Below are 57,671 nucleotides of genomic sequence, written 5' to 3' on the forward strand. Positions count from 1 at the left end.
GCCGACGCGACCTACTCGACGGCCGGGGACCATGCGGCGTCGTCCCGGACCTCCGCGACGTCCCCGTCCTCCCCGACGTCCCCGTCCTCGGGGGCCGAGGAGCACGCGGACCTGACCCCGGAGCCGGTGGGACCCGCCGTGCCTCCGGCCCCTCGCGAACTCGAGACCGATGCTCTCGTGCGCGATCTCGCCGATCGCCTGTGGCGGCTCGGACTGCTCGTCGAGAGCGATTTCGGGCCGACCTCCGACCGCATCGAACTGGCGCTCGGACACCCGGACATGCCCGGGCGTCTGCTGTTGGCCGTCGACACCGACGGCGCCCGCTACGTCGGCACGTCCAGCCAGCGCGAGCGCGACCGGCTGCGGGCCGAACGGCTCGAAGCGGCCGGCTGGGCCACCGAGCGGGTGTGGTCATGGGCTCTGTTCATTGACCCCGACGGCGAGGCGGAGCGGATCCGTCGCGCCGTGGACCGGGCCCTGCGCCTGGTCCAGGCCGAGGAGCGCTCCGAGTCGCCGACCGGGGTGGGCACCGTCCGCCACCGGCTGCCGCGCCCCCAGGTCCCTGCCGGGCACCAGCTGTCGTTCTACTCCAGCGAGGACTTCGACGCGGTGGTGGAGTACATCTGCTCCGACGGCCGCGCCCGTCTCGAGGAGCACCTGGCCACCGAGGTGCGCAGCTTCCTCGGCTTCGAGCAGCGCTCGGTGCTGCTGGACGTGTCCGTCTCCAGCGCGATCCGTCGCTACCAGGAACGACAGTGACCGAGAAGGGTCCCGACCCCGCTGCGGACGGGGGAACGGTGCGCCGTGGAGTCCCCCCTCGCCGTGTGGTCATCTCCTCGGTGACCGGCAAGCCGATCCCGTGGGAGGACCAGCAGGAGACAGAGCGCGAGACGTTCCCGCGGGAACGTCGGCCCGTCCTCCCGAACCGCGTCGCCGAGGACGCCCCGGAGCCCGGGACCGACGAGACCAACGATTCGCGCATCGCCGGGGACGTTCCGCCCCACTGGGGACGCGGCCGCTGACCCACCGCACAGCCCGTGACCACGGCCACTACGGGGCACGACACCCGCGGGTGTCCGGGCGGCTGACCCTAGGCTGAGTCCATGACGGATGCTTCCTCCACCGCCGGGCCGCCGAGCGCCGCCGTCGCTCCCGAGCCGGCCGTGCCGTCTCATCGCAATGCCCTGGGCAATCTGCTCCGCGGCGCGCTCATCGGGCTCGTCGAGACCATCCCCGGCGTCAGCGGCGGCACCGTCGCCCTGGTCACCGGGATCTACGACGAGCTGATCGAGTCCGGCCACCACGTCACCGCCGCCGCGCGACGCCTGATCACCGGACCGGACCGCAACCAGGGCATGCGCGAGGAGCTCCGCGCCGTCTCCTGGGTCCTGGTGGTTCCCGTGGTGCTCGGGATGGCCACCGCCGTGCTCACCGTCGCGGGCCCCGTCTCGCGACTGGTCGAGACGCACCCGGAGACGATGCGCGCCCTGTTCCTCGGGCTGGTGGCGGGGTCGGTCCTGGTTCCCGTGCGCCTGTCGGGAGGGGCGTGGAGAGGGCCGGAGCTCGTCCGCTTCGTCCTCGGCGGCCTCGCCGGGGTGCTGTTGACCTCCCTGCCCGCCGCGGCGCTCGAGCCGAGCCCGTGGATCATCGCACCGGCCGCGGCGATCGCCGTCTGCGCCCTCGTGCTCCCCGGTCTGTCGGGATCGTTCATCCTGCTCAGTCTCGGGCTCTACCAGCCGACCCTGCAGGCCGTCGACGAACGGGACCTCGGCTTCATCGCCTGGTTCGGCCTGTGGGCCTGCGTGGGGCTGGTCGTCATCGTCAAACTCATGCGTCACCTGCTGACCCGGTACCACCGCGGCACCATGGTGGTCCTCGCCGGGGTGATGATCGGGGCCCTGCGCAGCCTGTGGCCCTGGCAGGACCAGAGCGGAGCGGCGACGGCGCCGGGGGCGGACTGGCCTGTCCTGCTCGCGGTCGCAGTGCTCGGCGTGATCGTGGTGCAGCTGCTGGTCCTCGTCGAATCGCGCAAGGTCGCCCGCGCAGCAGGCGGTGCCCCCTCGGCGCCCGTGCGGAGCACTACGCTGAGGCCATGACCGAGAGCGCCGCTACCCCTCAGACCACGCCCGCCGACGCGCAGGGCCCGGACCTCTCCGGGGTGCGCATCGCACTGATCGGTGCCGGGAACATGGGTGGGCCTGTTGCCCGCACCTTTCTGAGCGCGGGTGTGCGGGCGGAGAACCTGCAGGTCGTGAACTCGTCGGCCGCCAGCAGCGAGCGCGCCGCCGCAGAGCTCGGGGCCACCGCCGCCGGCTCGCGCGGGGATGCGCTCGAGGGGGCCGACGTAGTCGTCCTCGGCGTGAAGCCCTATCAGATTCTCGACCTGGCCTCCGAGGTCCGCGAGCAGCTGCCCGCGGGTGCCGTGGTGATCTCCCTGGCCGCCGGTGTGACGCTCGCGGCGATCGAGCAGGCGCTCGCGGACGGCCAGAGCGTCGTGCGGGCGATGCCGAACACCCCGATCTCCGTGGGGGAGGGAGCCGTCGGCCTGATGCGCGGCAGCGTCGTCACCGACGAGCAGCACGAGCTCGTGCACGCCCTGTTCGCCGGCGCCGGCGTCGCGGTGGATATCACCGAGGAGCAGGTGCACGCCTTCATCGGCGCGGCCGGCTCCCTCTCGGCCTTCGCCTTCGTGATCATCGAGGCGATGACCGACGAGGCGGTGCGCCTGGGCCTCAAGCGCGACCTGGCCGCCAGCCTCGTGCAGCAGACGATGCGCGGTGCCGCCACGATGCTCACGGAGAGCGGCACGCATCCCGCCGTCGCGAAGAACGGGGTCTCCAGCCCCGGTGGCACCACCGTGCAGGGCCTGGCCGCGCTCGAGCGCGAGGGAGTTCGCTCCGGTGTCGCGGCGGCGATGGCCGCGGCCGCGCAGAAGTCCCGGGAGATGACGGGCGAGTGACCCACGGTCGCTGACTGGCGTCATAGCATGCGCTCTGGCATATATGGCACGTCACATGCTGGAGCGCCAGTACCTGACCATGCCCAGGGGGTTCAGGGCCGGTTCGAGAACTTCTCGATCAGGTGGGTGTGGCCGGAGACGATCACCAGGTCGTGCGCGGCGACCATGGTCTCGGGCACCGCATAGGTGAAGTCCTTGCCGGGCGACTTCACGCCCACCACCGTCACCCCGAACTTGGCGCGGATGTCGGACTCCGCGAGCGTCATGCCCTGCACCTCGCGCGGGGGCCGCATCTTGACGATCGCGAAGCCGTCGTCGAACTCGATGAAGTCCATCAGCTTGCCGCCCACCAGGTGCGCGACCCGCTTGCCCGCGTCGGCCTCGGGATAGACGACGTGGTGGGTGCCGATGCGCTGCAGGATCCGCCCGTGCGCGGCGGAGATCGCCTTCGCCCAGATCACCGGCTTGCCGAAGTCCACCAGGTTCGCGGCGATCAGCACGCTGGACTCGATCGAGGTGCCCACCCCCACCACGGCGAGGGAGAAGTCCCCGGCACCGACCTGATCGAGCACCTCGGGCTGGGTGGCGTCAGCCCGCACCACATGGGTGAGCTGGCCGGAGTACTTCTGGACCAGCTCCTCGTGCGCGTCGATCGCCAGCACCTGGGTACCGAGCTTCTCGAGCGTCAGGGCGATCGAGGCGCCGAAGCGGCCCAGACCGATCACCAGCACACCGTCATCGCGCGCGCCGCGTGCCATGTCTCCTCCTCCTCGCCCGGCCCTCCCCCGGGGATCCGTGGGTCGGGCGGGCACAGTCTACGGTCGGGTCCTCACGGGTCGACCGTCGGGCCGTTCACCCGACGATCGGTCGCTCGTACGGGAACTGGATCATCCGGGTGCGGTGGCGCAGGGCGAGGGCGGCGCCGAGCGTCATCGGACCCAGCCGGCCGATGTACATGCAGGCGATGATCACCCATTTCGCCTCCGTGGGCAGCTGTGAGGTGATGCCGGTGGACAGCCCCACCGTGCCGAAGGCCGAGAGCACCTCGAACATCGACTGATCCAGCGAGAAGCTCGTCATCCGCAGCAGCAGGAAGACCGCCAGGAACACCACGGTCGCGCTCATGACCAGCACACCGATGGCCTGTCGGATCGTCTCGTGGGGGATGCGACGGCCGAACACCTCGACATCGGGATTGCCGCGGATCTCCGCCCAGATCGAGAGCATGAGCAGTGCGAAGGTGGTGACGCGGATGCCGCCGCTGGTCGAGCCCGAGCCGCCGCCGACGAACATCAGCAGATCCGTCAGCAGGCGCGACTCCGCCGTCAGCGATGCCACGTCGATCGTCGCGAAGCCGCCCGAGCGCGGCATCACCGAGGCGAACCCCGAGGCCAGGATCTTGGTGTGGAGCGGCTCCTCGCCGAGGGTCGCGGGGTTCGACCACTCCAGCAGCAGGTAGCCCAGCCAGGCGATGCCCACCAGCAGCGCGGTCGTGGTGAGGGTGAGCTTGGCGTGCAGGCTCCAGCGGCGCGGCGTCCGCAGCTTCTTGACGATCACCAGGATCACCGGGAAGCCGAGGGAGCCGGCGAACACCGCCAGCGCGACCGGGATGGAGAAGAACGGATCCCCGAGATACTGCGCGACGCCCTGCGCCTCGGGGACGAAGCCGGCGTTGTTGAACGCGCTGACGGCGTAGAACAGCCCCAGGAACAGCGACTCGCCGATGCCGTGCTCGGTGACGAACATGTACGGGGTCAGGGCCACGAAGGTCGCCACCTCGAAGGCGGTCGAGGTGATCAGGATGATCCGCAGCACCCCGCCCACCTCGGCCAGCCGCTCGGCCCGCGTCTCGTTCGCGGTCATCACCCGCTGCGCGAGCCCGAGACGGTGCATGACCGACAGACTCAGCAGGGACGCCAGCGTCATCAGCCCCAGGCCGCCCATCTTCATCGCGATCATGATCACGGTGAGACCGAACGTGGACCAGTGGGTGCCGGTCTCCACCGTGACCAGCCCGGTCACGCAGATGGCGGAGACCGCCGTGAACAGCGCGTCGACGAACTCGGTGCGCTCCCCGCCGGCTGTCGCCGCCGGCAGCGAGAGCAGCCCGGTGAACAGCGCGATCATCGCGGTGAACACCGCGAGGGTGAAACGGGCGGGGGTGACCTTCGTGAACGAGCCCAGGGCCGCGCGCCGGCGGGAGACGGCCGGGCGGCCGTGGCCGGGTGCGACGCGTCGCACGTCGGCCCGGGCCTCGCGTTCGCTCATCTCTCGTCCCACCTCGACTCCGGGCGACCGGCGGTCGCGTCCGCGGAAGTCTACGACTGCGCGCCCCGCCCGGGGAGGCGGCACGCAACCGGCGGCGTGCTGGGTACGCTCACACCATGCCCGATGCTGCGCCCACCCACGAGACCGCCCCTCCGATCGACGAGAACGCTGCGGGCGGCTGCGGGATCGTCTGGTCCGAGGAGCTGTGCGAGTACGACTTCGGGCCGTATCACCCGATGTCCCCGGTCCGACTCACCCTCACTCGCGAGCTCGCGCGCTCCGCCGGGGTGCTCGACCGCCCGGGGGTGCGGACCATCGCCCCCCGCGTCGCCACCGACGAGCAGCTCGGCACAGTCCACGACGCCGACTACATCGCCGCGGTCCGCCGCGCCTCCGGGCCCCGCGACGAGGACGACGTCGAGGACCTGATCCGCTACGGCATCGGTGGGGACGACGTACCCGCCTTCGACGGCATGCACACCGCCTCGGCACGCATCGCCGGCGGCTCCATCGCGGCGGTCGACGCGATCGGATCGGGACGGGTGCGCCGTGCGGTCAACGTCGCCGGCGGCCTGCATCACGCCCGCCCCGCGAGCGCCTCGGGATTCTGCGTGTACAACGACCCCGCCATCGCGATCCGTCATGCCCTCGCCCAGGGGGAGGAGCGCGTCATGTACGTCGATGTCGACGTGCACCACGGCGACGGGGTGGAGCTGGCGCTGTGGGACGAGCCGCGGGCGGTGACGCTGTCGGTCCACGAGACCGGCGAGAGGCTGTTCCCCGGCACCGGGTTCGTGCAGGACGTCGGCGGATCGGGCGCCCAGGGATCGGTCATCAACGTGCCGCTGCCGCCGCGCACCACCGCCGACGGGTGGGTGCGCGCGATCCGCGCCACCGTGCCCGCGCTGATCCGCGCCGTGAAGCCGACGCTGCTGGTCACCCAGCACGGGGCCGACACCCACCGGGTGGACCCCCTGGCCGACTTCTCCGTCACCCTCGAGGCGCACCGCGAGGTGATGATGCTGCTGCGGGAGCTGGCCGACGAGGTGTGCGACGGACGCTGGCTGGCGCTCGGCGGCGGTGGGTACGCCGTCATCGACGTGGTCCCGCGCTCCTGGGCCCAGCTGCTCGCGGTCGCCACCGGCGAGGCGATCGACCCCGACACCCCGCTGCCGCTGTCCTATCTCGAGTCGGAGGCTCGAGCGCGCGGGGAACACGGACTCTCCGCGGAACCCGCGATCCGCACCTTCGGCGACGGCCGGGCGCTCGCGGTGCGCGACTGGGAAGGCGGTTTCGACCCCGAGGACGCCCTGGACCGCGCCATCCAGGCCGCACGGCGGGGCGCCTTCCCCACCTGGGGCCTGGACCCGTTCCTGGACTGAGCGGCGACGAGATAGGTTCCCGTCAGGGAACGTCCCACGACCTCCCGGGAGGATGCATGACGACTCAGCCGACCGCGGTGCTCGACACCTTCGCCGAGCACCTGCGCGCCCTGGACCTCCCCCTGCCCCTCGAAGGCGCCGATCGAGCCCGTGCCGACGTCTCGGCGGCCCTCTCCCAGCTCGGCGACCACGTCATCCCCCGCCTGGAGTCCCTGGACGCCCCGCTGCTGGCAGTGATCGGCGGCTCGACCGGCGCCGGGAAGTCGACCCTGGTCAACGCCTTGGTCGGCGAGGTCGTCAGCCGCTCCGGCGCGATCCGCCCCACCACCCGTCGGCCCGTGCTGCTGCACCACCCCGCCGACGAGCCCTGGTTCACCGGCACCCGGATCCTGCCCGACCTCGCCCGGGTCCAGATGGTCGGGGAGAGCGGGGATCGTGACCCCGAGGCGCCCGGCGCCGGCGACACCACCGGGGACGTCGATCCCGCCACCAGCCTCGCGCTGCACGCCGAGAGCCGCATCCCGCAGGGCCTGGCCCTGCTGGACGCCCCGGACATCGACTCGGTGGCCGCCGGCAACCGCGAGCTGGCCCGGCAGCTGCTGCGCGCCGCGGACCTGTGGCTCTTCGTCACCACCGCGAACCGCTACGCCGACGCCGTGCCCTGGGAGGTGCTGCGCACCGCGGCCGAGCGCGATGTCACCGTCGACGTGGTCATGAATCGCATCCCGGAGGGCACCGGTGTCTCCGAGGAGCTCTCGCAGGACCTGCGCGACATGCTCGAGCAGAGCGGCATCGAGGTCACCCGGCTGTTCCTGGTCCCCGAGACCGAGCTCGACGAGCAGGAGATGCTGCCCCCGGCCGTCGTCACCGAGCTCCAGCGGCACGTCTCCCGCCTCGCCGCCGACGCCGAGGGACGCGGCCGCATCGCCCGCCGCACCCTCGCCGGCGCCGTGACCGCCCTGGCCTCCTCGACCCGGCAGATCGCCGAGCACGCAGGCGCCCAGGAGGCCGAGCGCCAGAGGCTGCGCCAGGAGGCGACCGACGCCTTCGCCGGGTCCCGCGAGCGCATCGACGAGGCCCTCGGCGACGGCTCCCTGCTGCGCGGAGAGGTGCTCGCCCGCTGGCAGGACGTCGTCGGCACGGGAGAGCTGTTCCGCGGTCTGGAGAGCCTCGTCTCCCGGATTCGTGACCGCGTGGGGCTCGCGATCTCGGGCCGGCCCGCCCCCTCGGTCGCCGCCGAACAGGCGCTGGGCACCGGCCTCGTGCACGTCGTGATCGACGAGACCGCGCGGGGCGCGGAGCGGGCCGACGCCGCCTGGCGCGCGACCGCCTCCGGCCGGTTCCTCGCCAAAGGGCAGGATCTCTCCCGGGTCCCCGAGAGCTTCCGCGAGGAGGTCGCGGCCGGGATCCGGGCCTGGCAGGGCGATGTGCTCGAGCTGGTGCGGCAGGAGGGGTCCGACCGCCGCACCAAGGCGCGGGTGCTCTCCCTCGGGGTCAACGCCGTCGGCGTGGCGCTGATGGTCGTCGTCTTCGCCTCGACCGCCTTCATCCCCACCGGACTCGAGGTGGGGGCGGGCGCCGCCACCGCCGTCGTCGGCCAGAAGCTCCTGGAGACCGTGTTCGGCGACGAGGCCGTGCGGCGCATGGCCCGGGTGGCCCGCGAGCGTCTCACCGCACGGCTCGATGCCCTGGTCGCCGAGCGCTCAGCCGCTTTCCTCGAGCGTCTCGACGCTCTCGGTGAGGCCGGCTCCGACGAGCAGCTGGAGGCCGACGCCGACGCCCTCGAGCAGCTCGCCCACGAGATCCGGGAGACCGCATGAGCCCCCTGCTGTCCCGCTCCGCGCCGAAGCAGACGCCCCTCGCCGAGCGCCTCGACGCCCTGGGCCGGGCGGCCGACGTGCTCGACGGCGTCGCGGCGGGCGGCGAGGTGGAGGCGGTGCGGGAGATGCTCTCGCGCGTGGACCGCCGCCGGGCACTCTCGGCCGAGCACACCGTGATCGGTCTGTTCGGTGCCACCGGCTCCGGCAAGTCCTCCCTCGTCAACGCCCTGGTGGGCACCGACATCTCCCGCGCCGCGGTGCGCCGGCCCACCACCTCCGTGCCGGTCGCGGCGGTGCTCGGCGCGGCCGACAGCGATGCGCTGCTGGACTGGCTCGAGGTGGAGGATCGCCACCACCTCGACGGCACCGGCATCGCGCTCGAGACCGCGGCGCTCCCGGGGCAGCGGGGCCGGCGCGCCCGACGTCAGGAACCCGACACCGCCCCCGGCATCGTGCTGCTGGACCTGCCCGACCTCGACTCGGTGGAGGCCGGCAACCGGGCCATCGCCGAGCGGATGACCGGACTGGTCGACGTCCTGGTGTGGGTGACGGATCCGCAGAAGTACGCCGACGCCGTCCTGCACCAGGAGTTCGTGCGCCGGTTCGCCGGCCACGACGCCGTCACCGTGCTGGTCCTCAACCAGCTCGATCGGCTGCGCGCCGCGGAGCGCGAGGACGTGGTGGACTCGCTCACGCGGATCGCGCACGCCGACGGTCTCGAGGAGGCCCGCGTGTTCGCGACCTCGGCGAGCACGGGGGAGGGGGTCGAGGACCTGCGCGAGCACCTCGTCGGCCTCGCCCGCAGTCGCGAGGCCGCCGCGGCCCGCCAGCGCGCCGACGTCCGCGAGGGCGCCGACCGGCTGCGGGAGGCGGCAGACCCGGAGGGGCTTCCGCCCGAGGCGCCGGAGACAGAGATCGAGGTGCTCGTCGAGGATCTGGCCACGGCCGCCCGCATCGACCCGGTCGCCCGGGCGGTCGGCGCCTCCTACCGGTTCCGGGCCTCCGGGCGCGTCGGCTGGCCGGCGCTGCGCTGGGCGCGGAAGATGCGCCCGGACCCCCTGCGGCGCCTGGGCATCGGCACAGAGCGAGACGGCGAGGGGCTGGAGCGCACCTCGCTGCCCGAGGCCGACGCCGCCACGCGGGCCCGCGCCTCGGGCGGGGTGCGACGATTCGCCGACGCCGCCTCCCTGGGGGGCAGCGATCCCTGGCGGGCCGCGGTCCGTGGGGCGGCCCGCGCCCGGGAGGACGAGCTGCCCGACGCCCTCGACCAGGCGGTGGCCGGCGCGGATCTGCGGGCGCGCCGCAGCTCGTGGTGGTGGCCCGTGCTCGATGTGCTGCAGTGGCTGGCGATGCTCACCTGGGTGGTGGGCCTCGCCTGGCTGACCCTCAACGTCCTCCTGGCCTTCCTCCAGGTCCCCGCGCCGCCGATGCCGATGATCGAGGAGCTGTGGATCCCGATCCCGCTGCCCACGGCGCTGCTGGTGCTGGGCGTCGCCGCCGGCATCCTGATCGGCCTGGCGGGCGGCGGCCTCGCGGCGGTGACGGCGATCGGGCATCGTCGTCGGGCTCGCCGGGTGCTGCGGTCCCGGGTCCAGGAGGTCACCCACGAGCACGTCGTCGAGGAAGTGGACGCGGAGCTCGCCCGGGCCGCTGCGGCTGCGAGGGATCTCGCACTCGCGCACGGGGAGATGCCCACCTCGCCCGTGTAGGATGACTGGTCGACCGTGGCGTCGGACCCGCGCAGTACCTCTGCAGTCCTCTGTGCAGTCTCCGCGGGCCGCGCATCCTGATCCACCGCATCATCCCCGCAGGCGCTGGCCTGCAGAACTGAGGCTTCCTATGGGTTCTGTCGTCAAGAAGCGACGCAAGCGCATGTCCAAGAAGAAGCACCGCAAGCTGCTTCGTCGCACGCGCCACCAGCGCCGCAACAAGAAGTGAGCGCTGCCTGACGCGCAACGGCCCCCGCCGATGGCGGGGGCCGTTGCTGTCACGGACCCGGGTGTCGTCGCAGGTCCCGACGCTGTGGTGAGAGCGCCCGCAGTCGCCGGCTCTCAGGCGCGACCGGTGAGGCGGCGCCACCACGGACGCTTCCGGAGCGCACCGCGCAGCTGATCGCCGTCGACGCGGTACCGGGCGTGGACCGCACCGTCGACGATGATCACCGGGACGTCGTGGTCCCAGTCGGCACGCAGCGTCTCGTCGGTGTCGATGTCGCGCACCTCGACGGTGGTGCCCGCCCGATCCGCCTCGGCCCGGACCACGGGCAGCGCCTCCTCGCACAGGTGGCAGCCCTCGCGGGTCAGGTACAGGACCCGGGCGTCCGGATCGGCGGGGGAGGGGATGCGAGCAGCGGTCATGGCAGGCACCCTATCGAGAGCACGGCGGTATCTGAACGGGACCGGACCGGGAAGCACCAGGACGTGCTGACAGGACGAAGCGGAAGGGGTGTCGTGCAGACAGCGCGCGTGCGTCGACGACGACGGGCCGCCAGCGGTGAGCGGACGGCCCGTCGAGGTCCCGCGGCGGGGAGCACGTGCCCGCGGGGGAGGTGGAGGAGATCAGGCGGCGGTCGGAGCCGTGAACTCGGCCTCGATCGAGATCTTGACCTCGTCGGAGATCAGCACGCCACCGGCCTCGAGAGCGGCGTTCCAGGTCAGGCCGAACTCCTTGCGGGAGATCGTGGTCTCGCCGGTGAAGCCGGCGCGGTAGGTGCCGAAGGGGTCGGTCGCAGCGCCCTCGTAGGAGAAGTCCAGCGTGACCGGCTTGGTGGTGTCGCGGATCGTCAGGTCGCCGACGAGGGTGTCGCCCTTGACCTCGGTGGAGGAGAAGGTGATCTCCGGGAAGGCCTCGGCGTCGAAGAAGTCTCCGCTGCGCAGGTGGTTGTCACGGTCCTCGTTGGAGGTGGTGAGCGATTCGGTCTTCAGCGTGGTGGTGAAGGAGAGGTTCTCGCCGCCCTCACCGACCTCGAGGGTGCCCTCGACGTCGGTGAACTGGCCGCGGGCCTTGGAGATGCCGGCGTGACGCACGGCGAAGCTGGCCGAGGTGTGGGAGGGATCGAGGGTCCAGGTGCCGGGGGTCAGGTCGTTCATGCGAGGTCTCCTTGAGGTCGGATGCGGTGCTGTGACCGAGGGGACGATCACGAGGCGTATGCTTGAAACCTAAACTATACTCGGAGGCGATGCAAGAGGCAGGACCTCGGGAACAGGAGACAGTGATGGACACCACGCAGTCAATCGAGAAGGACGGGGCCTCGCGGCCGGAGGATCTCTGGCTGACCCGGACGGAGCAGACCGCCTGGCGCAGCTTCCTCTACGCCACCACCCTGCTGAACGACCGCCTCTCGGAGGCGCTGCAGGCCGATACGGAAATCGACCTGACGCTGGGCGAGTACGAGATCCTGGTGCGGCTCTCCGAGGCGCAGGGGCGCTTCCTGCGCATGTCGGAGCTCGCCGACCGAGTGGTCCATTCCCGCTCGCGCCTGACCCACACCGTCTCCCGGATGGAGAAGCGCGGGCTGGTCGAGCGCGTGCGCTGCTCGGACGACGGTCGCGGGCGGCAGGCACAGCTGACGGAGGCAGGCATGGCCCTGCTCGAGAAGGCGGCGCCCACCCATGTGCGCTCGGTGCGCGAGCTGCTGCTGGACGTCGTCGGCCACGACGACTTCCTCGAGCTGGGACGCATCCTGGGCCGTGCCGTGCCCGAGGACGCCCCGATCGGGATCGGGAGTCCGGCTCCTCACGTCGATCGCGCCTCTCAGCTCTGATCGGAGATTCGGTTGGTACCGTGAGGCGGCTCGGCCCGGCCGACCGCATCGCTCCCGCATGATCTCCTGAATGAGGACCGCGCACCCGTGACCACCACCACTGTCCACCTCGTCCGTCATGGCGAGGTGCACAATCCGGAACGCCTCCTGTACGGACGCCTGCCCGGGTACCGCCTGAGCGAGCGGGGGCAGGCCATGGCGCAGCGGACCGGGGACCATCTGGCCGATTCCGACATCACGCTGGTGCGCTCCTCGCCGATGCTGCGGGCGCAGCAGACCGCCGCGCCGATCGCGGCCGCGCACGGCCTCGAGATCACCACCGACCAGCGGATCACGGAATCCGGCAACCGCTTCGAGGGACAGCGCATGGGATACGGCTCCGCGAAGCTGAGCGATCCCCGCAACTGGCGCTGGTTCCTCAATCCGCTGCGCCCCTCCTGGGGAGAGCCGTACCGCGAGCAGGTCGCGCGCGTGACCGCGGCCGTCCACGATGCCCGCGCCGTGGCCGAGGGCCACGAGGCGGTGCTGGTGCTGCATCAGCTGCCGATCTGGGTGACCCGCCGCAGCGCCGAGGGCAAGCCCCTGTTCCACGACCCGCGGCGCCGCCAGTGCGGACTGTGCTCGGTGACCAGCCTGCGCTTCGTCGGCCCCCACCTGGCAGACGTCTCCTACGCCGAGCCCGCCGCCGAGCTCTACGCCGGGGCGGTCGACGCCACCGGGGGGAAGCTCACGTGAGCGCGCCGTCCCGCCCGCCGCGCCCCACGCGCCGCGGCCTGCTCGGTGCCGCGGGTGTCCTGACCTCGGGGCTCCTGCTCGCCGCCTGCGGATCCGACGCCAGCGGACGCTACGAGTCCGGATACGTCTCCGGCGACGGCGTGACCACCGAGATCGCTCCCGCCGAGCGCGATGAACCGCTCGAGTTCTCCGGCACCACCTTCGACGGCGAGGACTTCTCCTCCGTCGACCAGCGCGGAGAGCTGCTCGTGGTCAACGTCTGGTACGCCTCCTGCCCGCCGTGCCGCCAGGAGGCCCCCGACCTGCAGGCCATCCACGAGGAGTACGCCGACCAGGGCGTCTCCTTCATCGGCATCAACGTGCGCGACGGCTCCGGCCCCGCGAAGGCCTTCGAGGAGAGCTACGGGATCACCTACCCCTCGCTGCCCGACCAGGACGCGGAGATCATGTACGAGCTGCGGGGCCAGGTCGCCCCGAACGCCGTCCCCTCCACGTTGGTGCTGGACCGTGAAGGGCGGGTCGCCGCACGGATCTCCGGCGCCATCGACCCCTCGACGCTGCGCGCCATGATCGACAAGGTGCTGGGCGAATGATCACCGCCGAGGTCGGAGCCGCCTTCCAGGCCACAGCACTGTCCGGGTCCCTGCTGTTGGCCGTGGCCGTCGCGGCCGCGGCCGGAGTGGTCGCCTTCCTCTCCCCGTGCGTGCTGCCGGTGGTGCCCGGGTACCTCGGCTACGTCTCCGGGCTCGCCGGGCAGGGCGCCGTCACCGCCGGTGGTGCCGGAAGGCGCACGGGCGGGGGCCGTCGCCGGGCCGCCCCCTCGGGCGGGCGCGCCGGGACCGGTCGCATGCTCGCCGGCAGCCTGCTGTTCGTCGCCGGCTTCGCCGTGGTGTTCATGATCCTCGGCGGTTTCGCCGGCGCGATGGGCTACCTGCTGCAGGAATACAGCGTCTGGATCAACCGCGTCGCGGGCGCGATCGTGCTGCTGATGGGCCTGGTCTTCATGGGCGTGTTCCCCGGGCTCGGCGCGAACCGTCCGCTGACCAGCAAGAAACCGGATGCCGGTCTCCTCGGCGCCCCGCTGATGGGGCTCGTGTTCGGACTGAGCTGGACCCCCTGCATCGGCCCCACCTACGCCGCGATCGTCGCCCTGTCCCTGGACGGCGGCGGCGACGGCGCCGCACTGCGCGGCGGGGTCCTGGCGCTGGCCTACTCGCTGGGCCTCGGCATCCCCTTCGTGCTGTTCGCCCTGCTGTTCGACCGGGCCCTGGGCCTGTCGAAGAAGCTCTCGCGGCACCGCCGCACCATCGGACTCCTCTCCGGCGCACTGCTCATCGCGATCGGCGTGCTGCTGATGACCGGTGTGTGGTCCGCGTGGATGAGCGACCTGCAGGGATTCATCGCGACCTTCGAGCCGGTGGTGTGATGCACGAGCACGACGACGACGGGACCCCCGCGGCCCCGGACAGGACGGATCAGACCCTGAACAGCGACCCGAGCACCGATTCCAGCACCGGGGGCACCGGCGGGGCCGACGCCGCCGCCGACACCTGGAGCAGCAAGCGCGACAAGGACCGCCCCAGGCCACCGAAGGGTGGCGCCAACGCCCCCGCCCTCGGACTGCGGGGCACGCTGCTGTTCCTGTGGCGCCAGCTGACCAGCATGCAGACCGCGCTGATACTGCTGATGCTGCTCGCGATCGCGGCGGTGCCCGGCTCGCTGTACCCGCAGCGCAGCGTGAACCCCTCGCTGACCGAGCAGTTCCTCGAGGAGAACGGCCGCTGGGGCGAGATCCTCGACACGCTGGGCTTCTTCGACGTCTTCTCCTCACCGTGGTTCTCGGCGATTTACCTGCTGCTGTTCATCTCGCTGATCGGGTGCATCGTGCCGCGGGTGGGCGTGCACCTGCGCCAGCTGCGGGCGAAGCCGCCTCGCACCCCTTCCCGACTGACCCGCTTCACCGGGTACACCCGGCTCGAGCTGCCGGACGCGGACGCCGACGCCCTGCTCGAGACCGCGCACCGCTCCCTGCGGCGCTCGCGCTACCGGACCGTCGTGCGCGAGGAGAAGGCCTCGCGCTCGGTCAGCGCCGAGCGCGGCCTGCTGCGCGAGAGCGGCAACCTGCTGTTCCACATCGCCCTGGTCGGGGTGCTGATCTGCGTCGCGGGCGGCCAGCTGACCAGCTACCGCGGTCAGATCACCGTGGTCGAGGGCGATGGGTTCTCCAACTCCCTGACGCAGTACGACTCCTTCGACTCCGGCGCCTGGTTCGAACCCACCTCCCTCCCGCCCTTCCAGTTCACCCTGGAGGACTTCCGCGCCGAGTACGTGCTCCAGGGCGCTGACGAGAGCCGGGTGGGCGAGCCGCTGTCCTTCGAGGCCGACATCGCCGTGACCACGCCGGGCGAGAAGCACGAGGAGCGCACGCTGCAGGTCAACAAGCCCCTGCACGTCGACGGCAGCTCCATGTACCTGCTCGGCAACGGGTACGCCCCCGAGGTGACGCTCACCGACCCCGAGGGCAACGTGGTGGCGGAGGGGCCCGTGATCACGGTGCCGATGGGCGACACGGGGTACACCTCCCAGCTCGTGATCAAGGCACCCGACGCGCAGCCCGAGCAGACCGCGGTGGTCGGCTTCTTCCTGCCCACCGGCCAGATCGACGAGCAGGGCCCGCGCTCGATCTACCCCGATCTGATGAACCCGATGCTGGCCCTGACCGCCTACCACGGTGATCTCGGCCTCGATTCGGGCGTCCCGCAGAACGCCTATGAGGTCGACGTCTCCACCCTCGACCAGGTCACGGGCGAGGACGGCTCACCGATGCTGATGAAGCTCGCGCCGGGAGAGCGCTTCGAGATGCCCGACGGCTCCGAGCTCACCTTCGACGGCGTGCGTCGCTACGCCGCCTTCGACGTCGCCCATGATCCGTTCGAGCGCTGGGTGCTGGTCAGTGCCCTGGTCGCCGTCGGCGGACTGATCCTGTCGCTGTTCGTGCCGCGCCGGCGCCTCTGGGTGCGCGTGAGCCCGGCCGACGGGACCGGCGGCGTGACCGTGCTGGAGGTCGCCGGGCTCGCCCGCAGCGACGATCCGGCGCTGCCCGATGACGTCAAGGCCCTGGCGGAGAAGCTCTCCGCGGAGCAGGATGGGCGAGGGCCCTCCGAGACGACGGGGCCGGACGCGGCCACCGATCCACCCCACGAAGGAAGTGCACAGTGATTGACCAGCAGCTGGCGGAGATCTCGAATCTCGTCATCGTGGTGACGATCGTGCTGTACGTGCTCGCGCTGATCGGCTTCGCCGCCGACCTCGCCTCCACCTCGCAGCGTCGCAGCGATGAGCGCCTGGCGGCGCGCGAGGCCCAGCCGGACACGGCACGCGTCGCCCAGCCCGCGGCCGTCGGCGCCGGCGGGTCCGGGGCCTCGGGCCCGCTGACGACCACCGCCGACGACGCGGCGAGGACCGAGGGTGAGAGCGCCGGGACCGCGGGGACGATGACGGCGCAGACCTTCGCCTTCGTCCTGGCCTCAGCGGCGACCGTCCTGCACATCACGGGGGTGGCGACCCGCGCGATCGCCACCCAGCGCGTCCCCTGGGCGAACATGTACGAGTTCGCCACCACCAGCACCGCCGTGGTGATGGCCGCCTTCCTGATCTTCTGCATCAAGCGGGCCGAGCTGCGGGCGCTGGGCACCTTCGTCGTCGGGCCCGTGCTGCTGGTGATGCTGCTGGCCCAGACCCTGTGGATCGTCCCGGCCGCCGAGCTGACCCCGAGCCTGCAGAACTCGCACTGGATCTACATCCACATCGCCGTGGCCATCGTGGCCACCGCACTGTCGATCCTCGGCGCCGTCGTCGCCGCGATGCAGCTGCTGCAGTCGCGCCATGAGCGCGCGCTGGTGGAGAAGGCCGAGGCCGGAGAGGAGTTCCCCGAGCACTGGGGGCGCTTCGGTCATGTCCTGGATCGCCTGCCCAGCTCCGCAGTGCTGGAGGGGTTGAGCTTCCGGATCCACTCCGTCGCCTTCGTGTGCTGGACCTTCACCCTGATCTTCGGCGCGATCTGGGCCCGCGAGGCCTGGGGCCGCTACTGGGGCTGGGACCCCAAGGAGGTGTGGACCTTCATCATCTGGGTGATCTACGCCGCCTACCTGCATGCCCGGGCCACCGGCGGATTCCGCGGCAGCCGCGCCGCGGGCCTCGCCCTGGCCGGTTTCGTGGCCGTGGTCTTCAACTACACGATCGTCAACACGGTCATCAACGGCCTGCACTCCTACTCCGGTCTCTGAGCAGTACCTGGCGGCTGTGGCCCCGGTCGGACGGTGACGTCCGGCCGGGGCCACATCGCGTGAGTCGGGGGCCGCTCAGGTGCTCGCGGGCCCTCCGGAGGGGCTGTCCGGGCCCTGCTCGCCCTGTTCGCGGCGCTGACGCTCCCGGCGCTCGCGGCGGATGTCCTCGTCGAGCCGGCGCAGGAAGTCGGGGTCCTCGTCGGGTGCTGTCGGCCCGTCGCGCCGGGGGCGGTCGATCCCGTTCCCGTCCTGCCGGTCCTTGCCGACGACGAGCCAGGTGATCGGTCCCACCCAGGGCAGCAGCACCACCAGGACTACCCAGGCCCATTTCGGGATGCCCCGCACCTTGTCGTTCTCGGTCTGGACGCAGTCGGCGAGGGCGAACACCGTGAGCGCGATGGAGAGCACTGCCAGGAACCCCTTGATCATGGCCGAAGTGTAGTAAGTGGACCTGATCGGCAGCAGGGTCGAAGAGCACTCATGTGGGAGAACTACCCTGGGCCCATGCGAGACATGGCCCTGTTCGCCGTCATCCGGCTCATTCTGTGGGTGGGGATCTGGTGGCTGCTCACCCTGGTCGACGTCGGGGTGATGCTGGCGGCCGTCCTGGCGGCGCTGATCGCAATGCTGATCTCGATCCTCTTCCTCGATCGCCTGCGCTCCTCCGCCGCGCTGCGGTGGAAGGCGGCCGACGAACGGCGCCGCGCGCGCAAGGGCGAACCCGTGGACGAGGACGCCGAGGCGGAGGACGCGGCCCTCGATGCCGAGGGTGAGACGCCCGACGGTGCTGACGTCGAGGAGCAGGAGGGCCGGGCCGCAGGAGTGGACGGGACCGCAGGACCGACGGAGCTGCCCGATCTTGCCGACGGCGTCTCCGGGGATGCGCACGCCCGTGACACCGAGGGCGAGGACTCCGCGGAGGATCCCGCGAGCTCCAGGTCGCGGCGCGACTGAACCTCGTCGGCTCCGGGCTCGGGAACGGGCACGCTCCTCGCGTACCCGAGAGACGGGGGTGATGCTCGCGTGCCGCGCGATGTCGCCGCCGCGGCTCTCAGCCGATCGGGCCCTGGGGTCTCACAGGCACAGGCCGAGCAGGAGCAGCAGCGAGAACACGAGCTCGAGCCGTCCGGTCCTGCCGAGCACGGGGATCAGGTCCCGGCCCCTCGCTCCGCCGAGCACTGCGCGCACGGGTCCGAGCGTGAGCGGCAGCGCCAGCAGCACCAGCAGCACGGTCCACTGCGCCACCATGACGGGCACCATGAGCACGAAGGGCGCGAGCACCGTCACGGTGTGCAGCACACGGGTGCCGCGCTGCCCGAGCCGCACCGCGAGGGTGCGCTTGCCGGAGACGGCATCGGTGGGGATGTCGCGCAGGTTGTTGGTGAGCATCAGCGCGACGGCCAGCAGCCCGATCGCGCACGAGACCAGCAATGCGACCCAGCTCGGATGGGGCGTGATCGCGTAAGCGGTGCCGTTGACGGCGACCAGCCCGAAGAAGACGAAGACGAACAGCTCACCGAGCCCCAGATAGCCGTAGGGCTTCTTGCCACCGGTGTAGAACCAGGCCGCGGCGAGGGCGGCTGCTCCGGCGAGCAGCGCCCACCAGATCTGCGCCAACGCGATGAGCACGAGGCCGAACACGGCGCCGGCGGCGAGAGAGCCGATCGCGGCGGTGCGCACGGTGCCCGGGGCGGCCGCACGGGACGCGGTGAGGCGGAACGGGCCCACCCGGTCGTCGTCGGTGCCCCGGATCCCGTCGGAGTAGTCGTTGGCGAAGTTCACGCCGATCTGCAGGCTGAAGGAGACGGCCAGGGCGAGCAGGGCCCTGGGGACCACCAGCGCCCAGTCGACGGTGCCCGATTGCTCTCCCAGCTGCCAGATCGCGACACCGGTCCCGGCGGCGACGGGGGCCAGGGCGGCCGGCAAGGTCTTGGGGCGGGCACCCTGCACCCACTGCGACAGGCTGGCCATCATGCTCCTCGTGCGCTCTGCAGCCGCCCGGTCGACGGCCTCCCCGAGGATACTCCCCGGTGCGGGCGTGGCCAGGCACGGATTGCCGCCTCCGGACCGATGTTTCGCCGTGGATCGGTCCTGAGGCAACAATCCATCGGCAGCCCCCGGGGTCCGGGATGCAGGCTCGGTCGCGGGTGACCTCAGCCCGCGGCGAGTCGCCGGGCGGCGTCGCGATCGACCTTGCCGATCCCCAGCATCGGCAGCTCCCCGATCACGTGCACCCGCTTGGGGATCATGTGAGCGGGTACCTCGCTGGTGCGCAGGGCCGAGCGCACCAGGGCCGTCGCCTCGGCGGGCTCCGCACTGCCCTCGAGGGTGACGAGCGCTTCGACGCGCTGCCCCCAGTCAGGATCGTCCACGCCGACCACGATGCTGGCGCGCACCAGCCCCTGCAGCATCAGGGAGCGTTCGATGGCGCGCTCGACGTCCTGGGGGAGGACCTTGCGCCCACCCGTGTTGATGACGTCGTCGGCCCGGCCGAGCACGGTCAGCGCGCCGTCCGCGTCCAGCTCGGCGAGATCCGAGGTGGTGAAGGTGCGTCGGGGCTCGCCGGGCCGGGGTTCCGTGAAGGGCGTCGTGTCGGTGCCGCCGTCGGCGGTCAGGTAGCCGAGCGCGAGGGTGGGTGAGGCGATCACCAGACGCCCGGCCCCGGCGGCGTCGGGCGCCTGCAGATGCAGCTTGACCCCGGGCAGCGCGGTGCGATCGTAGACGCAGCCGCCCGCCGTCTCCGAGGAGCCGTAGGTGGTGCGCACCCGGATCCGCTGGGCCATGGCTTTCGCGAGCACCTCCCGGCTGGTCGCCGCGCCGCCGACCAGTACGGCGGCGAAGCGCTTCAGCAGTGCGCGAGCCCGAGCATCGGCACCGGTCGCACCGGTGACGATGCGGGTCAGCTGGGTGGGGACGAGCGAGGTGAATGCCGGCAGCCCAGCCAGCTCGGCCTGGGCGAGCGCCGGCTCGGCGAGGGCGAGGAAGGCCGCGGAGTCGAAGTGGCCGCGCAGGTCCGGCAGGGGAGCGGGCAGTGCCGGGGCGTCCAGGCCGAGCGTCTGCGCGGTGCGGTGGGCACGTGCGATCACCTGCACGCCGGCGATGTGCGTCGGCGGCAGCAGTGGCAGCCAGAAGCCGTGCCCACCGGTCTCGGCGGCGGCAGGGTCGTCGGCCAGCAGCGCCGCAGTCGCATCCTGGGAGGCGAGCAGTGCGGCGCGCGTCAGGGCGACGGCCTTCGCGGTGCCGGTGGAGCCGGAGGTGGGGACCACGAGCGCGGTGTCCTCGAAGCCGGCCGGCAGCGCGGCCGGTGGCGGGAAGGGCCCCAGCCACAGTCGCGCGGTGCCGGCCATGGCGTCGCCGATCGCGCGGGAGTGCGCGGCCAGCGAGGCGGCGGAGGCGTCGTGCTCCGGCGGCACCAGCCACGGCGGGCCGGGGGTGGCGCTCGGGTCCGACGGCGTGGTCGTCATCCGTTCAGCCCTGCGGGTGGGGGAACTGCGACCAGTCGGGGGAACGCTTCTCGAGGAAGGCGTCGCGTCCCTCGGCGGCCTCATCGGTCATGTACGCCAGGCGCGTCGCCTCGCCGGCGAAGACCTGTTGGCCCATGAGACCGTCGTCGGCCAGGTTGAAGGCGAACTTCAGCATCCGGATCGCCTGCGGTGACTTGGTCGCGATCCGGGCGGCCATCGCCAGGGCCTCGGTCTCGATCTGCTCGTGGTCCGCGACCCGGTTCACGGCGCCCCAGTCGTAGGCGTCCTGGGCCGAGTACTCCTCGGCGAGGAAGAAGATCTCGCGGGCGCGCTTCTGACCGACCTGTTTGGCGAGATACGCGGAGCCGTAGCCGCCGTCGAACGAGCCGACGTTCGCGTCGGTTTGCATAAAACGAGCGTGCTGCCGGGAGGCGATCGTCAGGTCGGAGACCACGTGCAGGGAATGCCCGCCGCCGGCGGCCCAGCCGCCCACCACGGCGATCACGACCTTCCCCATGGTGCGGATCAGGCGCTGCACCTCGAGGATGTGCAGGCGACCGCTGGAGGCGGTGCGCACCGGCCCGGTCTCGCCCAGCTCCTCGGCCTCGGCGTACTCGTAGCCGGCGCGGCCGCGGATGCGCTGGTCACCGCCGGAGCAGAAGGAGCGGCCGCCGTCCGTGGGGGAGGGCCCGTTGCCGGTGAGCAGGATGACTCCCACTGCGGTGTCCAGACGGGCGTGGTCCAGAGCGCGGTACAGCTCGTCGACCGTGTGCGGCCGGAAGGCGTTGCGCACCTCGGGCCGGTCGAAGGCGATCCGCACCGTCGGCAGATCGTGGCTGGTCCGCTCGCCGTCCGGGCTGTCGACCCGATCGACGGCCCGGTGATAGGTGATGTCGGTGAAGGCCGGCCCGCCGTGCTCGGAAGCGGCCACCTCCCGCCACGATCGGGGGTCGAAGGTCTCGGAGACCTGGCGGGGCAGCGGATCCGGGGCGGTCGTCATGCCACTCAGGGTAGTCCGGTCAGAGTACTCCGGTCCCGGTCATCGAGCCGGAGTGTATCGGGTGGATCATGCGGGCCCCTCCCGGCTCGCCGCTCGTGCACCGGCCCGATAGCCTCGAGAGATGCGCATCCCCACCGCCCTGCGCGAGCGCGGCATCGACCGCGGCCTCGCGTGGACGATCCCCATGACCACCCGTTTCCGCGGCATCACGGAGCGCGACGGCGTCCTGTTACACGGCCCAGCCGGCTGGTCCGAGTTCTCCCCTTTCTGGGACTACGGGACCGAGGAGTCCGCGCAGTGGCTGCGGGCCGCGCTCGCCGACGCCACAGAGCCCCGCCCCACGGCGGTCCGCGAAGCGGTCGCCGTCAACGCCACCATCCCCGTCGTGCCCGCCGTGCTGGCCCACCGGATCGCGACGGTCGGCGGCGCCCGCACCGCGAAGATCAAGGTCGCCGATCCCGGATCGAGCCTCGCCGAGGACGCCGAACGGCTCGAAGCCGTGCGCGACGCCCTGGGGCCCGATGCTCGCCTGCGTGTCGACGCCAACGCCGCCTGGACCTTCGAGCAGGCTCTTCAGGCCCTGCCCGTGCTGGACCGGGCCGCCGGCGGACTCGAGTACGCCGAGCAGCCCTGTGCCGGGATCGCGGACCTCGCCGCTCTGCGCCGCGCGCTCGACGTGCCGATCGCGGCCGACGAGTCGGTGCGCCGCGCCGAGGACCCGCTGCGCGTGGCCCGTGCCGAGGCGGCCGACGTGCTGGTCATGAAGGTGCAGCCGCTCGGAGGTGTCCAGCGGTGCCTCGATCTGGCCGAGCAGGCGGGGCTGCCCGTGGTGGTCTCCTCCGCCCTGGAGTCCGGCGTCGGCCTCAGCGCCGGGCTCGCGCTCGCCGCCGCCCTGCCTGAGCTTCCCTACGCCTGCGGCCTCGCCACCGCCACCCTGCTCACCGGGGATCTGGTCGGTGACCCGCTGCGCGCCGACGGCGGCACGCTTCCCGTCGCCCGGCCCGAGCCGGCTCCCGATCTGCTCGAGCGGCACGCCGCACCGTCCGAGCTCGCCACCGACTGGCAGCAGCGCCTGGAAGCGTGCGCCGCCGTGCTGTGAGGTGGCGCGCTCTTCGTCCCGCCGCGCTTCCGCCACGCTGCGCTTCCGCCACGCTGCGTCGAGAATGGTTCCAGCTTCATGGCACTTTTCGGAGCATGGCGGCTCGAGGAGCTGCGCAGGGCACGGCTCCAGGCGCGACCAGATGCGACGCCGGGCAGCCGGGCGGCGCCTGCCCCGAGCTGCTCGACGAATACTCGGCAGGCAGACATCCCGCAGGCGGGCTGGATACGCTTCGGTCCATGCCTGCCAGCGACCACACCCACCACTCCGCCGGGATCCCCCTGCCCACCCCGACGGGATCCGGAGCGGTCGACCAGGCGATCGCGCTGTGGAGCGCCCTGGCCGAGCTCGGCGTCACCGAAGCCGTCCTGGCACCCGGATCACGCTCGGCTCCGCTGGTCTACGGACTCGAGGAACCGCCGGTAGCTGGTCGTATCCGCGCCCACGTGCGGATCGACGAGCGCGCCGCGGCCTTCACCGCCCTGGGCCTGTCCCGGCACGACCCGACGCACCCTGCGGTCGTCGCGACCACCTCGGGAACCGCGACCTCCCACCTGCACGCCGCCGTCATGGAGGCCCATCACTCCCGGATCCCGCTGATCGTGCTGACCGCCGATCGTCCCGCCGAGCTGCGCGACGTCGGCGCGAACCAGACCACGCGGCAGGCCGGGATGTACCGGGGGCTGACCCGTCTCGATGCGGACCTGCCCGCCCCGACCGCGGCCGGCGCCACCCCCGTCGAGCTGCGCACCGCGGTCTCCACCATCGCCCGGGCCGTCGCCGCCGCGACCGGGGACCATCCCGGCCCCGTGCACGTCAACCTCGGCTTCCGGGACCCGCTCGTGCCCTCGCCGACGCCGCCCGCACCCACGGCCGAGACCGATCACGCCCCGCCTCTCGTGCTCACCCGACGCGTCCGCCCGTCACCGCCGACTCCGCAGCCCGTGCCGATCTCCTCCCGCACCGTCGTGGTGGCCGGGGACGGTGCCGGGATCGCGGCCCGTGAGCTCGCGGAGCACCACTCGCTGCCGCTGCTGGCCGAGCCCAGCTCGGGCGCGAGCTGTGGTTCCTCCTTCGTCCCCGGGTATCCGGCGCTCCTCGCACAGATCATGGCCGATCAGGAGCATCCGCTGCGCCCCGACCGCGCGATCGTCCTGGGCCACCCGACGCTGTCCCGGCCCGTGGTCGGCGCGCTGCTGGGGGCCGAGGACGTCGAGGTCGTCGTGGTCGATCCGCACCCCGACTGGGCCGACGCCGCCCGGCGGGCCCGGCTCGTGGTTCCCGCTGCGACCGGCGAGGACGAAGCGGACCCCTCGGACGTGGCCGAGCGCGCCCGCCGGCGCGCGCACCTGTCGGCGTGGCAGGAGGCCGCGGAGAACCTCCCGGAGAGCACCCCGGACTGGCAGCAGCGCGCGGCGCTCGCCGTCTGGGCGGCCACGGGGGAGGGAGACACTCTGGTCCTGGGCTCCTCGAGCCTGGTGCGGGACCTCGAGCAGCATGCCGGGCCGACCGTGGGCCGCGTGATCGCCAACCGCGGCCTGGCCGGCATCGACGGCACCACCGCCATGGCCGGCGGCATCGCCCTCGCCCAGCAGGGGGCCGACGACTCGGCGGGGCAGGTCCGCGTGCTGATGGGCGACCTCACCGCCCTGCACGACCTCACCGGGATGATCATCGGCCCCGAGGAACGGACCCCGCGGCTGGACGTGATCGTCGTCGACGACGGCGGCGGCCGCATCTTCTCCGGGCTCGAGCACGCCGCGGCACCGGCCGCGCTCCTGCGACGCTTCTTCACCACCCCGCACGGCACGGACATCGCCGCGGCGGCGGAGGCGCTGGGCGCGCAGGCGCACCGGCTCACTGCCGACAGCCTCGCCACAGCTCTGACACAGCCGGGTCACGGTCTGCGGGTGTTCCTTGTCCAGGAAGGGCACAGCGCGCATTCTTAGAACCTGGTGGTGGAGGTGTTCCCATGGCAGACATGAAGGACTTCAGCGACCCGTACGAGACCCCGCAGGACCGGCCCCCTCGGCCGCCCGAGCAGGGCCTGCCGCACTTCGGCTACGGCGACCCGACACCGGGCGGTCCGAACGGTCCGGCCGCGACGCCGACGTCGGCCGGCCCGGCCGATACCGCCGACACACCGCCCACCGAGCAGCTCGACCCGCCGCTCGCGACCGGTAGGTCCGACGGATACGGCAGCGCCGGTGGGTCCGGCCGATATGGCACGGCTGGTGGGGCCGACGGATATGGCGCTACCGGTGGGTACGGCGGCCCCGGCAGGTCCGACGGATACGGCGGGTTCGGCGGGCCCGGTGGGACCGCAGGAGCCTATGGCGTCGGATCCGGCGCCCCGGACAGCGGCCCGACGACGCCGGCCGGCGATCCGTGGTCCGCAGGACCGGCCGATCCCGTTGCCTCGCCGGACTCGGACCGTTCCGCTGGCGCAGCGGCGCCGTGGACGTTCCCGACGGAGGACCGCGACACCGCCGCCTTCCCCTCCACCTACGCTGACCCCTACGGGGGAGGCACCCAGACCGCCTCCAGCTCCTCGACCGCCGCGACCTCGCGCCGTCGCGGACCGGGCTGGGGCGGAGTGACCGGCCTGATCGCCCTCGGCATGCTCGTCTCCAGCGGTCTGACCCTCGGCGGCGTCGTCGCCTACGACCAGCTCCTGACCCCCGAGCCCACGTCGACCGCGCAGCAGGCCCCGGAGACCAGCGCCGACGCCAGCCCCGCCTCGGTCTCCACGGTCGATGACCCCGACTGGGCCTCGGTCGCCGAGCAGGTCTCGCCCAGCGCGGTGGCGATCCAGGTCTCCACCGGCGCCGGCACCAGTCAGGGCACCGGGGTGGTGCTCGACGGCGACGGGTCGATCCTCACTAACAACCACGTCGTCGAGGGCGCGCGGTCCGTGCAGGTGACGATGAGCGACGGTCTGAGCTACAGCGCCTCGATCGTCGGCACCGACGCCGACACGGACCTCGCGGTGATCCGTCTGGACTCCCCGCCGGAGGATCTCCAGCCGGCCACCTTCGCGGATTCCGCGACCGTCGCCGTCGGGCAGCCCGTGATGGCGCTGGGGACGCCGCTGGGCCTGGAGAACACCGTCACCACGGGGATCGTCTCCGCCCTCGACCGGCCGGTCACGGCCACCGGCGGCGACCCCAGCGGCTCCGACTCCACCTACACCTCCGCGATCCAGACCGACGCCGCGATCAACCCCGGCAACTCCGGCGGCCCGCTCGTGGACGCCGCCGGCCAGGTGATCGGCATCAACTCCTCCATCGCCGGCATCCCGAACCCCTCGGGCCAGGCCGGGAGCATCGGCCTGGGCTTCGCGATCCCCGCGAACACCGCGACCATGATCGCCGAGCAGCTGCAGGAGGACGGCACGGCCGACCACTCCTTCCTGGGCGTCACCAGCACCGATGGCACGGTCACGCTCGGGAACGTCGCCCACCACGGTGCCGAGGTGGTCAGCGTCGAGCCCGGCAGTCCCGCCGAGGAGGCCGGCCTGCGCAAGGGCGACCTGATCACCGCGATCGACGAGACCGACGTCGGCGGGGCCGCCGCCCTGACCGGCATCGTCCGCGGCATGGCCGTCGGCACCGATCACACCCTGTCGGTGGTGCGCGGCCAGGACGAGCAGTCCCTGGACATCACCCTGGCCAGCAGCCCGTCCTGAATCGACCGACGCCTGCGCGCCTCGCGGCCGCGCCCGGCGGTCTCAGCTGAGCTCGGGCGGCTCCTCGTGGGGTTCGCCCCGCAGCGCCCGCAGCATCGGTCGGCATTTCGCGAGCACCTCGGCGTGCTCGGAGACGGGATCCGAAGCGGCCACCAGCCCGCCGCCTGCCTGCAGCGTCACCGAGCGGTCATCGCTCAGGTGCGCCATCCGCAGGGCGATCGCCCACTGCCCGTCGCCCCGGCCGTCCATCCAGCCCACGGGAGCGGCGTACCCGCCGCGATCATGGGGCTCGAGCCGGGCGATGATCTCGTCGGCCACCTCCCGTGGCGTGCCCGAGACGGCGGCCGACGGGTGCAGACGCGAGGCGACGTCCAGGCTGGTCACGCCGTTGCGCAGGCGGGCGGAGACGTCCGAGGCCAGGTGCTCCAGGCCCGGCAGGCGCAGCACGAACGGTTCGGGGGAGACCTCGATGTCCTCGGCCAGGCCCGCCAGGCGTTCGACCACGGAGTCCACGGCGAAGGCGTGCTCGGACAGCTCCTTCGCGTCGGACCGGAAGGCGCGGCGGTCGACCTCGTCGAGCTCGCCGTCGTCGGCCACGGGGCGGGTGCCCGCCAGCACCCGGGAGAACACCCGACCCTCCTCGGTCTGGGCCAGCATCTCGGGGCTCGCGCCGATCACGTCCTCGAGGTGGTACACCCAGGTGCTCGGGTAGGCGCGGGCCAGGCGGGCCAGCAGCACCGCCGGCCGGATGCGGTCGGCGGAGCGGACGGTGGTGCGCTCGGAGAGCACCACCTTGGCGGCGCGGCCCTGCCGGATCTCGGCGACGGCTTCGTCGACCAGCGACTGGTATTCGTCGGGGGTGTGGTCCGCCTCGACCTCGAGCGCGTCGGCCGTCGTCGGCGCGACCGGGGTGGAGGGGAACAGGTCGCGCCAGGACGTGGGCAGGACGGGTTCCTCGTCGACCCCGACCACGGTCAGGAAGGACTCCCCGTCGTGCACGCCCAGCAGTGCCCGTGGGACCGTCAGCTGAGAGCTGCGTTCGGAAGTGTCGGCATAGGAGAAGCTGCCCAGGGCGATCAGACCGCTGGTGCGGGTGCGCACCTCGTCGTCCACCCGGGCGCGGGAGGCCAGGGCCTGGAACGCGGAGCTGGCGGCGGCGAAGCGGTGGGGGCCCGCAGTCCGCACGGACCAGGCCGTCCCGAGGGCGACGATGCCCTGTCCATGGCGCAGCCAGGCGCCGCTGACATCGGTGGGGATATGGCCGAGGAGATCGACGGACTCGTCGAGGCGCAGGGTGCGGACGGTCAGCGTCACCGGGTGATCGGTGTCCTCGGGGCTCAGGTTCGGGGCGGGCATCGGAGTCATTATGCGACACCGGACCCGCCGCGCGCCGTGACCCGCGTCCCGTCCGCGGATGCGCGGCCTCGACCCGTCGAGGTGCGACCATGGACCGCGACCCCGTGCGCGGGGTCTCCGGACCCGTGACGGATCCGCTTCCCCCGTCGTGACCCGCCCAAGGAGCAGTTCGTGAGCAGCACCGGCGACAGCATCGCGACCCCGCTGATCCGTGGAGCGCTCGCCGCCGCGCTCTCGCTGGGCACCGCCCTCGCCGTCGTCGTGGTGCCCGCACTGGCCGCGCAGGTCGCCGGGACCCGTTCGGGCGCGAGCGCCCTGGATGCGATCATCATCGCCCTGAACGTCCTGGTCCTGGGCCATGGGGGCGGCATCATGCTGAGCACCGGCGTGATCGACGGGGCGGTGACCCTGACCCCCTTCGGCCTGCTCGCCCTGCTGCTGGTCCTCTCCGCACTCGGCATGCGCCGAGTCGGCCGGGCGCTGCGCCTGGTCCGGGACGATGGGGTGCTGCGCGGCCGCGCCCTGCGCGATGCCGGCGGGGCCCTGGGTGCCTATGCCCTGGTCTACGCGATCGGGGTCGGGGTGCTGGCCGGTATCGGGCGCAGCATCGACACCAGCCCCGTCGTGACCTCGGCGATCGTCTCCGGGGCGATGGTCGCGGTGCTCGGCGGGCTGACGGGGCTGCTGTGGTCACTGCGCCGCGAGGCCACCACCACGGTGCCCGGCGTGCGCGTGCTCGACCTGCTGCCCGCCCCGTACGGCGACGTCGCGCGATCCGCCCTCATCGCTCTGCTCGGTCTGCTGGGCGTGGGGATGGCGATGACCGTGGTGATGATGCTGTTCTCCGTGCCCTCACAGTCCTCCCTGTTCGAGAGCCTGGACCCGGGGATCATCGGCGGGATCGTGCTCACCCTCGTCCAGCTCGCGCTGCTGCCCCTGGTGGCCGTCTGGGCGCTGGTGATCGTCGCCGGCGGCACCGTCGGCCTCGGCACCTCCACCTCGATCTCCCTGGGCGGGGCCGAGACGGGCGTGATGCCCGCGCTGCCGCTGCTGGGCGCCTTTCCCGGGCCCGGTCAGTTCCCCGGCTGGATCTGGGTGCTGCTGGTGCTGCCCGCGATCCCGATCGCGGTCGGCGCGGTGAGACTGGTCAGGGACGTCGGAGACCTCGACCGGCGTGACCGGATCACCGCCTGGATCGCCTATCCCGCAGTCGTGGTGGTCGCGGTGCTCCTGGCGGCGGGGCTGTCCACCGGCGGTATCGGTGAAGGGCGGCTCGTGCACCTCGGACCGCAGATGGGTTCCCTGCTGCTGCCCCTGATCGGCATCGCCGTGATCTCCACCGGTGCGGTCGTGGGCGTTCTCGCGACCCCGTTGGTGCCGTGGGTGCGCGCGAACGCGGCGTCACTGCGGGAGAAGGTCGAGCGGGCAGAGACGGGGGAGCGCACCAGCGCCGAGGCCGGGTCCCGCTCGGCCGGCACGACGTCGTCCTCCGCGTCGTCGGCATCCGGTGCGTCGGCCGCCTCCGCGTCCCCGGCCGCCTCCGCGTCCCCGGCCGCCTCCGCGTCCCCCGCCGGGTCCGCTTCCTCGGCCGCCTCGGCCGCCTCTCCGTCCCCCGCCGCGTCGGCGGTCTCCGCTGCTTCGCCACGGTCCGCGGCCTCGCCGTCCCCTGCGGCATCGCCTGTGCCCGCGCCGTCGCCGTCGGAATCGCCTGCATCCGCCGCGTCGCCGTCGTCGGCTGCGACGTCGTCCGCATCGGCTGTGTCCGCCGGGTCGGCACCTTCGCCGTCCTCGGCGGTCCCGTCCCCGTCGCCCACGTCGCCTGCTTCCGCCCCGTCAGCCCACTCGCCGATGCCGGCCGCATCCGCATCATCGGCTGCGTCCGCGACGTCGCCCGCCTCCGCTGCGCCGGCCGCTCCGACCGCTCCCGCCGGGGAGGACGTCGAGGACGGGACGATCGCGAGTGGGCAGGACGTCACGAACGCCTGGTCAGAGGCCTTGGAGGCCGGGGAGGACGAGTCGGAGGGCGAGGACGGCGTCAGCCGCCCAGGAGACCGCTGAGCCAGCCGGCCATGGAGTCCTGGGCCTCCGACTCGCACTGCGCCTTCGCCTGCTCCGTGATCGCGGTCGAGCGGCATTCCTCGACCTGGGACATCGGGCCGTAGAACAGCACCGAGAGCAGGGATCCGACCACGATCATGAGGGTGGCGGGGACTCCCACCACCACGCCGAGCACCGCCATGCCCCATCGGCCCTCGCGGAAGGACTGCACCGACACCAGGATTAGCAGCACCAGCGCGATCAGCGCGGTGACGCCGGCGGCGAGGGAGAACGGCAACGGGGCCATCAGCAGCAGCCAGGACGCGAACATCGTCACGACCAGGGCGCCCAGCAGCCGCCGGGGGCGGGCCGCGGCCTCGTCCGAGGGGCGCTGATCCTGATCGTCACGGTGCTCGGTGCTCATCGACCCCATTGTGCCCGGTGGCCCTGGGCATCGGTCCGGCGGTCCGCCGCGGCTTCGCGGTCCGCTCTGCGACTACCCTGGCCCGGTGACCCGCACCCCCATCGCCGTCCTCATCTCCGGCACCGGCTCCAACCTCGCCGCCCTGCTGCGCGCGGCCGAGGAGCCAGGTTGCCCCTACGACGTCGTCGGCGTCATCGCGGACCGCCCGGCCCCGGGCCTCGAGCACGCGCGCGCTGCCGGGATCCCCACCGACGTGGTGCGCCTGGCCGACCACCCCGACCGGCCCGCGTGGGACCGTGCCCTCGCCGAGGTCGTGACGCGGTGGAATCCGGAACTGCTGGTGCTGGCCGGTTTCATGAAGCTCCTCGGCCCGCCGCTGCTGGAGGCCTTCGGGGGGCGCATCCTCAACACCCACCCCGCCCTGTTGCCCTCCTTCCCGGGTGCCCACGGCGTGCGCGACGCCCTCGCCCACGGAGTGAAGATCACCGGTGTCAGCGTGATCGAGGTCGACGCCGGGGTGGACACCGGTCGCATCCTCGCCCAGGCGGCCGTCGAGGTGCTCGAGGACGACACCGAGGCCACCCTGCACGAGCGCATCAAGGCCGTCGAGCAGCCGCTCCTGGTCAATGTCGTGCAGCGTCTTGCCGCCGCCCTCTGACCCGACGCCGTGCGTGCCGGGGGACGGCATCGTCCGGTTCAGAATCTCTTCTCAGGCGCAGTCGCATGCGCCGAAGGTCGTGCGAGCCGCGGATCCAGTGCCGGCCACGACGTGGTCATCCGCGAGTTTCCGCGGGTAGGTGAACGTACGAGAGGCGTCGCCTCGCGGACCTGAATCCCTCAGGTCGTCACAACGTCGACGTGCGCCGTGTTGCCTCCGCGCCGCCATCGATGAAGATGACCTGCCCGGTCACGAAGGCGTTCTCTTCGCTCGTCAGGTACCGCAGCAGGCCGGCTGGCGCGGTCGGCGGACCGGCAGGTCCGTTATAGGGTGCCGGCGAACCTTCCGCGAGCAGCCGTCGGCCCTCCTCATTCGCGAGAAGCGTGGCCGTCATCGGCGTCTCGATCACTCCTGGCGCGATGGCATTGAGGGCGATGCCCTGTCCTGCCCATTCGGGCGTGATCGCCTGCTTGCGCACCCAGAGGGCGACAGCGTTCTTCGAGGAGTTGTAGATCGTGTTGGAAGCGCCGGTCTCGGCGCCTTCGGCGATCTCCTCCGCCCGTGCCAGAGCCGTGGCTTCGTCGTCATCGAGCAGGGCGTCGTACAGCGTCTCGTCCAACGGCTCGAGCGCTGCCAGCGAGGAGACGACTGCGGCCCGGGGTGCCGAGGCCCGTGCGAGCAGCGGTCGCAGCCCGTTGAGCGTCGCGACCGCTCCGAAGTAGTTCACCGCCGCGGTGGCGGCGATCGGTGCGGACAAGCCTGCACATGCGATCACGCCGTCGAGCGTCCCGCCACTCTTCTCCTGCACTTGCGTGACGAGCTCTCGGCGTCCTGCGCTGGTGGTGAGGTCGACCGCCACATCGGCATCCCCGAGGTCGATGGTGATCACGGCATCGCCGTCCGCGCGCAGCTGGTCGGTGGTGATCTTGCCGATGCCGGAAGCAGCGCCGGTGACGGCATAGGTTCGTGCCATATCAGCCTCCTTGCTGAGAGTCGGGCCCTGAACCTGGGGCCGCTTCCACCCCATCAGGGTCCGCACTCGGAGTCAACGAGTCTCCAGGTACGTGCTGCGGACGGGCACCAGCGAGTCTGTCGGGACCTTCCGAACGCCGACGACGTTCCGATCAGCCGTCCGGCGGACTCATCGCGGTGACCGTGTAGAGGCGCGGAGGCCCGATCCGCCGCGAGCCTCCGGCGATCTCAGCAGCCTCGGCTTGATGCCCACGATGTCATGGACCGCAACAGCGGGATCCTCGGGATGAGTTCGTGGAACACGGAGTCCGGTTCGGAGGTCCCGGTACAGTAGCGGCACACGACTGGCGAAGGTGGGCGACCACCGGGGAGTGAATGACGCGCGCATCGACCGCCTGGGTGCTCGCGGCAACGACCAGATCCGAACAGGAGCACGCCACGTGACCACCACCCAGCGCCGCCCGATCCGCCGCGCCCTCCTCTCCGTCTTCGACAAGACCGGCATCGTCGACCTCGCCCGCACCCTCGCGGAGCAGGGCGCCGAGATCGTCTCCACCGGCTCCACCGGAGCCACGATCCGCGAGGCCGGGATCGACGTCACGGACGTCGAATCCGTGACCGGCTTCCCCGAGATGCTCGACGGCCGGGTGAAGACCCTCCACCCGCGGGTCCACGCCGGTCTGCTGGCCGACCAGCGTCTCGACTCCCACCGCGCACAGCTCGCCGAGCACGAGATCGCGCCCTTCGACCTCGTCGTGGTGAACCTCTACCCGTTCAGCGAGACCGTCGCCGCGGGCGGCAGCTTCGACGAGATCATCGAGAAGATCGATATCGGCGGCCCCTCCATGGTTCGCGGCGCCGCGAAGAACTTCGCCTCCCTCGCCGTCGTCGTCGACCCCGAGGACTACGGCCGCGCCGGCCAGGCCGCCTCCGCGGGCGGCTTCACCCTGGCCGAGCGTCAGGAGCTCGCGACCATCGCCTTCACCCGTACCGCCGAGTACGACGAGGCGATCAGCGACTGGATGCTCGAGCGACTCGACGGCGGAGCGGGGGACGACGCCGACGGCGAGGGCCCCGACATTCAGGCCGAGACCTTCCTCCTGGACATCTCCGACGAGGACGCCGAGAGCGCCGGGTTCCGCACCCTCCGTTACGGCGAGAACCCCCACCAGCGCGCCCGCGTCGCCGTGAGCGACGAGGAGAACCCGGGCATCGCCGGCGCCGAGCAGCTCGGCGGCAAGGAGATGAGCTACAACAACTACGTCGACGCGGACGCCGCGGCCCGCGCGGCCTTCGACCACGAGCGCCCCTGCGTCGCGGTGGTCAAGCACAACAACCCCTGCGGCATCGCCGTGGCGGGCGTCGGGGAGGACATCGCCGTGGCCCACCAGCGTGCTCACGGTACCGACCCGCTCTCCGCCTACGGAGGCGTCATCGCGTCCAATCGGCCCGTCACCCTCGCCATGGCACAGCAGGTCAAGCCGATCTTCACCGAGGTCATCCTGGCCCCCGGCTACGAGGACGAGGCGCTCGAGCTGCTGCGCACCAAGAAGAACCTGCGGATCCTCCGCCTCGAGGACGCCTACTCCCGGCCTGTCGAGACGCGCGAGATCTGGGGCGGGACCCTGGTCCAGGACGCCGACACCATCGCCGCCGAGGGAGATGACCCCGCGAGCTGGACGCTGGCGGCCGGGGACGCCGCCGACGACGCGACGCTGGCGGACCTCGCCTTCGCGTGGCGCTCCGTGCGCGCGGTGAAGTCCAACGCGATCCTCCTCGCACAGGGCGGGGCCGCCGTCGGTCTCGGCATGGGCCAGGTCAACCGGCTGGACTCCTGCCGCCTGGCCGTCTCCCGCGCCAACACTCTGGGCGAGCACGCCGAGGGTGAGGCGGCCCCCGAGCGTGCCCGTGGCGCGGTCGCGGCGTCGGACGCCTTCTTCCCCTTCGCCGACGGCGCCCAGATCCTGCTCGACGCCGGGGTGACGGCGATCGTCCAGCCCGGCGGCTCGATCCGCGACGAGGAGGTCGTCGAGGCCTGCCGCGCCGCCGGCGCCACCCTCTATCTGACGGGGACCCGCCACTTCGCCCACTGAGCCGGTCCGGTTCTCCTCACCCGGCCCCGGCGGCCTCGCGGCGCCGGGGTCGGGCGCGTTCACCGCAGCGACACCCCTGACCTCTACAGTTGGGGCATACACCAGCGCGATGCCGAAGGAGTGGCCGTGAAGATCCCCGACAACCAGAGCCTGCGCGAGTACATCGAGCATCTGCGGGAGGAGGGCTACACGGTCGCGGACGGTCATACGCCGGATCCCGACCTGATCGATCCGCAGGGCAACCCCGTCTACACCTGGCAGGAGGGGTATCCCTACGAGACCCGGATGGACCGCGACGAGTACGAGCGCGAAAAGTACAAGCTCCAGGTCGAGCTGTTGAAGTACCAGTACTGGCTCGAGGACAACGACCAGAAGTCCATCATCATCTTCGAGGGGCGTGACGCCGCCGGCAAGGGCGGCACCATCAAGCGCTTCACGGAGCATCTGAACCCGCGCACCGCCCGCGTGGTGGCGTTGAACAAGCCCAGCGACCGTGAGCGCGGCCAGTGGTACTTCCAGCGCTACATCCAGCACCTGCCGACCGAGGGCGAGATGGTGCTGTTCGACCGGTCCTGGTACAACCGCGCCGGCGTCGAGCGCGTCATGGGCTTCGCCTCCCCGGAGGAGTACGAGACCTTCATGAACCAGGTGCCCTACTTCGAGCGCATGCTCGTGGACTCCGGCATCTACGTCACCAAGTTCTGGTTCTCCGTCTCCCAGAAGGAGCAGCGCACCCGCTTCGCGATCCGCCAGCTGGACCCGGTGCGGCGATGGAAGCTGTCCCCGATGGACCTCGAGTCCCTCGACCGTTGGGAGGCCTACACGCAAGCCAAGGAGGAGATGTTCCGCCGCACGGACAAGAAGTACGCGCCGTGGACCATCATCCGCTCCAACGACAAGAAGCGCGCCCGGCTCAATGCGATGCGCTACTTCCTCTCCCAGTTCGAGTACGAGGACAAGGACCACGACGTCATCGGCACCCCGGATCCGAAGCTCGTGATGCGCGGCAAGATGGAGGAGGCCGACGAGTGAGCCTCCACCGGTGAACCGCTGAACCGCCGACGCTGGTCGACGTGCCATGTCCCGTACGGGCCACTCGCCGATGCGGTCCGCCGATTCCCTCGATTCGGTACATGGGCGGTGCGGATCGGTGGAACGGGTGAGCTTGTCGCGGCTGCGGGGCCTACCCTGGCACCAGGACGCCCTCAGACGTCCGAGGGCGGATCCGTCGGCAGGCGGGTGATCTCTCCGGAGTCCAGTCCGGTGTCCGGCACGGCCGGCATCGTGCCGGTGGGGGTGGCACGATGCGGCGCGGTCATCGACGCGGGCGAGAGCAGCGCGTTCAGTCGGCCCTCGTCCAGCAGGCCGCGCTCGAGCACCAGGTCGGCGACCGGCCGGCCCGTCTCCAGCGCCGCGGAGGCGACGTCCGTCGCGTCGGCATAGCCGATCACCGGCACCAACGCGGTGATGACGCCGATGGACCGGCGCAGATCGTCCTCGAGGATGTCGTGGTTGATCGTGATCCCCGAGATGCAGCGATCGGCCAGGGTGTTCATCGCCCGGGTCATGATGCGCGTGGACTCGAGGATGTTGAACCCGATCACCGGCTCGAAGGGATTCAGCTGGAGCTGGCCGCCCTCGGCCGCGAAGGTCACCGTGAGGTCGTTGCCGATCACCTCGAAGGCCACCTGGTTCACGACCTCCGGGATCACCGGGTTCACCTTGCCCGGCATGATCGAGCTTCCCGGCTGGACGGACGGCAGGTTGATCTCGTGCAGCCCCGCCCGGGGGCCGGAGGACAGCAGGCGCAGGTCGTTGCAGATCTTCGAGATCTTCACCGCGATGCGCTTGAGGATCCCGGAGTAGGTGACGAAGGCGCCGGTGTCGCTGGTGGCCTCGACGAGGTCGGCCGCGACCACGAAGGGGACGCCGGTCAGGTCCGCCAGCTCCCGCGCGGCCAGCTGCGCGTAGCGCGGGTCCGTGGTGATCCCGGTGCCGATCGCGGTGGCACCCAGGTTGATCTCCTGGAACAGGGTGGCGGTGCGGGTGAGGCGCTGGACGTCCTCCTCGATCGTGGTGGCCCAGGCGTTGAACTCCTGGTCCACGGTCATCGGCACCGCGTCCTGCATCTGGGTGCGCCCCATCTTCAGGACGTCGGTGAACTCCTCGCCCTTCGCCCGCAGCGTGGTGATCAGATGGTCCATCGACTCGGCCAGAGCGGGGAACGTCAGCATCATCGCCAGTCGCAGCGCGGTGGGATACACGTCGTTCGTGGACTGGGCCAGATTGACGTGGTTGTTGGGGTGGAGATGCTCGTAGTCGCCCTTCTCCCGGCCCAGCAGCTCCAGGGCGCGGTTGGCGATCACCTCGTTGGCGTTCATGTTCGTGCTGGTCCCGGCGCCGCCCTGGATCATGTCCACGACGAAGTGCTCGTGGAGCTCTCCGGCGGCGATCTCCGCGCAGGCCCGCTCGATGGCTCCCGCGCGCTCGTCGTCCAGCGCTCCCAGGCGATGGTTGGCCCGCGCCGTCGCCCGCTTGACCTGGGCGAGCGCCTCGATCAGGCGGGGGAAGTGACTTAGCGGCACGTCGGTGATGTGGAAGTTCTCCTGCGCGCGCAGGGTCTGGATGCCGTAGTAGACGTCCGCGGGGACCTCGCGATCGCCGAGCAGATCGTGCTCCATGCGGGTCGCGGTGCCGGGCGTCGAACCGGGGCTGGTCATGTCGAGGAGTCCTCCAGGTCGCGAAGTGGTCGACGGCGTTGCCGACCTCCGGCCAGCGTAACCGCGCCGTAGCCGTAGCATGGACACGTGCGAGCCGATCGATCCCCCTTCACCGTGGGCGCCGCCTGCCGTCGGCAGTGGGTGCTGGTCCTGTCGGTGCCCGCCGTCGTGGCCATCACGGTGCTCGGGACCACCGTGGGTGCGCCCCTGGCGGGCCAGCTGCTGGCCGCGCTGCTGGGCGTGCTGGCCCTCCTGCGGGCCGTGCTGCCGGTGCAGGCCGTCGGGGCCCTCGCCGTGCGCACGCGGATGATCGACGTCGGCGTGCTCGTCCTGCTCGCGATCGGGCTCGCCGTCCTCTCGGTGGCGCCGAACCTCTGAGGTCGCCCGGAGCCGTTGGACCGGCCCTCTACGGCACCGCCGTCCCGGCCTCCACGCACCGCCGTCCGAGCCTCCACTCACTGCCGTCCTGGCCCCCGTCCCACCGGCGTGGCCGCGGTCCCGCTGCAGCGCCCGGAGTGTGACGAGCACCGGGTTGCCGGGAGCTGTTTTCCGCCCCGGTCCCTGTGGGACGATCAGTGCCGTGCCCACCGATCTTGTCCGGCTCCATGCCGTCTTCGACCTCGCGATGAGGGTCGGCGTGGGCCTGCTCGCCAACGGCGCCGCCGCCTCGGAGGTGACCGCGACCGTCCTGCGGGTCACCAGCTCCTCCGGCCTGCGCAACGTCTCGGTCCAGGTGACCTTCGACGAGGTGATCATCTCCTACCTCGCCGACGAGTCCGCGACCCCGTTCACGAGGGTCCGCGCCGCCAGTGCCCGCACCCAGAACTTCGCGCGGCTCGCCGCGTTCGAGGACATCACCCACAGCTACATCAGCGGCGAGCTGCCGCTGGAGGAGGCGCGTCGCGCCGCGGAGGCGGTCCCGCAGACGGCCCCCGCCCACCGGCTGCCCCTGGTGGTCCTCGGATTCGCCGTGATGGGCGGGTCCCTGTCGCTGTACTTCGGTGCGGACCTGCTCGTGTTCGCCGCGGCGACGCTCGCCTCGGGACTGCTGACCGCCGCCGGGGAGTTCCTGGCGCGGATGCACATCCCACCCTTCTACGGGCAGGCCTTCGGCGGGTTCCTGGCCGTGGGGGTCGCGGTGCTGGTCGGCCTGATCAACCCGAACGTCAGCTCCTCGATCGTGGTCGTCTCCTGCATCATCGTGCAGCTGACCGGCCTCGCCTCCATCGGCGCGGTGCAGGACGCCGTCACCGGCTGGTACGTCACGGCCGCCGGTCGGATGCTGGAGACCTTGATGCTCACCGTCGGCATCGTGGCCGGAGTGCGCGGCGGCATGCTGCTGGCCGAAGCGCTCGGCACGGACATCTCGGTCAGCGCCGCGCTGCCGATATCGCTGATGACGATCGCGTGGGTGGTGATCGCCGGGCTCGGGATGGGGCTCGGATTCGGCGTCGGCACCCACGTGCCGTGGCGGATGCTGCCGTGGATCGCTGCCGTCTCGCTGCTGTCCGGGATGATCTCCCACGTGGTCTCCGGCCTGTTCCTGGAGCGCGTGTACGCGGTGTCGATCGCGGCGTTCGTCACCGGCATGGTGGCCGTGGCGCTGGGGGACCGCCTGCGCGCCCCGACCCTGGTGTTCGTCATGGGCGGTGTCATCCCGCTGGTCCCCGGCAGTCTCATCTACCGAGGTCTGCTGGGCCTGGGCGACGACGTGAGCTCGGGCGCCGCCGACGTGTTCAGCGCCGGGGAGATCGCGGTCGGCATCGCCGCCGGGCTCGTGCTCGGCCAGCTGCTGGCGGCCCGGATCGTCCCGTACTTCCGCCGCAGCGACATCGCCTACACCCCGAGCATCTCCTCGCCGTTCACCACCCTGCGCCGCCGCCGTCTCTCGCTGGGATCGCGCGGCCGGCGGCGTCGTGACGGCCAGCAGGTCGTCGAGCCCTCTACGATGACGGGCGAGATGACAGCGCTGTCCCCGTCGATGTTCGAGGACCTCGAGGACCTGCACGTCCTGCAGGACCTGGATCCTCCTCACGACGAGCCGGGACGGCGGACCGACTCGGAGGAGAACTCATGAGCACCACCGCGACGATCGCCGTCGGCGGCTACTCGCGCAGCGGGAGCGGCCGGGCCCCCGGCCTCGAGCTGCTGCACCTGATCCTGGGCGACGGCAGCGACGCGGGGGAGAGAGCCGGTGCGCCCACGGTGCGGCGGGGACCGACGATCGAGCTGGAGGACCCGTCCTTCGTGCTGTGGAGCCCTGACGGCTCGCTGCTGTACGCGGTGCTGGAGACGGACCCCACCCGGGTGGTCGCGGTGCGCGTCGCGGAGGACGGCTCCACGGCCGAGCTCGTCGCCGACCTCCCGCTGGAGGGCGCCGGCGGCTGCCACCTCGCCCCGGGGCGCACCGAGGGGACGCTGCTGGTGGCCGACTACGTCTCCGGCACCGTCGAGACCGTTCGCCTGGACGCCGAGGGCCTTCCGGTCGAGCTCATCGACGTCGACCACCATCGCGACCTCGGGGACGGCCGACAGCCGCATCCCCACCAGGTGAGTGCGCTGCCCGGCACGGAATCGCTCGCGGTGCCCGACCTCGGTCTGGACCGCGTCTTCCTCTATCGCCAGGACACCGCGGGGCAGATGGGCCTGGCCGGGGAGATCCCCCTGCACCGCGGCAGCGGCCCGCGTCACCTCGCCGCGGACCACGAGTCCGAGCAGCTGCACATCTCCTGCGAGCTCTCCGGCATGGTCGCCACCGCGGTGCGCCGCCCCTCCGAGCCCGAGCCCGACGCGCCGGCGGCCCTGCGCGGCTCCGTGCACCGCTGGAGCGTGCGCTCGGTGATCCCCGGCAGCGAGACGGAGGGGGACAACGCCCTCTCGCACCTCGAGCTGACGGCCGACGAGTCGATGCTGCTGGTCGCCAACCGCGGGCCGGACACCCTCTCGGCGCTGTCGCTGACCATGATGCGCCCCCAGATCACCGCGGAGATCGAGGTGGGGGCGCATCCGCGGCACTTCACCCAGCTCGGGGACCTGGTGCTGGTCGCCGCCCAGGAGGGCGACCGGATCGACGTGCTGCGCCGGGACGGGGACGAGCTCTCCGTGGCCGCCGAGCCGATCCCCGCTCCGTCGGCCTCCTGCCTCGCCGTGCGTCCCTGAAGGACGCCGCGGGACTCTTGTCGCGGTGATGGTTAGACTCTCGGACGCCGTGCCGGAGGTTCCCAGGGCCTCGCCCGTCCGCCCTCGTCCGGCTCTGAACTGTTCGGAAGGAACACCCATGATCACTGCCGCAGACGCCGGCGCCCACCACGCCCGCCGCTTCGGCACCGCGGCCACGGAGAGCTCCCCGGTGACGCTCTCGGCGGCACCTGACCGCGCTGAGGCCGCCGCCCGCGCCGAGGCGCAGTTCGAAGAGGCCTTCGGGTATGCGCCCGACGGAGTCTGGTCTGCGCCGGGCCGGGTGAACATCATCGGTGAGCACGTGGACTACCAGGACGGCCTCTGCCTGCCGATGGCGATCTCCCACCGCTGCTTCGCCGCGGCCGCGCGCACCCCCACCGACCGGGTGAGGCTGCGCTCCGCGCAGGACGACCGCGTCCTGGACCTCGATGCGCGCGAGCTGACCCCGGGCGCCGTCGAGGGGTGGCCCGCGTACGTGGCGGGCGTGCTGTGGGCGCTGCGCAAGCACATCTCCGGTGCCGCCACGCAGGGCATGGACATCATGATCGACGGCCAGGTGCCGCTCGGGGCGGGGCTGTCCAGCTCCGCCGCGCTCGAATGCGCCGCGGCGGAGGCGATCGACGCCCTGCTGAGCCTGGGCACGGAGCCCCTGGACCGAGTGCAGGCGACGATCACCGCCGAGACCGACTTCGCCGGGGCCTCCACGGGCGGCCTGGATCAGTCGGCCTCGGTGCTCTCACGCGCCGGGCACGCCCTGTTCCTGGACTGCCGGGACTTCTCCACCCGTGCGGTGCCCTGGGACCTGGCCTCCCAGGAGCTCGCGCTGCTGATCACCGACACCCGCGCCGAGCACTCCCACGTCGACGGCGAGTACACGGCCCGGCGAGCCGACAGCGAGCGGGCCGCGGAGCTGCTCGGCGTCGCCACCCTGCGCGACGCCGACATCGACCAGCTCCAGGAGCTGCTGGGGCGGATCGACGACGAGGTGGTGCGTCGCCGCGCCCGGCACGTGCTCACCGAGATCCAGCGGGTGCGGGACTTCGACGCGCTGCTGGCCTCCGGCACGGTCCGCGAGCACGTCGCCGAGCTGGGGGCGCTGCTGAACGCGTCCCACGACTCGCTGCGTGAGGACTACGAAGTGACCGTCCCCCAGCTGGACGTCGCGGTCGACGCCGCCCGGGAGGCCGGGGCCCATGGCGCCCGGATGACCGGCGGTGGCTTCGGCGGCTCCACGATCGCCCTGATCGAGGCCGGCCAGGCGGAGTCGGTGGCCGCCGCGGTCGCCGCGGCCTTCGTCGAGCACGGCTTCACCGCCCCGGAGTTCTTCCTCGCGCTGCCCTCGGAGGGCGCCGGCCAGGACCGCTGAGCCTCGTCCCTCCCGCCGCCGCTCGCCGTGCCCGGCTCTGCTCGCGCCCCGGGCAGCTGCGGCCGCCCTCCGCGCGGGACGGTGCCGTGAGGAGGGGGCCGTTCAGCGCGCGGCAGGGGAGGCGAGCCAGTCGCGCACGCCGGCCAGCAGGCGGGTCCTGACGTCCTCGGGTGCGGCGGAGATCCGGATCGAATCCGCGGCCAGCTCGGCCAGCTCCGCGTCGGTGAAGCCGACGGCCCGGGCCGTCTCGTACTGCTCCACCAGGCGGGAGCCGAACAGCAGCGGGTCGTCCGCTCCGAGGGCGATCTGCGCGCCGGCATCGACCAGCTGCCGCAGCGGCACGTCGGCGGCGTCGGGGACCACTCCGAGGGAGGCGTTGGAGGCCGGGCACACCTCGAGCCCGATCCCGGCCTCGACGATGCGGGAGAGCAGCTCCGGGTCGTCGGCCGAGCGCACCCCGTGGCCGATCCGGCTCGGAGCCAGATGATCGACGACGTCCTCGACGTGGTCGGGGCCCAGCAGCTCTCCGCCGTGCGGCACCGAGAGCAGCCCTGCCTCGCGGGCGATGCGGAAGGCCGGGCCCGTAGTCCGCGGTCGCGCCGCGCCGCTCGTCGTTGGACAGACCGAAGCCGATCACGGGCCCCGCGTGGAGCGCCGCCAGGCGGGCGAGCGTCCGGGCATCCAGGGGATGGCGGGTCCGGGAGGCGGCGACGATGATCCCGATGCTCACCCCGGTCTCCCGCTGCGAGCACTCGGCCTGGTCCAGCACGATCTCGAGCGCCGGGGTGAGACCGCCGACGAAGGGCGCGTAGCTGGTGGGGTCGACCTGCAGCTCGAGCCGGCCCGAACCCTCGGAGGCGTCGTCGCGCGCGGCTTCGTCGACGATGCGCCGCATCGCCGCCTCCGAGTCGACCACCGCACGGGCCGTGTCGTACTGGCGCTGGAAGCGGAACCAGCCCCGACGCGTCGGCTCGACCTGGAGCGCGACGTCGTCGGTCAGGGACCGCGGCAGGCGCATGCCGCGCTCGTCGGCCATCTCGACGAGGGTCGCGGGGCGCATCGACCCCGTGAAGTGCAGGTGCAGATGAGCCTTCGGCAGCGTGGCGAGGTCACGGCCCGACGGGTTCGCGTCGTTCATCGGGTCCTCGTCCCTGTGCGTCCGCCGACGGTGAGCCGGCGGCTCACTCCGCCAGCAGCGCTGCCACGCGGTCGATGCCCTCGACGAGCTCGTCGTCGTTCAGCGCGTAGGAGAAGCGCAGATGCCCGGGTGCGCCGAAGGCCTCGCCCGGCACGGCGGCGACCTCGGCCTCCTCGAGGATGACCGTGGCCAGCTCCGTCGAGGTGGTGACCTTCCTGCCGCGGATCTCCCGGCCCAGCGCCCCGGAGACGTCCGGGAACGCGTAGAAGGCCCCGGTGGGGGTGGGGACCGTGAAGCCCGGCACTCTCGCGAGCTTCTCGACGATGGTGCGACGGCGGCGGTCGAAGGCCGTGCGCATCGCCTCGACCGGTTCGGTCGGCCCGGTCACCGCCGCGATCGCGGCGCGCTGGGCGATGTTGTTCACGTGGGAGGTCAGGTGCGACTGGAGGTTGCTCGCCGCGGCGATGACGTCCCGGGGGCCCACCATCCAGCCCACGCGCCAGCCGGTCATGGCGAAGGACTTGGCCACTCCGCCCAGGATCACCGTGGTCTCGGCGAGCTCGGGCACCGCCGCGAGGATCGAGGTGAAGGGCACGCCGTCGTAGGTGAGGTGCTGGTAGATCTCGTCGGTGACGACCCAGATCCCGTGCTCGTGGGCCCAGCGGCCCAGCTCCTGCAGCTGCTCGGCGGTCAGCACGACGCCGGTCGGGTTCGACGGGGAGCAGACCACGATCGCGCGGGTGCGATCGGTGCGTGCCGCCTCGAGCTGCTCGATCGTGGGCACGTAGCCCTGGTCGACGCCGGCCAGCACCGGGACCTCGTTTCCACCGGCCAGGCGGATCGCTTCGGGGTACGTGGTCCAGTACGGCGCGGGCAGCAGCACCTCGTCGCCCGGGTCCAGGAGCGTCGCGAAGGTCTGGTAGACGGCCTGCTTGCCACCGTTGGTGACCAGGACCTGGGCCGGTTCGAGGGGCAGGGAGGTCGAGGCGGAGACGGTCTCGGCGAGAGCTGCGCGCAGCTCGGGCAGCCCGGGCGTGGGGGAGTAGCGATGGTTCGCGGGGACGGAGGCCGCCTCGATGGCCGCCTCGACGATGTGCGGGGGCGTCGGGAAGTCGGGCTCGCCGGCGCCGAAACCGATCACCGGCCGGCCGGCCGCCTTCAGAGCCTTGGCCTTCGCATCGACCGCGAGTGTCGCGGAGGGGGAGATCGCCTCGACCCGCTTCGAGATGCGCTCGCGGGCGGCGGGCTGAGGAGTGCTGGCGGCAGGGAGGGTGTCGTCGGAGGTCACCCGCCTATCGTGGCAGAGCTCTCGTCCCTGTGCCAGGACGACCGGAGATCGGATGCCGAGCTGGTACCGGGGCGTGAGGGGGCGGTGGCATGGACGCAGTGCGCGCACCGGGGCCGGAAGGGGGTAGGGTCCGATCCGGTCGGCGACGGCACCGGCCCCGGGACACCGAGAGCGCGATGTGATCTGACGCCAGTGGATTCGCTCCGGGTCGCCGTGGCTTGTATGCTGGTCGCTGGTCAGAATCGCGGCCGCCTCCCGAGGTGGTGCGGATCGACCTCACGAGGGGTCCCCCTCGTGAAGGGCAGTGGCGCAATTGGTAGCGCAGCGGTCTCCAAAACCGCAGGTTGCAGGTTCGAGCCCTGTCTGCCCTGCCGATCCGGTCGGGATCACCCGGTCGGATGCGGATGACCTCGACGAGATCGGACAGCCCTGACGTGAATTCCAGCCAGAACGCCCCGTCGACGCCCACCGGGGGCGACGCGCCGGGCTCCGGGTCGAAGAACCCGTTCCTGGCCATCGGTCTGTTCATCCGCCAGGTCCTCGCGGAGCTCGGGAAAGTCGTCGTCCCGACCCGCAAGGAGCTGGTCGTGTACTCGATCACGGTCCTGGCGTTCGTCATCGTGATGATCATGCTGATCTTCGGCCTCGACGCCGGGTTCAGCTGGCTGTCCAGGATCGCGTTCTCGGACCCCGACGCGGGGCTCTGAGGCCGGTCCGCGCCGTAGGTTGTACGCGTACCGTGCCCGATCAGTCCCCAGCCGTCAGGAAAGCAGGTTCCCGCTGATGAGCGACCAGACCTCATCCCCCGAAGAGTCCTACCAGGACGCCGACGACTCCCTGTCGTTCTCGGCCTCCCCGCAGTCCGAGACCCCCGCACCCGCACTCCAGGGTGAGGACGACGCCGCCCGGGCCGCGGACGTCGCCGACGAGCCGGCCGCCGCGGAGCAGGAGGCCGACGCGCAGCCTGCCGACGAGGCCATCGCTGCCGAGGGTGACGACGAGGACGCCGCCGCGGTGGAGAGCACCGACTCCGAGGTCGCCGATGCCGAGGGCGATGACGCCCCCGCCGCGGACGAGTCCGAGGAGGAGGACCCCCTGGTCCAGCTCAAGCGCCACCTGCGCGCCGCGCTCGGTGAGTGGTACGTGATCCACTCCTACTCCGGTCACGAGAACCGCGTGAAGACGCAGCTCGCCACCCGTACCGAGACCCAGGACATGGAGGATTACATCTTCGAGGTCCAGGTCCCGATGGAGGACGCGACCGAGGTCAAGAACGGCCAGAAGAAGATCGTCCGCCGTGTGCGCATCCCCGGGTACGTGCTGGTCCGCATGGACCTGACCACCGAGTCCTGGCGAGTCGTCCGCGACACCCCGGGAGTGACCGGGTTCGTCGGCAACGCCACCGAGCCCACGCCGCTGAACTTCGACGAGATCTACTCGATGCTGGAGCCGTCCGTCGGCCTGCCCGAGAAGAAGCGCAGCTCCGGTGGCTCGGCGAGCAAGCCCGCCGCCGCCCAGAAGATGCCGGACTTCACCGTCGGCGAGTCCGTCACCGTCATGGACGGCCCCTTCGAGACCATGCCGGCCTCGATCTCCGAGATCCACGCGGAGTCCCAGAAGCTGCAGGTCCTGGTGTCCATCTTCGGGCGCGAGACCCCGGTCGAGCTCGGCTTCGACCAGGTCGCCAAGATCTGAGCCCCCAGAACCGATCGGCACCGCGGCCTCCGGGCCGCGGCAGTACGACCAGGATCACCCTCGATCCCGGTCGACGCCGACGCGGCGTGCAGGTAACGTCGCACCGGACCTCTTCCCCGCTCTGCGTGCGAAGAGGTCCCGCTGTGGGAGGAGCGCATGATGAGCTCCGCCCGAACCACGACAGATTGAGGAAGAGCAATGGCTCCCAAGAAGAAGATCGCGAGCGTCATCAAGCTCCAGATCCAGGCCGGCCAGGCCACCCCTGCGCCGCCCGTGGGTCCCGCGCTCGGCGCTGCCGGCGTGAACATGATGGAGTTCGTCAAGGCGTACAACGACCGCACGGCGGATCAGCGCGGCAACATCATCCCGGTGGAGATCACCGTGTACGAGGATCGCTCGTTCACGTTCATCACCAAGACGCCGCCGGCCGCTGAGCTCATCAAGAAGGCCGCCGGCCTCCAGAAGGGCTCTGCCACGCCGCACACCGACAAGGTCGGCAAGATCACCCAGGCGCAGGTCCGCGAGATCGCAGAGACCAAGATGCCTGATCTGAACTCGAACGACATGGAGTCCGCGGCGAAGATCGTCGAGGGCACCGCTCGTTCCATGGGCATCACGGTGGAGGGCTGACGACAATGGGAATCCGCAGCAAGGCATTCAAGGACGGCGCGGCCAAGATCGAAGAGGGGCGCGCGTACTCGCCGCTGGACGCTCTGCGTCTCGCGCAGAAGACCTCCCCCGTGAAGTTCGACGCCTCCGTCGAGATCGCCATGCGTCTGGGCGTCGACCCGCGCAAGGCCGATCAGATGGTGCGCGGCACCGTCAACCTGCCCAACGGCACCGGCAAGACCGCTCGCGTGATCGTCTTCGCGACCGGCGCGCAGGCTGACGCCGCCCGTGAGGCCGGCGCCGACGAGGTCGGCGACGACGAGCTGATCGAGAAGGTCGCCGGCGGCTGGACCGACTTCGACGCGGCCGTGGCCACGCCGAACCTGATGGGCAAGGTCGGCAAGCTGGGTCGTGTGCTCGGCCCCCGCGGCCTGATGCCGAACCCGAAGACCGGGACCGTCACGATGGACACCGCCAAGGCCGTGTCCGACATCAAGGGCGGCAAGATCGAGTTCCGCACCGACCGTGCGGCCAACCTGCACTACATCGTCGGGAAGGTCTCCTTCACCGATCAGCAGCTGGTCGAGAACTACGTCGCCGCGCTCGAGGAGATCCTTCGACTGAAGCCGTCCGCCTCGAAGGGCCGCTACATCTCGAAGATCACCGTGTCCACCACCATGGGCCCGGGCATCCCGGTCGACGTGAACCGCACCCGCAACCTCCTCGAGGACACCGACGAGGCCTGATCGACGTGCTGTGAGGCACGAACGGCAGGAGATCAGGCAGACCGACAGGGCCTGATCGACGTGCTGTGAGGCACGAACGGCAGGAGATCAGGCAGACTGACAGGGCCGGATCCTCCCGGTCACCTCGCTTCGCGGCGCCCCGTCCACCCTCGCGGTGGGCGGGGCGCCGCGCTGTCCGCCCCGCGCGTGCCTCCCTGCCCGGTGGCGTCGTGGCGGCCGGGCGGCCCGGCGGCGTCGCGAGATGCACCGAGGCGGGGGAGTGCGAAGCCTGCCGAGCCGATGTGACGCACGCCGCCGCCGTCGCCGTGGCGCCGTCGCCCGGTCCTGGTCTATCCTGGATGCACCGAAGACCGCCGGTCGTCGCCCTCGACCTCGAGAGCGACTGAAGATATCCCGTCCGGGATGGCCTGCGCAGGTGAAGAAGCGACCCTCGCACGGTCGTGCCCCTCCGGCCCCGGCCGGCGCCCTCGTGGCACGGGCACTCGTGTGAGAGAGGCCTCGACACTTGCGTGTCGAGGCCTTTTCCGTTCCAGGACCTCTTCACCCGGTGGCGAGAGACCTCTGGAAGGAGGGCCATGGCTAACCCCGAAAAGGTGGATGCCGTCTCGGAGATCGCGGATCTGTTCCGCGAGTCCGACGCCGCCGTCATCACCGAGTATCGCGGGCTCAGCGTCGGGGATCTCAAGGAGCTTCGCCGCTCGCTGGGTTCCGAGACGACCTACGCCGTGGTGAAGAACACGCTCACGGAGATCGCCGCCCGCGAGGCCGGCATCACCGGGTTCGACGGCACGCTCAGCGGGCCGACCGCCATCGCCTTCATCAAGGGCGAGCCGGTGGAGCCTGCGAAGGCTCTGCGTGACTTCGCCAAGACTCACGAGCAGCTCGTGATCAAGTCCGGCTACTTCGAGGGCAAGACGCTCTCGAAGGAGGACGTCCAGAAGCTCGCGGACCTCGAGTCCCGCGAGGTCCTGCTGGCCCAGACTGCCGGCGCCCTGAAGGCGTCGATGTCCAAGGCCGCCGCAGTGTTCGCAGCGCCGCTGTCGAAGACGGCACGCACCGTGGACGCGCTGCGGGCCAAGCAAGAAGCCTGAGAGGCCTGAGGGCCTCCGGCCCCCATGCTTCCGCCTCCACAGCCTCAGCGCTGTCCCCGGAAACCCGCCAGGGGTGACCGGACCGCATGACCCGGCGCGTGTGCGCCGCTGATCACCGCAGGGACGCAGTCCCGTCAACAGGAAGGAACGCCACCATGGCGAAGCTCAGCAACGACGAGCTCATCGAAGCTTTCAAGGAAATGTCCCTCATCGAGCTCTCCGAGTTCGTGAAGCAGTTCGAGGACGTCTTCGACGTCACCGCTGCCGCCCCGGTCGCCGTCGCGGCCGGTGCCGCCCCCGCCGGTGGCGGCGAGGCCGAGGCCGAGGAGGAGAAGGACGAGTTCGACGTCATCCTCGATTCGGCCGGTTCCGCCAAGATCGCCGTCATCAAGGAGGTGCGCGCCCTGACCTCCCTCGGTCTGAAGGAGGCCAAGGCGCTCGTCGACGAGGCCCCCAAGCCCGTCCTCGAGGCCGTCAAGAAGGACGACGCCGAGGCAGCCAAGACGAAGCTCGAGGAGGCCGGCGCGACCGTCTCCGTCAAGTGATCCCGGGCGCGCGCTCCGGCGCGCGCCTCACCTGACGGCAGTCGCACTGCCTTCGGAAGGGCCGTCCCGCATCAGCGGGGCGGCCCTTCCTCTGTACCCAGCACGTCCCCCGGCAGGGTGACCGGGGGTCAGCCCACCGGGCGGCGCCTCCGTCGGCCCACCCGGTCGGCCCACGTGTCGCTCCGCGCAGTCCTTCGCGGGGCCCTGGCTCGGATGGTCGAGACGGCGGCCCGGGCCACGCGAGGACCGAGAGAGCCAGGGGAGGGCCGCCTCGCCCGGGGAATCCGGCCATGGACCGCTGCGACGTGCCGCGACACCCCGACAAACACGTCGCCTGCTTGACTCGGCGAGCATTTGCCTCCATTCTGTTCGCCGTACGGAGGTGCTCGATCCGCCCCCGCTGAGCCCGGCTCGCGAGGGCACAACGGATCGAGGACCCCGTCGGAGAACTTCCGCGCCAGGCATATAGCGGCCGACGCGGATGGAACCGGTCGCGCCGCGGCTGTTGTGTCCATCCGCGTATTTGTGTATGCTCGGTCCTTGCGCTGTGCGTCGCCCGTGGGTTCTGCTGCTCTGACTGCTCCGGCAGTCCGTATGTCCTGCTCCACCGCCCTGACGGGTGTTCGCCGCGCCTGGGATTCCGTCATCGGCCTGTGGAAGGACCCCCCTTGGCTGCCTCGAGCACCGATCGCACTAACGACATCGCACTTCGCACCGCCTCCCCTCGCGTCACCTTCGCGAAGCTCGGCGACCCCATCGACGTCCCGGATCTGCTGAGTCTGCAGACCACCTCGTTCGACTGGTTGCTGGGCAATGACCTCTGGCGGGAGCGTGCCGAGGAGGCCGCTGTCGCCGGCCGCGAGGACGTCCCGCAGACGTCCGGTCTCGCCGACATCCTCGAGGAGATCTCCCCGATCGAGGACTTCGCCGGCAACATGTCCCTGTCCTTCCGGGACCACACCTTCGACGACCCGAAGTACACGGTCGACGAGTGCAAGGAGAAGGACCTCACCTACGCGGCTCCGCTGTACGTCATCGCGGAGTTCATGAACAACGAGACCGGTGAGATCAAGACCCAGACGGTCTTCATGGGCGAGTTCCCGCTCATGACCGACAAGGGCACCTTCATCATCAACGGCACCGAGCGTGTCGTCGTCTCCCAGCTGGTCCGCTCCCCGGGCGTGTACTTCGAGGAGAGCATCGACAAGACCAGCGACAAGCGCATCTACAGCACGAAGGTCATCCCTTCGCGCGGCGCCTGGCTCGAGTTCGAGGTCGACAAGCGCGACCAGGTCGGCGTGCGCATCGACCGCAAGCGCAAGCAGTCCGTCACGACCCTGCTGCAGGCCCTGGGCATGTCCCACAGCGACATCCTCGAGGAGTTCGGCGAGTTCGAGTCCATGCGCTCGACGCTGGAGAAGGACCGCATCACCTCGCAGGACGAGGCGCTCATGGACATCTACCGCAAGCAGCGCCCGGGCGAGCCGCCCACGCGTGATGCGGGTGAGGCCATGCTCAACAACCTCTACTTCAACGCCAAGCGCTACGACCTCGCGAAGGTCGGCCGCTACAAGATCGGCAAGAAGCTCGGTCTCGAGGGCAGCCTGTCCGAGTCGACCCTCCGCCTCGAGGACATCGTCGGCGCGATCAAGTACATCGTCGCGCTGCACGACGGCATGGCGGAGACCACCAGCAAGGACGGGCACACCGTCCGGGTGGAGACCGATGACATCGATCACTTCGGCAACCGTCGCATCCGCGCCGTCGGCGAGCTGATCCAGAACCAGGTCCGCACCGGCCTGTCCCGCATGGAGCGCGTCGTCCGCGAGCGCATGACCACGCAGGACGTCGAGGCGATCACCCCGCTGACCCTGATCAACATCCGTCCCGTGACGGCTGCGATCAAGGAGTTCTTCGGCACCTCGCAGCTCTCGCAGTTCATGGACCAGAACAACCCGCTGTCGGGCCTGACCCACAAGCGTCGCCTCTCGGCGCTGGGCCCGGGCGGCCTCTCCCGCGACCGCGCCGGCATGGAGGTCCGCGACGTCCACCCGTCGCACTACGGCCGCATGTGCCCGATCGAGACCCCTGAGGGCCCGAACATCGGTCTGATCGGTTCGCTCGCGACCTTCGCCCGCATCAACCCCTTCGGCTTCATCGAGACGCCGTACCGCAAGGTCACCGGCGGCCTCGTCACCGACGAGACCGTCTACCTCACCGCGGACGACGAGGATCGCCACATCATCGCCCAGGCCAACGCGAAGATCGGCGACGACGGCTACTTCGCCCAGGAGCAGGTGCTGGTGCGCCTGCCCGGTGGCGAGCCCGACCTGGTCGATGCGAAGGACGTCGACTTCATGGACGTCTCCGCCCGTCAGATGGTCTCCGTCGCCACCGCGATGATCCCCTTCCTCGAGCACGACGACGCCAACCGTGCGCTCATGGGCTCGAACATGCAGCGCCAGGCCGTGCCGCTGCTCAAGGCCGAGATGCCGCTGGTCGGCACCGGCATGGAGCGTCGCGCCGCCGTCGACGCAGGTGACGTCATCGTCGCCGAGAAGGCCGGCGTCATCGAGGAGCTCTCGGCCGACCTCATCGTGGTCATGGCCGACGACGGTACCCGTCAGACCTACCCCATCGGGAAGTTCCAGCGCTCCAACGCCGGCAACTCCTACAACCAGCGCGTGCTGTTCGACGAGGGCAGCCGCGTCGAGGCCGGCTCGATCCTGGCCGACGGTCCCTCGACCGATCAGGGCGAGCTCTCCATGGGCAAGAACCTGCTGGTCGCCTTCATGTCGTGGGAGGGCCACAACTACGAGGACGGCATCATCCTGTCCTCGCGACTGGTCCAGGACGACGTCCTCACCTCGATCCACATCGAGGAGCACGAGGTCGACGCCCGCGACACGAAGCTCGGCAAGGAGGAGATCACCCGGGACATCCCGAACGTCGGCGACGACGTGCTGGCCGATCTCGACGAGCGCGGCATCATCCGCATCGGTGCCGAGGTCGAGCCGGGCGACATCCTGGTCGGCAAGGTCACCCCGAAGGGCGAGACCGAGCTGACCCCGGAGGAGCGCCTGCTGCGCGCCATCTTCGGCGAGAAGGCCCGCGAGGTGCGCGACACCTCCCTGCGCGTCCCCCACGGCGAGTCCGGCACCGTCATCGGCGTGCGCGTGTTCACCGAGGACGAGGACGGCGACATCCTCCCCACCGGTGTCAACGACATGGTCCGCGTCTACGTGGCCCAGAAGCGCAAGATCACCGACGGTGACAAGCTCGCCGGCCGCCACGGCAACAAGGGCGTTATCGCGAAGATCTTGCCCGTCGAGGACATGCCGTTCCTCGAGGACGGCACCCCGGTGGACATCATCCTCAACCCCATGGGCGTGCCCGGCCGTATGAACATCGGCCAGGTCATGGAGACCCACCTGGGGTGGGTCGCCAAGGCCGGCTGGGACCTCGACTCGAGCGACCCGAACGCCGCCGAGCTGCCCGAGGCGGCCCTGCACGGCGAGCCCGACACCCCCGTGGCGGTCCCGGTCTTCGACGGCCTCTCCGCCGAGGAGGTCACCGGCCTGATCGCCAACCATCGCCCCAACCGCGACGGTGTGCGGATGGTCAAGGAGAACGGCAAGGCGCAGCTGTTCGACGGCCGCTCCGGCGAGCCGCTGCCCGAGCCCATCTCCGTGGGCTACATGTACATCCTGAAGCTCCACCACCTGGTGGACGACAAGCTGCACGCCCGCTCGACGGGCCCGTACTCGATGATCACGCAGCAGCCGCTGGGCGGTAAGGCCCAGTTCGGCGGCCAGCGCTTCGGCGAGATGGAGGTGTGGGCCCTGGAGGCCTACGGCGCCGCCTACGCCCTGCAGGAGCTGCTGACCATCAAGTCGGACGACATCTCCGGGCGTGTGAAGGTCTACGAGGCCATCGTCAAGGGCGAGAACATCCCCGAGCCGGGCATCCCGGAGTCCTTCCGCGTCCTCCTCAAGGAGATGCAGTCGCTGTGCCTGAACGTCGAGGTCCTCTCGTCCGACGGCACCGCCCAGGAAGTTCGGGAGAGCGATGAGGAGGTCTTCCGCGCCGCGGAGGAGCTCGGCATCGACCTGTCCCGCCGACCCCACGAGGGCGTCGGCTCCATCGAAGAGGTCTGAGGGACGCGGGCCGGGACGGTGGGAGCGGCGCGACGCCGCTCCACCGCCGTCCCTGGCCCCGCCCTCGACCCCCGTTCCCTCAGACACCACCTCTTCCGATCGAGAGAAGGACACCTGTGATCGACGTCAACACCTTCGACGAGCTGCGCATCGGCCTCGCCACCGCCGACGACATCCGCGGCTGGTCCCACGGCGAGGTCAAGAAGCCGGAGACCATCAACTACCGCACCCTGAAGCCCGAGATGGACGGCCTGTTCTGCGAGCGCATCTTCGGCCCCACCCGGGACTGGGAGTGCTACTGCGGCAAGTACAAGCGCGTGCGCTTCAAGGGCATCGTCTGCGAGCGCTGCGGCGTGGAGGTCACCAAGTCCTCCGTGCGCCGTGAGCGCATGGGCCACGTGGAGCTCGCCGCTCCCGTCACCCACATCTGGTACTTCAAGGGCGTGCCGAGCCGTCTCGGCTACCTGCTGGACCTCGCGCCGAAGGATCTCGAGAAGATCATCTACTTCGCCGCGTACATGATCACCTCGGTGGACGAGCAGGCTCGCCACGAGGACATGCCCGACCTGCAGGCGCGCTTCGACCTGGAGGTCAAGGAGCTCGCCAATGACCGCGACGCAGCGCTGAACGACCGTGCCGTCTCCGCCGAGAAGGATCTCTCCCAGCTCGAGGAGGAGGGTGCCAAGGCCGACGCGAAGCGCAAGGTCCGCGACTCCTCCGAGCGCGAGCAGGCACAGATCCGCAAGAAGTTCGACGCGGAGATCGAGCGTGTCACCAGCGTGTGGGAGCGCTTCAAGTCGCTCAAGGTCGCCGACCTCGAGGGCGACGAGCAGCTCTACCGTGCGATGAAGCTGCGCTATGGCACCTACTTCGAGGGCGGGATGGGCGCGGAGGCGCTGCAGAAGCGCCTGCTGGACTTCGACCTCGACTCCGAGGCCGAGACCCTGCGCGAGGTCATCGCCACCGGCAAGGGCCAGAAGAAGGCCCGGGCGCTGAAGCGACTCAAGGTGGTCTCGGCCTTCCGCCAGACCACCAACTCGCCGGCCGGCATGGTCCTGGACTGCGTCCCGGTCATCCCCCCGGACCTGCGCCCGATGGTGCAGCTGGACGGTGGCCGCTTCGCGACCTCCGACCTCAACGACCTGTACCGCCGCGTGATCAACCGCAACAACCGCCTCAAGCGGCTGCTGGACCTCGGCGCGCCCGAGATCATCGTGAACAACGAGAAGCGCATGCTGCAGGAGTCGGTCGACTCCCTGTTCGACAACGGCCGCCGCGGCCGTCCGGTCACCGGGCCGGGCAACCGTCCGCTGAAGTCGCTGTCGGACATGCTCAAGGGCAAGCAGGGTCGTTTCCGTCAGAACCTGCTGGGCAAGCGCGTGGACTACTCCGCCCGCTCCGTCATCGTCAACGGCCCGCAGCTGAAGCTGCACCAGTGCGGTCTGCCCAAGGGCATGGCCCTCGAGCTGTTCAAGCCGTTCGTCATGAAGCGCCTGGTCGAGCTGTCCCATGCACAGAACGTCAAGGCCGCCAAGCGCATGGTCGAGCGTGCCCGCCCCGAGGTGTGGGACGTGCTCGAAGAGGTCATCACCGAGCACCCGGTGCTGCTGAACCGTGCGCCGACGCTGCACCGCCTGGGCATCCAGGCCTTCGAGCCGCAGCTGGTGGAGGGCAAGGCAATCCACCTGCACCCGCTCGTGTGCGCCGCGTTCAACGCGGACTTCGACGGCGACCAGATGGCCGTGCACCTGCCGCTGTCCGCAGAGGCGCAGGCCGAGGCCCGCATCCTGATGCTGTCCAGCAACAACATCCTCAAGCCGTCCGACGGTCGTCCCGTGACCATGCCCGCCCAGGACATGATCATCGGTCTGTACCACCTGACGACGCGCCGCGACGACGTCGCCGGCGCGGGCCGCTCCTTCGCCTCCGTGGCGGAGGCGATCATGGCCTTCGATCGTGAGGACCTGCATCTGAACGCGCCGGTGAAGATGCGTTTCACCGATATCGTGCCGCCGAGCGACTGGGAGGCTCCGGAGGGCTGGACCGAGGGTGACCCGATCATCCTCGACACCACCCTGGGCACCGTCTACTTCAACGAGACGCTGCCGGAGGACTTCCCCTACGTGCAGGGCCAGGTCGGCAAGAAGCGCCTGGGCGGGATCGTCAACGCCCTCGCCGAGCGCTACGACAAGGGCCAGGTCGCCGCGTCGCTGGACGCCCTGAAGTCCTACGGCTTCGCGTGGTCGACCCGGTCGGGAGCCTCCTTCGCGCTGTCCGACGTGGTGACCCCGCCCAACAAGGCGGAGATCATCGCGACGTACGAGGCGAAGGCCGCCCAGGTCCAGGAGAACCGTGACCTCGGTCTGGTCTCCGAGAACGAGCGCAACATGGAGCTCATCGACATCTGGACCGAGGCGACCAACGAGGTCGACAACGCCATGCGGGAGAACTTCGACTCGACCAACACCATCTACCGGATGGTGGACTCGGGCGCCCGAGGCAACTGGATGCAGATCCGTCAGATCGCCGGCATGCGCGGTCTGGTGAACAACCCGAAGGGCGAGATCATCCCGCGCCCGATCCTCTCCAACTACAAGGAGGGGCTCTCGGTCCTGGAGTACTTCATCGCCTCGCACGGCTCCCGCAAGGGCCTGGCGGACACCGCGCTGAAGACCGCCCAGTCGGGTTACCTGACCCGTCGTCTGGTCGACGTCTCGCAGGACGTCATCGTCCGCGAGGACGACTGCGGTACGACGAAGGGCCTGGTGCTCCCGATCGCGGTCGAGGAGGCCGGCGCGCTGCGCCCCCACGAGCACGTGGAGTCGACGGCGTACGGGCGAGTCCTGGCCACCGCGGCGATCGGTGCCGACGGCTCGGAGGCGGCCCCGGCCGGCTCCGAGGTGGGCGATGTGCTCATCGAGCAGCTCGTCGAGGCCGGCGTGCGTGAGCTCAAGATCCGCTCCGTGCTGACCTGTGACTCCGCAGTGGGCACCTGTGCCCAGTGCTACGGCCGTTCGCTCGCGACCGGCCAGCTGGTGGACATCGGCGAGGCCGTCGGCATCGTCGCGGCCCAGTCCATCGGCGAGCCCGGCACCCAGCTGACCATGCGTACCTTCCACTCCGGTGGTGTGGCCAGTGCTGACGGCGACATCACGCATGGTCTTCCGCGCATCCAGGAGCTCTTCGAGGCCCGGACCCCGGCCGGCTTCGCGCCGATCTCGGAGTTCGCCGGTCGCGCGGAGATCGAGGAGAACGACAAGCAGCGCCGGATCACCGTGACCCCGGACGACGGCTCGGATCCCGTCACCTACACGGTCTCCAAGCGCGTGACCCTGCTGATCGCGGACGGCGACCACATCGGCGTCGGCCAGCAGATCTCACAGGGCTCGGTGGACCCGAAGCAGGTCCTGCGCATCCTCGGCCCCCGCGCGGTGCAGCAGCACCTGGTGGACGAGGTCCAGAAGGTGTACATCTCGCAGGGCGTGGACATCCACGCCAAGCACATCGAGGTCATCGTGCGCCAGATGCTGCGTCGAGTGACGATCATCGAGTCCGGTGACACCGACCTGCTGCCCGGCGACTTCGCCGAGCGCGTCACCTTCGAGCGCGAGAACCGGCGGATCCTCTCCGAGGGCGGTCAGCCGGCCTCCGGGCGTCCGGAGCTGATGGGGATCACGAAGGCGTCGCTCGCGACCGATTCGTGGCTGTCGGCGGCCTCCTTCCAGGAGACCACCCGCGTGCTCACCGAGGCCGCCCTGAACCGCAAGAGCGATCAGCTCATGGGGCTCAAGGAGAACGTCATCATCGGGAAGCTCATCCCGGCGGGCACCGGCCTGTCGCGGTTCCGCCGCATCGCGGTCGAGCCCACCGACGAGGCCAAGGCCCAGATGTATCAGGTGCCCGGCTACGACGAGCTGGATTTCTCCGGCTTCGGCCAGACCGGTGCCGTCAATCTCGACGACATCGACTACGCCGACCCGTTCCGCACCGACTTCCGCTGAGTCGCTGAGGCGTTCTGACGGGCCGTGAGGCCCGGCGGCGCGACCGACACGAGAGGGGCGGTCCCACCACACGGTGGGGCCGCCCCTCTCGCATGTCTCGTGGGGGAGGAGCCCGGCCCGGCCCGGCCGGCCCCTCCCTGCTGGTGATGGCGTCTCGCAGCGCTCCGCCCGGTCCGTCGAACGAGGGGCCGGCGCCCTCCCGAGTGGCCCGGACCACGCCCAGCGCACGCTCAGCGCGTGTTGGCGTGATCTGGAGGACTTCGAAGTTCACGTGAAGGTAAAGACCTCTTGGGCCCCAGCCCAAACTCTGGACGTTCCCCTTTCCCGGGCGGGCCGTGGACGGAACGATGGATCCTGGCAGTTCCCGCGACCTTCCCGCAGCGCTCCGGCATCGGCAGCGCGCTCGCGCCGGAACTCCGGGCCCCGTCTCCGGGGCACATGTGCTCACGGAACGAGGGGGCCGCCGAGGGGTGGCCGAGAACAGGTGGAACAGTGAAGAAGACCCCGTGGATCGTCGCGGCCGCGACCGTATGCGTCGTCGGGCTGGGTGGTGGTGGCACCGCCTTCGCCATGTCCAATGAGGCAGCGGTGAGCGTGTACGGCGATCAGTCGACCGTGCGCACCTTCAGCTCGACGGTCGCCGAACTGCTCGAGGCCCAGGGCGTCGAGGTCAAGGATTCCGATCTCGTGGTCCCCGACCTCGGCGAGACGGTCACCGACGGCATGGAGATCCAGGTCGTCCAGCGCACGCCCGTCACCGTCACCGTCGACGGCGAGGACCAGGAGCTGCTGACCAGCGGTGACACCGTCGGTGAGGCGCTCGAGGAGGTCGACTACGCGACCGAGGGTGCGCGAGTCAGCCCGGAGCCCGCCACCGAGCTCCCCGACGATTCCGCGCACATCAACGTCGTCACCAGCAAGACCGTCACGTTCAAGGGCCAGCGCGGCCAGGACACCTTCGATGTCACCGCCCTCACGGTCGACGAGGCCATGAAGAAGGTCCTCGCCGACGTCAAGGACACCGACAAGGCCTCCGTCGACCGCGATTCGGTCCTCGAGGACGGCGCGACCATCACGGTCCAGCGCGTCCGCGAGAAGGAGCGCACCGAGAGCGAGAAGATCCCGTTCGAG

General features: G+C 71.1%; 48 protein-coding genes, 1 tRNA gene, 1 pseudogene and 1 riboswitch (2 of these 51 only partly in view). Of the genes and pseudogenes, 36 read left to right on the forward strand and 14 right to left on the reverse strand.

Annotated elements, in window-relative coordinates:
• The 4 genes from JOF43_RS15425 to proC all read left to right on the forward strand — a co-directional run.
• Nucleotides 1-759: the 3' end of a DUF4011 domain-containing protein gene (locus JOF43_RS15425; protein WP_209903733.1), read on the forward strand. It extends 4,041 nt beyond the left edge of the window; 759 of the gene's 4,800 nt are visible here — the last part of the coding sequence; the start codon falls outside the window, past its left edge; the stop codon is at nt 757-759.
• Nucleotides 756-1,022, forward strand: a complete 267-nt coding sequence (locus JOF43_RS15430) for a hypothetical protein (RefSeq protein WP_245354571.1) — start codon at nt 756-758, stop codon at nt 1,020-1,022. The genes JOF43_RS15425 and JOF43_RS15430 overlap by 4 nt, the downstream gene beginning before the upstream one ends.
• 81 nt (nt 1,023-1,103) lie before the next feature.
• Nucleotides 1,104-2,096 carry a DUF368 domain-containing protein gene (locus JOF43_RS15435; protein WP_209903734.1) on the forward strand — a complete coding sequence of 331 codons (993 nt, stop codon included), beginning with the start codon at nt 1,104-1,106 and terminating at the stop codon, nt 2,094-2,096.
• Nucleotides 2,093-2,959 (forward strand): pyrroline-5-carboxylate reductase, encoded by an 867-nt coding sequence (gene proC / locus JOF43_RS15440; protein ID WP_209903736.1) that lies wholly within the window; start codon nt 2,093-2,095, stop codon nt 2,957-2,959. Before JOF43_RS15435 ends, proC begins: the two co-directional genes overlap by 4 nt.
• Before the next feature lie 92 nt (nt 2,960-3,051).
• Here proC and JOF43_RS15445 read toward each other — a convergent pair whose 3' ends face one another.
• Nucleotides 3,052-3,717 carry a potassium channel family protein gene (locus JOF43_RS15445; protein ID WP_209903738.1) on the reverse strand — a complete coding sequence of 222 codons (666 nt, stop codon included), beginning with the start codon at nt 3,715-3,717 and terminating at the stop codon, nt 3,052-3,054.
• A gap of 94 nt (nt 3,718-3,811) precedes the next feature.
• Complete coding sequence (locus JOF43_RS15450; RefSeq protein WP_209903740.1) at nt 3,812-5,227, reverse strand: TrkH family potassium uptake protein; 1,416 nt, start codon at nt 5,225-5,227, stop codon at nt 3,812-3,814.
• A gap of 116 nt (nt 5,228-5,343) precedes the next feature.
• Between JOF43_RS15450 and JOF43_RS15455 the strand changes: the two genes are divergently transcribed.
• From JOF43_RS15455 to JOF43_RS15470, 4 genes are all read left to right on the forward strand, one after another.
• Nucleotides 5,344-6,609, forward strand: a complete 1,266-nt coding sequence (locus JOF43_RS15455) for an acetoin utilization protein AcuC (RefSeq protein WP_209903741.1) — start codon at nt 5,344-5,346, stop codon at nt 6,607-6,609.
• A gap of 56 nt (nt 6,610-6,665) precedes the next feature.
• Entirely contained in the window at nt 6,666-8,429 is a 1,764-nt protein-coding gene (locus tag JOF43_RS15460) for a dynamin family protein (RefSeq protein ID WP_209903743.1), read from the forward strand.
• The gene (locus JOF43_RS15465; protein WP_209903744.1) at nt 8,426-10,138 is read left to right on the forward strand and encodes a GTPase family protein; all 1,713 of its coding nucleotides are present in this window, start codon (nt 8,426-8,428) and stop codon (nt 10,136-10,138) included. The genes JOF43_RS15460 and JOF43_RS15465 overlap by 4 nt, the downstream gene beginning before the upstream one ends.
• 130 nt (nt 10,139-10,268) lie before the next feature.
• Nucleotides 10,269-10,367, forward strand: a complete 99-nt coding sequence (locus JOF43_RS15470; RefSeq protein WP_076808172.1) for a 30S ribosomal protein bS22 — start codon at nt 10,269-10,271, stop codon at nt 10,365-10,367.
• Between the two features lie 113 nt (nt 10,368-10,480).
• Here the strand turns inward: JOF43_RS15470 and JOF43_RS15475 are convergent, their stop codons facing one another.
• Together JOF43_RS15475 and JOF43_RS15480 are read right to left on the reverse strand one after the other, a co-directional pair.
• Nucleotides 10,481-10,786 (reverse strand): glutaredoxin family protein, encoded by a 306-nt coding sequence (locus JOF43_RS15475; protein WP_209903746.1) that lies wholly within the window; start codon nt 10,784-10,786, stop codon nt 10,481-10,483.
• 201 nt (nt 10,787-10,987) lie between these two features.
• Entirely contained in the window at nt 10,988-11,518 is a 531-nt protein-coding gene (locus tag JOF43_RS15480; protein WP_209903748.1) for a YceI family protein, read from the reverse strand.
• A 125-nt stretch (nt 11,519-11,643) separates the two neighbouring features.
• Here JOF43_RS15480 and JOF43_RS15485 point away from each other — a divergent pair, with 125 nt between their 5' ends.
• From JOF43_RS15485 to ccsB, 6 genes are all read left to right on the forward strand, one after another.
• The gene (locus JOF43_RS15485) at nt 11,644-12,192 is read left to right on the forward strand and encodes a MarR family winged helix-turn-helix transcriptional regulator (RefSeq protein WP_209903750.1); all 549 of its coding nucleotides are present in this window, start codon (nt 11,644-11,646) and stop codon (nt 12,190-12,192) included.
• Between the two features lie 87 nt (nt 12,193-12,279).
• Nucleotides 12,280-12,927: a histidine phosphatase family protein gene (locus JOF43_RS15490; RefSeq protein ID WP_209903752.1), complete on the forward strand. Its 648-nt coding sequence runs from the start codon at nt 12,280-12,282 to the stop codon at nt 12,925-12,927.
• Entirely contained in the window at nt 12,924-13,520 is a 597-nt protein-coding gene (locus JOF43_RS15495) for a TlpA family protein disulfide reductase (protein ID WP_342592205.1), read from the forward strand. The genes JOF43_RS15490 and JOF43_RS15495 overlap by 4 nt, the downstream gene beginning before the upstream one ends.
• A complete protein-coding gene (locus tag JOF43_RS15500) occupies nt 13,517-14,353 on the forward strand; it encodes a cytochrome c biogenesis CcdA family protein (protein ID WP_209903754.1) in 837 nt (278 codons plus the stop codon). Before JOF43_RS15495 ends, JOF43_RS15500 begins: the two co-directional genes overlap by 4 nt.
• Complete coding sequence (gene resB, locus JOF43_RS15505; RefSeq protein ID WP_209903756.1) at nt 14,353-16,146, forward strand: cytochrome c biogenesis protein ResB; 1,794 nt, start codon at nt 14,353-14,355, stop codon at nt 16,144-16,146. Before JOF43_RS15500 ends, resB begins: the two co-directional genes overlap by 1 nt.
• Nucleotides 16,143-17,213, forward strand: a complete 1,071-nt coding sequence (ccsB, locus tag JOF43_RS15510) for a c-type cytochrome biogenesis protein CcsB (protein ID WP_209903758.1) — start codon at nt 16,143-16,145, stop codon at nt 17,211-17,213. Before resB ends, ccsB begins: the two co-directional genes overlap by 4 nt.
• Before the next feature lie 75 nt (nt 17,214-17,288).
• On the opposite strand, the gene JOF43_RS15515 is transcribed toward ccsB, so the two are convergent.
• Nucleotides 17,289-17,642: a PLDc N-terminal domain-containing protein gene (locus tag JOF43_RS15515; RefSeq protein WP_209903759.1), complete on the reverse strand. Its 354-nt coding sequence runs from the start codon at nt 17,640-17,642 to the stop codon at nt 17,289-17,291.
• A 75-nt stretch (nt 17,643-17,717) separates the two neighbouring features.
• On the opposite strand from JOF43_RS15515, the gene JOF43_RS15520 reads away from it, so the two are divergent.
• A complete protein-coding gene (locus JOF43_RS15520; RefSeq protein ID WP_209903761.1) occupies nt 17,718-18,167 on the forward strand; it encodes a DUF4229 domain-containing protein in 450 nt (149 codons plus the stop codon).
• 120 nt (nt 18,168-18,287) lie between these two features.
• Here the strand turns inward: JOF43_RS15520 and JOF43_RS15525 are convergent, their stop codons facing one another.
• The 3 genes from JOF43_RS15525 to JOF43_RS15535 all read right to left on the reverse strand — a co-directional run bounded on the left by JOF43_RS15525 (nt 18,288) and on the right by JOF43_RS15535 (nt 21,677).
• Nucleotides 18,288-19,184, reverse strand: a complete 897-nt coding sequence (locus tag JOF43_RS15525) for a 1,4-dihydroxy-2-naphthoate polyprenyltransferase (protein WP_209903763.1) — start codon at nt 19,182-19,184, stop codon at nt 18,288-18,290.
• Between the two features lie 182 nt (nt 19,185-19,366).
• Nucleotides 19,367-20,677, reverse strand: coding sequence for an AMP-binding enzyme (locus tag JOF43_RS15530; RefSeq protein WP_209903765.1), 1,311 nt, complete (start codon nt 20,675-20,677; stop codon nt 19,367-19,369).
• Between the two features lie 4 nt (nt 20,678-20,681).
• Complete coding sequence (locus JOF43_RS15535; protein WP_209903767.1) at nt 20,682-21,677, reverse strand: 1,4-dihydroxy-2-naphthoyl-CoA synthase; 996 nt, start codon at nt 21,675-21,677, stop codon at nt 20,682-20,684.
• 121 nt (nt 21,678-21,798) lie between these two features.
• On the opposite strand from JOF43_RS15535, the gene JOF43_RS15540 reads away from it, so the two are divergent.
• From JOF43_RS15540 to JOF43_RS22700, 3 genes are all read left to right on the forward strand, one after another.
• Nucleotides 21,799-22,776 (forward strand): o-succinylbenzoate synthase, encoded by a 978-nt coding sequence (locus JOF43_RS15540; protein WP_209903769.1) that lies wholly within the window; start codon nt 21,799-21,801, stop codon nt 22,774-22,776.
• Between the two features lie 239 nt (nt 22,777-23,015).
• Nucleotides 23,016-24,725 carry a 2-succinyl-5-enolpyruvyl-6-hydroxy-3-cyclohexene-1-carboxylic-acid synthase gene (gene menD / locus JOF43_RS15545; RefSeq protein WP_209903771.1) on the forward strand — a complete coding sequence of 570 codons (1,710 nt, stop codon included), beginning with the start codon at nt 23,016-23,018 and terminating at the stop codon, nt 24,723-24,725.
• A 23-nt stretch (nt 24,726-24,748) separates the two neighbouring features.
• On the forward strand, nt 24,749-26,464 hold the full coding sequence (locus JOF43_RS22700; protein ID WP_245354572.1) for a S1C family serine protease: 1,716 nt from the start codon (nt 24,749-24,751) through the stop codon (nt 26,462-26,464).
• 42 nt (nt 26,465-26,506) lie between these two features.
• Here JOF43_RS22700 and JOF43_RS15555 read toward each other — a convergent pair whose 3' ends face one another.
• Nucleotides 26,507-27,820 (reverse strand): isochorismate synthase, encoded by a 1,314-nt coding sequence (locus JOF43_RS15555; RefSeq protein WP_209903773.1) that lies wholly within the window; start codon nt 27,818-27,820, stop codon nt 26,507-26,509.
• A gap of 171 nt (nt 27,821-27,991) precedes the next feature.
• Here JOF43_RS15555 and JOF43_RS15560 point away from each other — a divergent pair, with 171 nt between their 5' ends.
• The gene (locus JOF43_RS15560; RefSeq protein ID WP_209903775.1) at nt 27,992-29,878 is read left to right on the forward strand and encodes a cell division protein PerM; all 1,887 of its coding nucleotides are present in this window, start codon (nt 27,992-27,994) and stop codon (nt 29,876-29,878) included.
• On the opposite strand, the gene JOF43_RS15565 is transcribed toward JOF43_RS15560, so the two are convergent.
• Nucleotides 29,856-30,281 (reverse strand): hypothetical protein, encoded by a 426-nt coding sequence (locus JOF43_RS15565; protein WP_209903777.1) that lies wholly within the window; start codon nt 30,279-30,281, stop codon nt 29,856-29,858. The two genes, JOF43_RS15560 and JOF43_RS15565, sit on opposite strands and share 23 nt — an antisense overlap.
• Before the next feature lie 85 nt (nt 30,282-30,366).
• On the opposite strand from JOF43_RS15565, the gene purN reads away from it, so the two are divergent.
• Nucleotides 30,367-30,939 (forward strand): phosphoribosylglycinamide formyltransferase, encoded by a 573-nt coding sequence (gene purN / locus JOF43_RS15570; protein ID WP_209903779.1) that lies wholly within the window; start codon nt 30,367-30,369, stop codon nt 30,937-30,939.
• Between the two features lie 187 nt (nt 30,940-31,126).
• Here purN and JOF43_RS15575 read toward each other — a convergent pair whose 3' ends face one another.
• Nucleotides 31,127-31,978 (reverse strand): SDR family oxidoreductase, encoded by an 852-nt coding sequence (locus JOF43_RS15575; RefSeq protein ID WP_342592206.1) that lies wholly within the window; start codon nt 31,976-31,978, stop codon nt 31,127-31,129.
• Between the two features lie 265 nt (nt 31,979-32,243).
• Nucleotides 32,244-32,319, forward strand: a riboswitch (ZMP/ZTP riboswitch).
• A gap of 32 nt (nt 32,320-32,351) precedes the next feature.
• On the opposite strand from JOF43_RS15575, the gene purH reads away from it, so the two are divergent.
• On the forward strand, nt 32,352-34,004 hold the full coding sequence (gene purH, locus JOF43_RS15580; RefSeq protein ID WP_209903781.1) for a bifunctional phosphoribosylaminoimidazolecarboxamide formyltransferase/IMP cyclohydrolase: 1,653 nt from the start codon (nt 32,352-32,354) through the stop codon (nt 34,002-34,004).
• A gap of 126 nt (nt 34,005-34,130) precedes the next feature.
• Nucleotides 34,131-35,036 (forward strand): polyphosphate kinase 2, encoded by a 906-nt coding sequence (gene ppk2 / locus JOF43_RS15585; RefSeq protein WP_209903783.1) that lies wholly within the window; start codon nt 34,131-34,133, stop codon nt 35,034-35,036.
• Nucleotides 35,037-35,209: 173 nt separating this feature from the next.
• Here the strand turns inward: ppk2 and JOF43_RS15590 are convergent, their stop codons facing one another.
• The gene (locus JOF43_RS15590) at nt 35,210-36,724 is read right to left on the reverse strand and encodes an aspartate ammonia-lyase (RefSeq protein ID WP_209903785.1); all 1,515 of its coding nucleotides are present in this window, start codon (nt 36,722-36,724) and stop codon (nt 35,210-35,212) included.
• Nucleotides 36,725-36,811: 87 nt separating this feature from the next.
• Between JOF43_RS15590 and JOF43_RS15595 the strand changes: the two genes are divergently transcribed.
• The 4 genes from JOF43_RS15595 to galK all read left to right on the forward strand — a co-directional run bounded on the left by JOF43_RS15595 (nt 36,812) and on the right by galK (nt 41,270).
• A complete protein-coding gene (locus tag JOF43_RS15595; protein ID WP_209903787.1) occupies nt 36,812-37,102 on the forward strand; it encodes a DUF3017 domain-containing protein in 291 nt (96 codons plus the stop codon).
• Between the two features lie 202 nt (nt 37,103-37,304).
• Nucleotides 37,305-38,801 carry a threonine/serine exporter family protein gene (locus JOF43_RS15600; RefSeq protein WP_209903788.1) on the forward strand — a complete coding sequence of 499 codons (1,497 nt, stop codon included), beginning with the start codon at nt 37,305-37,307 and terminating at the stop codon, nt 38,799-38,801.
• A complete protein-coding gene (locus tag JOF43_RS15605) occupies nt 38,798-39,883 on the forward strand; it encodes a lactonase family protein (protein WP_209903790.1) in 1,086 nt (361 codons plus the stop codon). The genes JOF43_RS15600 and JOF43_RS15605 overlap by 4 nt, the downstream gene beginning before the upstream one ends.
• Before the next feature lie 118 nt (nt 39,884-40,001).
• Nucleotides 40,002-41,270, forward strand: coding sequence for a galactokinase (galK, locus tag JOF43_RS15610; RefSeq protein ID WP_209903792.1), 1,269 nt, complete (start codon nt 40,002-40,004; stop codon nt 41,268-41,270).
• Nucleotides 41,271-41,372: 102 nt separating this feature from the next.
• On the opposite strand, the pseudogene JOF43_RS15615 reads toward galK, so the two are convergent.
• Together JOF43_RS15615 and JOF43_RS15620 are read right to left on the reverse strand one after the other, a co-directional pair.
• Nucleotides 41,373-42,408 (reverse strand): annotated as a pseudogene (locus JOF43_RS15615) (adenosine deaminase).
• Nucleotides 42,409-42,451: 43 nt separating this feature from the next.
• Nucleotides 42,452-43,696, reverse strand: coding sequence for a pyridoxal phosphate-dependent aminotransferase (locus JOF43_RS15620; protein ID WP_209903794.1), 1,245 nt, complete (start codon nt 43,694-43,696; stop codon nt 42,452-42,454).
• Between the two features lie 298 nt (nt 43,697-43,994).
• On the opposite strand from JOF43_RS15620, the gene JOF43_RS15625 reads away from it, so the two are divergent.
• From JOF43_RS15625 to JOF43_RS23025, 10 genes are all read left to right on the forward strand, one after another.
• A tRNA-Trp gene (locus tag JOF43_RS15625) sits at nt 43,995-44,067 on the forward strand.
• Between the two features lie 63 nt (nt 44,068-44,130).
• A complete protein-coding gene (gene secE / locus JOF43_RS15630; protein ID WP_209903796.1) occupies nt 44,131-44,403 on the forward strand; it encodes a preprotein translocase subunit SecE in 273 nt (90 codons plus the stop codon).
• A 76-nt stretch (nt 44,404-44,479) separates the two neighbouring features.
• On the forward strand, nt 44,480-45,391 hold the full coding sequence (gene nusG, locus JOF43_RS15635) for a transcription termination/antitermination protein NusG (protein WP_209903798.1): 912 nt from the start codon (nt 44,480-44,482) through the stop codon (nt 45,389-45,391).
• 198 nt (nt 45,392-45,589) lie between these two features.
• A complete protein-coding gene (rplK, locus tag JOF43_RS15640) occupies nt 45,590-46,021 on the forward strand; it encodes a 50S ribosomal protein L11 (RefSeq protein WP_209903800.1) in 432 nt (143 codons plus the stop codon).
• A gap of 5 nt (nt 46,022-46,026) precedes the next feature.
• Complete coding sequence (rplA, locus tag JOF43_RS15645) at nt 46,027-46,746, forward strand: 50S ribosomal protein L1 (protein ID WP_209903802.1); 720 nt, start codon at nt 46,027-46,029, stop codon at nt 46,744-46,746.
• A 575-nt stretch (nt 46,747-47,321) separates the two neighbouring features.
• The gene (rplJ, locus tag JOF43_RS15650; RefSeq protein WP_209903804.1) at nt 47,322-47,837 is read left to right on the forward strand and encodes a 50S ribosomal protein L10; all 516 of its coding nucleotides are present in this window, start codon (nt 47,322-47,324) and stop codon (nt 47,835-47,837) included.
• Between the two features lie 155 nt (nt 47,838-47,992).
• Nucleotides 47,993-48,382, forward strand: coding sequence for a 50S ribosomal protein L7/L12 (rplL, locus tag JOF43_RS15655; RefSeq protein ID WP_209903806.1), 390 nt, complete (start codon nt 47,993-47,995; stop codon nt 48,380-48,382).
• Between the two features lie 668 nt (nt 48,383-49,050).
• Nucleotides 49,051-52,539 carry a DNA-directed RNA polymerase subunit beta gene (gene rpoB, locus JOF43_RS15660; protein WP_209903807.1) on the forward strand — a complete coding sequence of 1,163 codons (3,489 nt, stop codon included), beginning with the start codon at nt 49,051-49,053 and terminating at the stop codon, nt 52,537-52,539.
• A gap of 116 nt (nt 52,540-52,655) precedes the next feature.
• Nucleotides 52,656-56,540 carry a DNA-directed RNA polymerase subunit beta' gene (locus JOF43_RS15665; RefSeq protein ID WP_209903809.1) on the forward strand — a complete coding sequence of 1,295 codons (3,885 nt, stop codon included), beginning with the start codon at nt 52,656-52,658 and terminating at the stop codon, nt 56,538-56,540.
• A gap of 492 nt (nt 56,541-57,032) precedes the next feature.
• Nucleotides 57,033-57,671: the 5' portion of a resuscitation-promoting factor gene (locus JOF43_RS23025; protein ID WP_342592207.1), read on the forward strand. Its footprint extends 591 nt past the window's final position; only the first 639 of its 1,230 coding nucleotides appear in the window; it begins with the start codon at nt 57,033-57,035; its stop codon lies beyond the right edge, outside the window.

The sequence above is a fragment of the Brachybacterium sacelli genome (genome assembly GCF_017876545.1).
GTDB classification, from domain to species: domain Bacteria; phylum Actinomycetota; class Actinomycetes; order Actinomycetales; family Dermabacteraceae; genus Brachybacterium; species Brachybacterium sacelli.

Bases quoted from the DNA above. Each gene is read 5' to 3' on its own strand.
- JOF43_RS15530 (WP_209903765.1), bottom strand. From the start codon at position 20,677: ATGACGACCACGCCGTCGGACCCGAGCGCCACCCCCGGCCCGCCGTGG.
- resB (WP_209903756.1), top strand. From the start codon at position 14,353: ATGCACGAGCACGACGACGACGGGACCCCCGCGGCCCCGGACAGGACG.
- rplK (WP_209903800.1), top strand. From the start codon at position 45,590: ATGGCTCCCAAGAAGAAGATCGCGAGCGTCATCAAGCTCCAGATCCAG.
- JOF43_RS15500 (WP_209903754.1), top strand. From the start codon at position 13,517: ATGATCACCGCCGAGGTCGGAGCCGCCTTCCAGGCCACAGCACTGTCC.
- rplL (WP_209903806.1), top strand. From the start codon at position 47,993: ATGGCGAAGCTCAGCAACGACGAGCTCATCGAAGCTTTCAAGGAAATG.
- JOF43_RS15445 (WP_209903738.1), bottom strand. From the start codon at position 3,717: ATGGCACGCGGCGCGCGCGATGACGGTGTGCTGGTGATCGGTCTGGGC.
- JOF43_RS15480 (WP_209903748.1), bottom strand. From the start codon at position 11,518: ATGAACGACCTGACCCCCGGCACCTGGACCCTCGATCCCTCCCACACC.
- JOF43_RS15470 (WP_076808172.1), top strand. From the start codon at position 10,269: ATGGGTTCTGTCGTCAAGAAGCGACGCAAGCGCATGTCCAAGAAGAAG.
- JOF43_RS15485 (WP_209903750.1), top strand. From the start codon at position 11,644: ATGGACACCACGCAGTCAATCGAGAAGGACGGGGCCTCGCGGCCGGAG.
- JOF43_RS15450 (WP_209903740.1), bottom strand. From the start codon at position 5,227: ATGAGCGAACGCGAGGCCCGGGCCGACGTGCGACGCGTCGCACCCGGC.
- JOF43_RS15555 (WP_209903773.1), bottom strand. From the start codon at position 27,820: ATGCCCGCCCCGAACCTGAGCCCCGAGGACACCGATCACCCGGTGACG.
- JOF43_RS15465 (WP_209903744.1), top strand. From the start codon at position 8,426: ATGAGCCCCCTGCTGTCCCGCTCCGCGCCGAAGCAGACGCCCCTCGCC.
- JOF43_RS15590 (WP_209903785.1), bottom strand. From the start codon at position 36,724: ATGACCAGCCCCGGTTCGACGCCCGGCACCGCGACCCGCATGGAGCAC.
- JOF43_RS15475 (WP_209903746.1), bottom strand. From the start codon at position 10,786: ATGACCGCTGCTCGCATCCCCTCCCCCGCCGATCCGGACGCCCGGGTC.
- menD (WP_209903771.1), top strand. From the start codon at position 23,016: ATGCCTGCCAGCGACCACACCCACCACTCCGCCGGGATCCCCCTGCCC.
- JOF43_RS15515 (WP_209903759.1), bottom strand. From the start codon at position 17,642: ATGATCAAGGGGTTCCTGGCAGTGCTCTCCATCGCGCTCACGGTGTTC.
- JOF43_RS15520 (WP_209903761.1), top strand. From the start codon at position 17,718: ATGCGAGACATGGCCCTGTTCGCCGTCATCCGGCTCATTCTGTGGGTG.
- JOF43_RS15540 (WP_209903769.1), top strand. From the start codon at position 21,799: ATGCGCATCCCCACCGCCCTGCGCGAGCGCGGCATCGACCGCGGCCTC.
- proC (WP_209903736.1), top strand. From the start codon at position 2,093: ATGACCGAGAGCGCCGCTACCCCTCAGACCACGCCCGCCGACGCGCAG.
- JOF43_RS15435 (WP_209903734.1), top strand. From the start codon at position 1,104: ATGACGGATGCTTCCTCCACCGCCGGGCCGCCGAGCGCCGCCGTCGCT.
- rplJ (WP_209903804.1), top strand. From the start codon at position 47,322: ATGGCTAACCCCGAAAAGGTGGATGCCGTCTCGGAGATCGCGGATCTG.
- rplA (WP_209903802.1), top strand. From the start codon at position 46,027: ATGGGAATCCGCAGCAAGGCATTCAAGGACGGCGCGGCCAAGATCGAA.
- JOF43_RS15565 (WP_209903777.1), bottom strand. From the start codon at position 30,281: ATGAGCACCGAGCACCGTGACGATCAGGATCAGCGCCCCTCGGACGAG.
- JOF43_RS22700 (WP_245354572.1), top strand. From the start codon at position 24,749: ATGGCAGACATGAAGGACTTCAGCGACCCGTACGAGACCCCGCAGGAC.
- galK (WP_209903792.1), top strand. From the start codon at position 40,002: ATGATCACTGCCGCAGACGCCGGCGCCCACCACGCCCGCCGCTTCGGC.
- nusG (WP_209903798.1), top strand. From the start codon at position 44,480: ATGAGCGACCAGACCTCATCCCCCGAAGAGTCCTACCAGGACGCCGAC.
- JOF43_RS15535 (WP_209903767.1), bottom strand. From the start codon at position 21,677: ATGACGACCGCCCCGGATCCGCTGCCCCGCCAGGTCTCCGAGACCTTC.
- JOF43_RS15460 (WP_209903743.1), top strand. From the start codon at position 6,666: ATGACGACTCAGCCGACCGCGGTGCTCGACACCTTCGCCGAGCACCTG.
- JOF43_RS15605 (WP_209903790.1), top strand. From the start codon at position 38,798: ATGAGCACCACCGCGACGATCGCCGTCGGCGGCTACTCGCGCAGCGGG.
- JOF43_RS15525 (WP_209903763.1), bottom strand. From the start codon at position 19,184: ATGGCCAGCCTGTCGCAGTGGGTGCAGGGTGCCCGCCCCAAGACCTTG.
- JOF43_RS15455 (WP_209903741.1), top strand. From the start codon at position 5,344: ATGCCCGATGCTGCGCCCACCCACGAGACCGCCCCTCCGATCGACGAG.